Origin of the sequence: Nonomuraea helvata (genome assembly GCF_039535785.1) — a bacterium.
Lineage (GTDB): Bacteria > Actinomycetota > Actinomycetes > Streptosporangiales > Streptosporangiaceae > Nonomuraea > Nonomuraea helvata.
In genome coordinates, this window is sequence record NZ_BAAAXV010000001.1 from 400,469 (window position 1) to 457,379 (window position 56,911).

50 protein-coding genes (2 of these 50 cut by a window edge) are annotated in these 56,911 nt (G+C 71.7%); 21 read left to right on the top strand and 29 right to left on the bottom strand.

Translation table 11 applies throughout. The annotated features are described in order from the left end of the window. Positions 1–133, top strand: partial view of an SRPBCC family protein gene (locus ABD830_RS01745; protein ID WP_344984455.1) — the 3' portion only. The gene continues 281 nt to the left of window position 1, outside the view; only the last 133 of its 414 coding nucleotides appear in the window; its start codon lies off the left edge, out of view; the stop codon is at positions 131–133. Between the two features lie 45 nt (positions 134–178). On the opposite strand, the gene recD2 is transcribed toward ABD830_RS01745, so the two are convergent. The 3 genes from recD2 to ABD830_RS01760 form a co-directional block, all read right to left on the bottom strand. Next, on the bottom strand, positions 179–2,311 hold the full coding sequence (gene recD2 / locus ABD830_RS01750) for an SF1B family DNA helicase RecD2 (protein WP_344984456.1): 2,133 nt from the start codon (positions 2,309–2,311) through the stop codon (positions 179–181). Positions 2,312–2,376: 65 nt separating this feature from the next. After that, the gene (locus tag ABD830_RS01755) at positions 2,377–3,675 is read right to left on the bottom strand and encodes an erythromycin esterase family protein (protein ID WP_344984457.1); all 1,299 of its coding nucleotides are present in this window, start codon (positions 3,673–3,675) and stop codon (positions 2,377–2,379) included. Continuing rightward, on the bottom strand, positions 3,672–4,817 hold the full coding sequence (locus ABD830_RS01760; RefSeq protein ID WP_344984458.1) for an acetate/propionate family kinase: 1,146 nt from the start codon (positions 4,815–4,817) through the stop codon (positions 3,672–3,674). The genes ABD830_RS01755 and ABD830_RS01760 overlap by 4 nt, the downstream gene beginning before the upstream one ends. 108 nt (positions 4,818–4,925) lie before the next feature. On the opposite strand from ABD830_RS01760, the gene ABD830_RS01765 reads away from it, so the two are divergent. From ABD830_RS01765 to ABD830_RS01780, 4 genes are read left to right on the top strand one after another with little or no spacing between them, the layout of a single operon-like run. Next, a complete protein-coding gene (locus ABD830_RS01765; RefSeq protein ID WP_344984459.1) occupies positions 4,926–5,414 on the top strand; it encodes a (2Fe-2S)-binding protein in 489 nt (162 codons plus the stop codon). Further along, the gene (locus ABD830_RS01770) at positions 5,411–6,379 is read left to right on the top strand and encodes an FAD binding domain-containing protein (RefSeq protein WP_344984460.1); all 969 of its coding nucleotides are present in this window, start codon (positions 5,411–5,413) and stop codon (positions 6,377–6,379) included. Before ABD830_RS01765 ends, ABD830_RS01770 begins: the two co-directional genes overlap by 4 nt. Continuing rightward, entirely contained in the window at positions 6,376–8,406 is a 2,031-nt protein-coding gene (locus ABD830_RS01775; protein WP_344984461.1) for a xanthine dehydrogenase family protein molybdopterin-binding subunit, read from the top strand. Before ABD830_RS01770 ends, ABD830_RS01775 begins: the two co-directional genes overlap by 4 nt. A 50-nt stretch (positions 8,407–8,456) precedes the next feature. After that, positions 8,457–8,963: a DUF6328 family protein gene (locus ABD830_RS01780; RefSeq protein WP_344984462.1), complete on the top strand. Its 507-nt coding sequence runs from the start codon at positions 8,457–8,459 to the stop codon at positions 8,961–8,963. On the opposite strand, the gene mnhG is transcribed toward ABD830_RS01780, so the two are convergent. From mnhG to ABD830_RS01825, 9 genes are all read right to left on the bottom strand, one after another. After that, complete coding sequence (gene mnhG, locus ABD830_RS01785; RefSeq protein ID WP_344984463.1) at positions 8,912–9,229, bottom strand: monovalent cation/H(+) antiporter subunit G; 318 nt, start codon at positions 9,227–9,229, stop codon at positions 8,912–8,914. The two genes, ABD830_RS01780 and mnhG, sit on opposite strands and share 52 nt — an antisense overlap. After that, positions 9,226–9,486 (bottom strand): MrpF/PhaF family protein, encoded by a 261-nt coding sequence (locus ABD830_RS01790; RefSeq protein WP_344984464.1) that lies wholly within the window; start codon positions 9,484–9,486, stop codon positions 9,226–9,228. The genes mnhG and ABD830_RS01790 overlap by 4 nt, the downstream gene beginning before the upstream one ends. Next, positions 9,483–9,983 carry a Na+/H+ antiporter subunit E gene (locus ABD830_RS01795; RefSeq protein WP_344987601.1) on the bottom strand — a complete coding sequence of 167 codons (501 nt, stop codon included), beginning with the start codon at positions 9,981–9,983 and terminating at the stop codon, positions 9,483–9,485. Before ABD830_RS01795 ends, ABD830_RS01790 begins: the two co-directional genes overlap by 4 nt. Next, a complete protein-coding gene (locus tag ABD830_RS01800; RefSeq protein ID WP_344987602.1) occupies positions 9,983–11,533 on the bottom strand; it encodes a Na+/H+ antiporter subunit D in 1,551 nt (516 codons plus the stop codon). Before ABD830_RS01800 ends, ABD830_RS01795 begins: the two co-directional genes overlap by 1 nt. A gap of 101 nt (positions 11,534–11,634) precedes the next feature. Continuing rightward, positions 11,635–12,444, bottom strand: coding sequence for a Na(+)/H(+) antiporter subunit C (locus tag ABD830_RS01805; RefSeq protein WP_344984465.1), 810 nt, complete (start codon positions 12,442–12,444; stop codon positions 11,635–11,637). Next, entirely contained in the window at positions 12,441–15,194 is a 2,754-nt protein-coding gene (locus ABD830_RS01810; protein WP_344984467.1) for a Na+/H+ antiporter subunit A, read from the bottom strand. The genes ABD830_RS01805 and ABD830_RS01810 overlap by 4 nt, the downstream gene beginning before the upstream one ends. 138 nt (positions 15,195–15,332) lie before the next feature. Beyond that, positions 15,333–16,739, bottom strand: coding sequence for an alpha/beta hydrolase (locus tag ABD830_RS01815; RefSeq protein WP_344984468.1), 1,407 nt, complete (start codon positions 16,737–16,739; stop codon positions 15,333–15,335). A 54-nt stretch (positions 16,740–16,793) separates the two neighbouring features. After that, positions 16,794–19,718, bottom strand: coding sequence for an FAD-binding and (Fe-S)-binding domain-containing protein (locus tag ABD830_RS01820; protein WP_344984469.1), 2,925 nt, complete (start codon positions 19,716–19,718; stop codon positions 16,794–16,796). A 101-nt stretch (positions 19,719–19,819) separates the two neighbouring features. After that, on the bottom strand, positions 19,820–21,094 hold the full coding sequence (locus ABD830_RS01825; RefSeq protein ID WP_344984470.1) for an MFS transporter: 1,275 nt from the start codon (positions 21,092–21,094) through the stop codon (positions 19,820–19,822). A 63-nt stretch (positions 21,095–21,157) separates the two neighbouring features. Here ABD830_RS01825 and ABD830_RS01830 point away from each other — a divergent pair, with 63 nt between their 5' ends. After that, complete coding sequence (locus ABD830_RS01830) at positions 21,158–22,132, top strand: ArsR/SmtB family transcription factor (protein WP_344984471.1); 975 nt, start codon at positions 21,158–21,160, stop codon at positions 22,130–22,132. 22 nt (positions 22,133–22,154) lie between these two features. After that, positions 22,155–22,697, top strand: coding sequence for an RNA 2'-phosphotransferase (locus ABD830_RS01835; RefSeq protein WP_344984472.1), 543 nt, complete (start codon positions 22,155–22,157; stop codon positions 22,695–22,697). On the opposite strand, the gene ybiA is transcribed toward ABD830_RS01835, so the two are convergent. Both ybiA and ABD830_RS01845 read right to left on the bottom strand, forming a co-directional pair. Further along, on the bottom strand, positions 22,676–23,242 hold the full coding sequence (gene ybiA / locus ABD830_RS01840; protein WP_344984473.1) for a riboflavin biosynthesis intermediates N-glycosidase: 567 nt from the start codon (positions 23,240–23,242) through the stop codon (positions 22,676–22,678). The two genes, ABD830_RS01835 and ybiA, sit on opposite strands and share 22 nt — an antisense overlap. Positions 23,243–23,260: 18 nt before the next feature. Beyond that, a complete protein-coding gene (locus ABD830_RS01845; RefSeq protein ID WP_344984474.1) occupies positions 23,261–24,217 on the bottom strand; it encodes a helix-turn-helix transcriptional regulator in 957 nt (318 codons plus the stop codon). Between the two features lie 63 nt (positions 24,218–24,280). Here ABD830_RS01845 and ABD830_RS01850 point away from each other — a divergent pair, with 63 nt between their 5' ends. From ABD830_RS01850 to ABD830_RS01870, 5 genes are all read left to right on the top strand, one after another. Further along, positions 24,281–25,429, top strand: coding sequence for an epoxide hydrolase family protein (locus tag ABD830_RS01850; protein WP_344984475.1), 1,149 nt, complete (start codon positions 24,281–24,283; stop codon positions 25,427–25,429). Between the two features lie 124 nt (positions 25,430–25,553). Then, entirely contained in the window at positions 25,554–25,997 is a 444-nt protein-coding gene (locus tag ABD830_RS01855) for a CBS domain-containing protein (RefSeq protein ID WP_344984476.1), read from the top strand. 105 nt (positions 25,998–26,102) lie between these two features. After that, complete coding sequence (locus ABD830_RS01860; RefSeq protein ID WP_344984477.1) at positions 26,103–26,870, top strand: 2OG-Fe(II) oxygenase; 768 nt, start codon at positions 26,103–26,105, stop codon at positions 26,868–26,870. Between the two features lie 33 nt (positions 26,871–26,903). After that, the gene (locus ABD830_RS01865; protein WP_344984478.1) at positions 26,904–27,152 is read left to right on the top strand and encodes an Ada metal-binding domain-containing protein; all 249 of its coding nucleotides are present in this window, start codon (positions 26,904–26,906) and stop codon (positions 27,150–27,152) included. Between the two features lie 7 nt (positions 27,153–27,159). Beyond that, positions 27,160–27,696 (top strand): type 1 periplasmic-binding domain-containing protein, encoded by a 537-nt coding sequence (locus tag ABD830_RS01870; RefSeq protein WP_344984479.1) that lies wholly within the window; start codon positions 27,160–27,162, stop codon positions 27,694–27,696. On the opposite strand, the gene ABD830_RS01875 is transcribed toward ABD830_RS01870, so the two are convergent. Further along, a complete protein-coding gene (locus tag ABD830_RS01875) occupies positions 27,687–28,427 on the bottom strand; it encodes a phytanoyl-CoA dioxygenase family protein (protein WP_344984480.1) in 741 nt (246 codons plus the stop codon). The genes ABD830_RS01870 and ABD830_RS01875 overlap by 10 nt on opposite strands. A gap of 394 nt (positions 28,428–28,821) precedes the next feature. Between ABD830_RS01875 and ABD830_RS01880 the strand changes: the two genes are divergently transcribed. Beyond that, positions 28,822–29,613, top strand: a complete 792-nt coding sequence (locus tag ABD830_RS01880) for a hypothetical protein (protein ID WP_344984481.1) — start codon at positions 28,822–28,824, stop codon at positions 29,611–29,613. Between the two features lie 21 nt (positions 29,614–29,634). Here the strand turns inward: ABD830_RS01880 and ABD830_RS01885 are convergent, their stop codons facing one another. The 6 genes from ABD830_RS01885 to ABD830_RS01910 all read right to left on the bottom strand — a co-directional run bounded on the left by ABD830_RS01885 (position 29,635) and on the right by ABD830_RS01910 (position 34,668). Continuing rightward, positions 29,635–30,945, bottom strand: coding sequence for an adenylate/guanylate cyclase domain-containing protein (locus ABD830_RS01885; protein ID WP_344984482.1), 1,311 nt, complete (start codon positions 30,943–30,945; stop codon positions 29,635–29,637). A gap of 87 nt (positions 30,946–31,032) precedes the next feature. Further along, positions 31,033–32,244 carry an MFS transporter gene (locus ABD830_RS01890; RefSeq protein WP_344984483.1) on the bottom strand — a complete coding sequence of 404 codons (1,212 nt, stop codon included), beginning with the start codon at positions 32,242–32,244 and terminating at the stop codon, positions 31,033–31,035. An 87-nt stretch (positions 32,245–32,331) separates the two neighbouring features. After that, positions 32,332–32,910, bottom strand: coding sequence for a TetR/AcrR family transcriptional regulator (locus ABD830_RS01895; protein ID WP_344984484.1), 579 nt, complete (start codon positions 32,908–32,910; stop codon positions 32,332–32,334). 42 nt (positions 32,911–32,952) lie between these two features. Then, entirely contained in the window at positions 32,953–33,336 is a 384-nt protein-coding gene (locus ABD830_RS01900; RefSeq protein ID WP_344984485.1) for a hypothetical protein, read from the bottom strand. Between the two features lie 77 nt (positions 33,337–33,413). Continuing rightward, entirely contained in the window at positions 33,414–33,944 is a 531-nt protein-coding gene (locus ABD830_RS01905) for a hypothetical protein (protein WP_344984486.1), read from the bottom strand. Positions 33,945–33,981: 37 nt separating this feature from the next. Then, positions 33,982–34,668: a glycoside hydrolase family 36 N-terminal domain-containing protein gene (locus ABD830_RS01910; RefSeq protein WP_344984487.1), complete on the bottom strand. Its 687-nt coding sequence runs from the start codon at positions 34,666–34,668 to the stop codon at positions 33,982–33,984. 71 nt (positions 34,669–34,739) lie between these two features. Here ABD830_RS01910 and ABD830_RS01915 point away from each other — a divergent pair, with 71 nt between their 5' ends. Together ABD830_RS01915 and ABD830_RS01920 are read left to right on the top strand one after the other, a co-directional pair. After that, entirely contained in the window at positions 34,740–35,900 is a 1,161-nt protein-coding gene (locus tag ABD830_RS01915; RefSeq protein WP_344984488.1) for an ROK family protein, read from the top strand. A gap of 348 nt (positions 35,901–36,248) precedes the next feature. Then, positions 36,249–37,997, top strand: a complete 1,749-nt coding sequence (locus ABD830_RS01920) for a glycoside hydrolase family 36 protein (protein WP_344984490.1) — start codon at positions 36,249–36,251, stop codon at positions 37,995–37,997. 154 nt (positions 37,998–38,151) lie between these two features. On the opposite strand, the gene ABD830_RS01925 is transcribed toward ABD830_RS01920, so the two are convergent. The 4 genes from ABD830_RS01925 to ABD830_RS01940 form a co-directional block, all read right to left on the bottom strand. After that, positions 38,152–39,615: a hypothetical protein gene (locus ABD830_RS01925; RefSeq protein WP_344984491.1), complete on the bottom strand. Its 1,464-nt coding sequence runs from the start codon at positions 39,613–39,615 to the stop codon at positions 38,152–38,154. 101 nt (positions 39,616–39,716) lie between these two features. Continuing rightward, positions 39,717–40,961 carry a carbohydrate-binding protein gene (locus tag ABD830_RS01930; protein WP_344984492.1) on the bottom strand — a complete coding sequence of 415 codons (1,245 nt, stop codon included), beginning with the start codon at positions 40,959–40,961 and terminating at the stop codon, positions 39,717–39,719. A gap of 8 nt (positions 40,962–40,969) precedes the next feature. Beyond that, entirely contained in the window at positions 40,970–41,767 is a 798-nt protein-coding gene (locus ABD830_RS01935; RefSeq protein ID WP_344984493.1) for a hypothetical protein, read from the bottom strand. Next, on the bottom strand, positions 41,767–43,509 hold the full coding sequence (locus ABD830_RS01940) for a glycoside hydrolase family 97 protein (protein WP_344984495.1): 1,743 nt from the start codon (positions 43,507–43,509) through the stop codon (positions 41,767–41,769). The genes ABD830_RS01935 and ABD830_RS01940 overlap by 1 nt, the downstream gene beginning before the upstream one ends. 178 nt (positions 43,510–43,687) lie before the next feature. On the opposite strand from ABD830_RS01940, the gene ABD830_RS01945 reads away from it, so the two are divergent. Genes ABD830_RS01945 through ABD830_RS01960 form a run of 4 tightly spaced genes read left to right on the top strand, consistent with a single transcriptional unit; the run spans position 43,688 to position 47,400 of the window. Next, positions 43,688–44,152 carry a hypothetical protein gene (locus tag ABD830_RS01945; protein WP_344984497.1) on the top strand — a complete coding sequence of 155 codons (465 nt, stop codon included), beginning with the start codon at positions 43,688–43,690 and terminating at the stop codon, positions 44,150–44,152. A 16-nt stretch (positions 44,153–44,168) separates the two neighbouring features. Further along, positions 44,169–45,590 (top strand): ABC transporter substrate-binding protein, encoded by a 1,422-nt coding sequence (locus ABD830_RS01950; protein ID WP_344984499.1) that lies wholly within the window; start codon positions 44,169–44,171, stop codon positions 45,588–45,590. Then, entirely contained in the window at positions 45,587–46,486 is a 900-nt protein-coding gene (locus tag ABD830_RS01955; protein ID WP_344984500.1) for a carbohydrate ABC transporter permease, read from the top strand. Before ABD830_RS01950 ends, ABD830_RS01955 begins: the two co-directional genes overlap by 4 nt. A gap of 8 nt (positions 46,487–46,494) precedes the next feature. After that, positions 46,495–47,400 carry a carbohydrate ABC transporter permease gene (locus ABD830_RS01960; RefSeq protein ID WP_344984501.1) on the top strand — a complete coding sequence of 302 codons (906 nt, stop codon included), beginning with the start codon at positions 46,495–46,497 and terminating at the stop codon, positions 47,398–47,400. 105 nt (positions 47,401–47,505) lie between these two features. On the opposite strand, the gene ABD830_RS01965 is transcribed toward ABD830_RS01960, so the two are convergent. Beyond that, on the bottom strand, positions 47,506–48,654 hold the full coding sequence (locus tag ABD830_RS01965) for a MalY/PatB family protein (protein WP_344984502.1): 1,149 nt from the start codon (positions 48,652–48,654) through the stop codon (positions 47,506–47,508). A gap of 258 nt (positions 48,655–48,912) precedes the next feature. On the opposite strand from ABD830_RS01965, the gene ABD830_RS01970 reads away from it, so the two are divergent. After that, positions 48,913–49,887: an aldo/keto reductase gene (locus ABD830_RS01970; RefSeq protein ID WP_344984506.1), complete on the top strand. Its 975-nt coding sequence runs from the start codon at positions 48,913–48,915 to the stop codon at positions 49,885–49,887. A 474-nt stretch (positions 49,888–50,361) separates the two neighbouring features. Further along, positions 50,362–51,411, top strand: a complete 1,050-nt coding sequence (locus ABD830_RS01975; protein ID WP_344984507.1) for an aldo/keto reductase — start codon at positions 50,362–50,364, stop codon at positions 51,409–51,411. 5 nt (positions 51,412–51,416) lie between these two features. On the opposite strand, the gene ABD830_RS01980 is transcribed toward ABD830_RS01975, so the two are convergent. The 3 genes in view from ABD830_RS01980 to ABD830_RS01990 are tightly spaced (at most 47 nt apart) and all read right to left on the bottom strand, a layout consistent with a single transcriptional unit that may run on beyond the window. After that, positions 51,417–52,754 carry a hypothetical protein gene (locus ABD830_RS01980; protein ID WP_344984508.1) on the bottom strand — a complete coding sequence of 446 codons (1,338 nt, stop codon included), beginning with the start codon at positions 52,752–52,754 and terminating at the stop codon, positions 51,417–51,419. A 47-nt stretch (positions 52,755–52,801) separates the two neighbouring features. Continuing rightward, positions 52,802–56,155 carry a hypothetical protein gene (locus tag ABD830_RS01985; RefSeq protein WP_344984509.1) on the bottom strand — a complete coding sequence of 1,118 codons (3,354 nt, stop codon included), beginning with the start codon at positions 56,153–56,155 and terminating at the stop codon, positions 52,802–52,804. After that, positions 56,152–56,911, bottom strand: partial view of a carbohydrate ABC transporter permease gene (locus ABD830_RS01990; RefSeq protein ID WP_344984512.1) — the 3' portion only. The gene runs 53 nt beyond the window's last position; the window shows 760 of its 813 coding nt (coding positions 54–813); its start codon lies off the right edge, out of view — the gene reads right to left on this strand; its stop codon occupies positions 56,152–56,154. The genes ABD830_RS01985 and ABD830_RS01990 overlap by 4 nt, the downstream gene beginning before the upstream one ends.

Genomic DNA, 56,911 nt, shown 5'->3' on the forward strand with positions numbered 1-56,911 from the left:
CAGCGAGGTGACCGTGCACATCTCGCTGCTCGACGAGCCCGACTCGGGGTCCCACGCCGACGAGGTGCGCGAGCTGCTCGACCGCTCACTCGACCGGCTGGCCGACGAGGTGAGCAGGCGTCTTACCGGCTGACCCGGACTTGGCGGAGTCCCGGCCGGCTCTTGGGCGTCCGATGGGCTAGTCGTCGAGCGCCAGGGTGAGGCGGCGGGACAGGCCGGTGTTCCTTCGGTGGCCCAGCCGGTGGACCGCCATCTCCAGCGCCTCCCGCTGGCCCACCAGCACCACCCACGCCTTGGCCCGGGTCACCAGCGTGTAGAGGAGCTTGCGGCGCAGCATGATCCCGCCCGATTCGGCGACGATCGGCGCCACCACGAACGGGTATTCGCTGCCCTGCGACCGGTGCACGCTGATCGCGTAGGCGTGGGTCAGGTCGTCGAGCTCGTCGAAGCCGTAGCGCACATGCTCGCCGTCGTCCGTCAGGATCTCGATCATGCGCTCTTCCTGGATGACCGCCGTGACCGTCGCGGTCTCTCCGTTGAAGACCCCTTTGTCGTAGTTGTTGCGGATCGGCATGACGCGGTCGCCCACCCGGAAGACCGTCGAGCCCGACCAGTGCTCCGGTTTGTCGTCGGCCGCCGGGTTGAGCTGGTCCTGGATCAGGCGACCGAGGGCCGTGGCCCCCGTCTCGCCCTTGCGCATCGGGCAGAGCACCTGCACCTGTCCGGGCTCGACGTTCTGCTTGCGCGGGATCGCCACCATCGCCAGGTGGGCCACGCGCCGCGCGACCTGCGCGGGATCGTCGAGCTCCTCGAACCAGAAGCCGCCGCCGGCCGTGCGGACCGGCAGCCGTCCGGCGCGGATGCGGTGGGCGGCGTCGACGATGCCGCTGCCGTCCGCCTGCCGGAAGACGTGGGTGAGCCGCACCCGCGGGATCGCCTCGGCCCGCAGCAGGTCGGCGAGCACGTCGCCGGGCCCGATGCTCGGCAGCTGGTCGCTGTCGCCGATGAGCAGCAGGTGGCTCCCGGACGGCACGGCCGCAGCCAGCCGGGTGGCCAGGTGCAGGTCGAGCATGGACGCCTCGTCGACCACGATCAGGTCGGCCTGCGACGGCCGCTCGTCGAACAGCGTCTCCGGGTCGGGATCGGGCTGCTGGGCGAGCATCCGGTGGATGGTCATCGCGGGCAGCCCGGTCAGCTCGGACAGGCGCTTGGCCGCCTTGCCCGTGGGCGCCGTGAGCGTGACCGTGCCGCCCGCGGCCCTGACCGTGGTCGCGATGGCCTTGACGGTGTGGCTCTTGCCGCATCCGGGGCCGCCGGTGATGACCGAGACGGTGCTGGTCAGAGCCATGTTGACGGCGGCGCGCTGGTCGTCGTGGAGCCCGGGGTCGTCGCGGAAGGAGCGCAGGGGCAGGGTGGAGCGGGCCCGCATGAGCCGGGTGATCTGCTCGGTCAGCGCCACCTCGCGGCTGTGCACGTGCTTGGCGTACACCACCGGCGTGCCCCGCTCGTCGGGCCCGGCCTCCACGACCACCCTGCGGTCGGCGATCAGCGCGTCGACCACCGGGCTCACCAGCGTCTGGTCCTGCTCGATCAGCTCCGCCGTCTCTCTCACGAGCGCGGCCACCGGCAGGTAGCAGTGGCCGTCGCGGCTGCCGGCCGCCTCCAGCCGGTCGAGCAGCGCCGCCTTGATCCGCTGCGGGCTGCGCTCGGGCACCCCCGACTGCAGCGCGATCTTGTCGGCGATGCGGAACGCGATGCCGCGCACCCGCCCGATCAGCCGGTAGGGGTCGGTGGCCAGGACCTCGTCGGCGTCCTGGCCGAACACCTGGTAGATCTTGGCCGCCAGCAACGGGCTGACGCCGAGCCCCTGGAGCGTCACCATCAGCGCGGCGATCGCCTTCTGCTCCTGCCACGCCTGGACGATCTGGCCCTGCCGCTGCGGCCCGATGTTGACGACCTCGGTGAGCCGCTCGGGCTCGCTGTCGATCACCTTGAGCGTGGCCTCGCCGAAGTGGTCGACGATCGCGTACGCCAGCCGCGGCCCGATCCCCCTGATCAGCCCCGACCCCAGGTAGATCCGGATGGCCCGCACCGACGACGGTGAGACCCGCTCGCACCCGCTCACCGAGAACCGGCGGCCGTGCCGCGGATGCCTGCCCCACTCGCCGAACAGCCGCAGCGTCTCGCCCGGCTGCACACCCGCCAGCGCCCGCCCGGTGGCCACGAAGTCGGGCTCGCCGTCGGCGCTCATGCGCGCGACGGTGTATTCGTCCTCCCGAACGTAGACGAGCTGCTCGACCGACGCCTCCACACGAGAGATCCAACCACCCGCCACCGACAAACGGTCACATGGCTGTCGGGTATGTGCGGGACCCGCTACATGCGGTGGGCCGCTGGACGCGTCCCACCGTAAGTCTCCGGTTCGGCGTCGTGCCACGGCTCGCCGTGCAGAGGGTGCAGGGCCTTGGTCGCGTCCAGCCAGATGAACGCGTCGTAGCGGCGCCCCATGACCGTGGGCACGTAGTTGCCCCAGCGCTCCCGCTCCGGGTGGTACACGACGCCGATCGCCCGGTGCCCCATCGGCTCGTCGTAGAAGGCCGCCCTGGAGCCCTCGGGCGGGACCACGAACAGCGCCTCCGGGCCGCCGACGGCCTCGTGCAGCAGCGCCTCCAGGGACGCGGGCCGCGCGGGCGGCACCCGCATGACGTGGTGCTGGGCGCCCCACCGGTCGGCGGCCACCACGGACCCGTGATGGCTGCCGAACCCCACCAGCACGGCGTCCGCGCCGTGCCGCTCCCGGGCGAGCTGCCCGAGGTTGGTCATGCCGGCGGCGGCCATGTCGGTGGCGCGGGCGTCGCCGATGTGCGTGTTGTGCGCCCAGACCACGCCCTTGGCCCCGGAAGAACCGGTGCTGTGGAAGTCCGCCAGCCGGTCCATGGTGTCGGCCATGTGGACGTCCCTGATGTTCCAGGACTCGGGGCCGCCTCCCACCATGGCCCGGTAGTAGCGCTCGGCCCCGGCCACGGTCTCGGCGTTCTGCCGGGCGCTGAATCCCCGCTCGTCCTCGGGAGCCGCGCGGATCACGGACTTGAGCAGGTTGACCACCTCGTCCTCGCAGGTCTCCGGGACCAGGCGGGTGGCCAGGCCGTACTGCTGCGGGTCGTGGCCGTAGGCCTCGAAGCAGTAGAGCGCTCCCATGACCGAGTCCATCTCGTCCGGCAGGTGGGCGGCGGCGTAGCGGCGCACGGAGCGCAGCGACTCCCACAGGCTGTAGACGTCCAGGCCGTGGAAGCCGCAGCGCCGGCCCGGCGGGAAGCCGGCGTTCCAGCGCCGCAGCCACCGGCAGAACTCCACGACCTCGTGGTTGGCCCACATGAACGTGGGCCAGCGCTGGAAGGTGTAGAGCGCCTCGAAGGGATCGGTGTCGCCGGTCACGGCCCGGTGCACCCGTTCGCAGTCGGGCCAGTCGCCCTCGACCCCGACGAAACCGAATCCCTTCTCGGCGATCAAGCGGCGGGTCAGTTCCGCCCGCCAGGCGTAGAAGTCGTGCGTGCCGTGGCTGGCCTCGCCGATCAGCACGAATCTGGCCTCGCCCACGCGCTCCAGCAGCGGGTCGAGGTCCCCCGGGCCGGTCAGCGGCAGGGCTGACCGGCGTACCTCGTCGAGAACCGTCATTCGTCCTCCTCCGCGAGCATCCGCAGGCATTCGCGGGCCAGCTGCAGCTCCTCCCGGACCTGGACCACCATGACGGGGACGGCCGCGCCGTACGCGCTGACCGGGCCGTCGTCGTGGCGGTTGCCCATGGCGGGAGCCTCGATGCCGAGCAGGCCCAGCCGGCCGCAGACGGCCTCGCGTACTTCTGGCTGGTCCCAGCCGATCTCCCCCGTGAAGACCAGCGCGTCGATCCGCCCCAGCGAGGTGGCCGCGGCGGCGATCTCCCTGCTCACCCGGTGGCTGAACACGCCCAGAGCCAGCTCCGCCGCCGCGTTGCCCTCGCGCGCGGCCGCCACCAGCTCGCGGGTGTCCCCGGACAGGTTCCCGGACAGGCCGAGCAGGCCGGAGTGCCGCTCCAGCCCCTCGCTCAGCTCCTCCAGCGTCAGATGGCCGCAGGACAGCAGCCACAGCAGTATCCCGGGGTCCACGCTGCCCGAGCGCTTGCTCATGGGCAGCCCGTCCAGCGGCGTGAAGCCCATGGACGTGTCCAGGCTGCGCCCGCCCGACACCGCGCTCACCGAGCACCCGCCGCCCAGGTGCGTCAGCACCAGGTCCAGCTCGGTCAGCGGCTTGCCGAGCAGCTCGGCCGTCCGGTCGGCCGCCCACGCGTACGACAGGCCGTGGAAGCCGTAGCGGCGCAGGCCGAAGCGCTCCCGCCACGACAGCGGCAGGGCGTAGAGCGCGGCCTCCTCCGGCAGCCCCGCGTGGAAAGCGGTGTCCGGGCAGAGCACGTGCGGCACGGCGGGCAGCTCGTCGCGGGCCGCCTCCAGCAGCGCCAGCGCCGGCGGCAGGTGCAGCGGCGCCAGGCTCGTCAGGCCGCGCAGCGCCGCGGCCGTCTCGTCGTCGGCCACCACCGGAGCGCGTACGACGTCGCCGCCGTGCACCAGACGGTGCGCCACGGCACGGATGTCACGGCCGAAGTGCCCGCCGAGGAACGCCGCCAGCTCCTCCCTGGCCGAGCCCGGGTCGATGGCGCGCTCGGCATGCGCGCTGTCCAGCACGCAACCGCCCTCCACAAGATCTAGGCGGAGGCTCGACGAGCCGGCGTTGACGGTGAGCACCGCCGCCGACTCCGTCACTTGCTCGTCGATCGCCCGGCTCATCCCGCTCGGCTACCCGCCGACACAGCCACAAAACAGGACGGAACTCTGGGGCTCCCGCTTTACCGCGCTCAGGGGTTGCCTCGTCTGGACCTCGGGTAGGCGTGCGCCATGGACATCACCCTGATGGTGAACGGCGTGTCCCGCGCTGTGACAGTGGACCCCCGGATGTCGCTGCTCGACCTGCTGCGCGAGCGGCTGGGGCTGATCGGCGCGAAGAAGGGCTGCGACCACGGCCAGTGCGGGGCCTGCACGGTACTGATCGACGGGCGGCGGGCCAACTCCTGCCTGGCCCTGGCCGTCGCGATGGACGGCTCCGAGATCACCACCGTCGAGGGGCTGGCCCATGAGGACGAGCTGCATCCCCTGCAGACGGCGTTCATGGAGCACGACGCGTTCCAGTGCGGCTACTGCACGCCCGGCCAGCTCTGCTCGGCGGCCGGGATGCTGGGCGAGCCGGGCCCGAGCGCGATCACCGACGACCTTCTCACCGACCCCGGCCTGACCCCGGAGGAGATCCGCGAACGGATGAGCGGCAACCTGTGCCGGTGCGGCGCCTACGTCAACATCGTCAGCGCGATCGCCGAGGTCGCGCCGTGAAGACCTTCGAGTACGCCCGCGCGCAGAGCCCTGCGGACGCGGTGAGCAGGTGCGGGCCCGGCGCCATGTACCTGGGCGGCGGCACCAACCTGGTGGACCTCATGCGGCTGGGAGTGGCACGGCCCGACCACCTGGTGGACGTCAGCCGGCTGCCGCTCGACGCGATCGAGGAGGCCGGCGACCGGGTCCGCGTCGGCGCCGCCGTACGCAACAGCGATCTGGCCGCCGATCCCCTGGTGCGCTCCCGCTACCCCATGCTGGCGCGGGCGGTGCTGAGCGGCGCGTCCGGCCAGGTGCGCAACATGGCGACGGTCGCCGGCAACCTGCTGCAGCGCACCCGCTGCCCGTACTTCCAGGACGTGACCAGGCCCTGCAACAAGCGCGAGCCCGGCTCCGGCTGCCCGGCCATCGAGGGCGACCACACGAACCTGGCCATCCTCGGCACCTCGCACGCCTGCGTGGCCACCCACCCGTCCGACATGGCGGTCGCGCTGGCCGCGCTGGAGGCCGAGGTGCATGTCACCGGCCCGGGCGGTGACCGGATCATCCCGATCCCCGGGCTGCACCGGCTGCCGGGCGACGCGCCCGAGCGGGACACCGTGCTGGAGCCGGGCGACCTGATCACCGCCGTGGAGCTGCCCGCGCCGCCGCCGGGCGCCTCGCTCTACCGCAAGGTACGCGAGCGGGCCTCGTTCGCGTTCGCGCTCGTGTCCATCGCGGCCGTGCTCGACATCCGCGACGGGGTGGTCGCCGGCTGCCGCATCGCGCTCGGCGGCGTGGCCCACGCGCCCTGGCGGGCCGAGCGGGCCGAACAGGTGCTGGTCGGCGGCCCCGCGACGGGGGAGGCGTTCCTCACGGCCGCCGAAGCGGAGCTGGAGCAGGCCAGGCCGCTGCCGCGCAACGCCTTCAAGCTGCCGCTGGCCCGCAATGTGATCGTCCGCACGCTCGAGGAGCTGGCATCGTGAACCGCGTCGAGGGCCGCGTCAAGGTCACCGGGCTGGCCACGTACGCGGCCGAATACCCGGCCGAGGGCGTCACCTACGCCTATCCCGTGCAGTCGCGGATCGCCAAGGGCCGCATCAAGCGGATCGACGGCGGCGAGGCGCTCGCCATGCCCGGCGTGCTGGCCGTGCTGTCCAGCGAGGACCCGCCCCGGCTCGGCGAGGAGGCCCAGGGCGAGCTGGCGCTGTTCCAGAGCCGCGACGTCGCCTACCGGGGGCAGATCGTGGCCGCCGCGGTGGCCGACACGTACGAGCACGCCCGCGCCGCCGCGGACGCGATCGTCGTCGAGTACGAGCAGGACCTCCACGACGTGACCCTGCGCGCCGACCACCCCAACCTCTACCAGCCGGAGACCGTCAACCCCGGCTACCCGTGCGACACCGTGAAGGGCGACGTCGAGGCCGGGCTCGACGCGGCCGAGACCGGCGTCGACGTGACCTACACGACGCCCGTCCTGCACAACAACCCGATGGAGCCGCACGCCGCCCTGGCGCTGTGGGACACCGAGGACCGGCTGCTGGTGTACGACACCGCGCAGGGCACCTCCGCGAGCCGCGATCTCATCGCGAAGACGCTGGGCCTGCCCAGGGAGCAGGTCCGCGTGGTGTCCAGGCACGTCGGCGGCGGGTTCGGCTCGAAGGGCACGGCCAGGCCGCAGGCCGTGCTGGCCGCCCTGGCCGCCAAAGCCGTCGGCCGCCCGGTCAAGGCCGTGCTGACCAGGCAGCAGATGTTCGACGTGACCGGCTACCGTACGCCGACGATCCAGCGGCTGCGGCTCGGCGCCGACGCGGAGGGCCGGCTGACGGCGCTGGAGCACGTGGCCTACGAGCAGAGCTCGACGCTGGTGGAGTTCGCCGAGCAGACCGCGACCCCGAGCCGCGTCATGTACGCCACGCCCGCGCTGCGCACCGCGCACCGGCTCGTCCGGCTGGACGTCGCCACCCCGTCGTGGATGCGCGCCCCGGGCGAGTGCCCCGGCATGTACGCGCTGGAGTCCGCCATGGACGAGCTGGCCTACGCCGCCGGCATCGACCCGATCGAGCTGCGCGTGCTCAACGATCCGGAGGTCGAGCCGGAGAGCGGCCTGCCGTTCAGCTCCCGCAATCTGGTGGCCTGCCTGCGCGAGGGGGCGCACCGCTTCCACTGGGACCGGCGCGATCCCGAGCCCGCGCGCCTGCGGGACGGCGAGTGGCTGATCGGCAGCGGTGTGGCCGCCTCCACCTACCCGTCCAGGCGCAGCCCGTCCAAGGCCGTCGTCACCATGCGGGAGGGCGACTTCCTGGTCCAGATCGCCGCCGCCGACATCGGGACCGGCGCGCGTACCGCGCTGACCAGGATCGCGGCGGAGGCGCTGGGCGTCGCGCCCGACCGGGTCCACGTCGAGCTGGGCGACAGCGACCTGCCGGACGCGCCGGTCGCCGGCGGCTCCATGGGCACGGCCTCGTGGGGGTCGGCGATCGTACGCGCCTGCGAGGGGCTCAAGGTGAACGGCGCGGTGGGCCGCGCCGACACCACCGAGGAGGTCAAGCGGGACGCGGAGCTGGCCAGGCACGCCTTCGGCGCCCAGTTCGCCGAGGTGCGGGTGAACTCCGTGACCGGCGAGCTACGCGTCTCGCGTCTGCTCGGCGTGTTCGCCGCGGGGCACATCGTGGACGCCACGCTGGCCAGGTCGCAGTTCGTCGGGGGCATGACGATGGGCATGGGGATGGCGCTGATGGAGGAGACGTTCACCGACGAGGAGTTCGGCGGCTTCCTCCGGCGCGACCTGGCCCAGTATCACGTGCCGGCCTGCGCGGACGTGCCGGACATCGAGGCGGTCTGGCTGGAGGAGGAGGACGGCGAGCTCAACCCCATGGGCAGCAAGGGCATCGGCGAGATCGGCATCGTCGGCACGGCGGCCGCCATCGGCAACGCCGTGCACCACGCCACCGGCCACCGCGTGCGCGACCTCCCGATCACCCCGGCCAAGATTATCGACCTGATGTTTTAGCCCGCTTTGCCAAGGAAGGAGGATTCCTCGTTCCAAAGGCGGGAGGCGGCGTGAAGAACGAGTCGGACCAGGAGCGCGCGGACCGGAATTTCGTGGAGCTCCTGCAGGGCGCGCGCGTGGCGGTGACCGGGGTGCAGGTGCTGTTCGCGTTCCTGCTGACCGTGCCGTTCTCGCCCGGCTTCGTCAAGCTGGATCTGGCCGACCGGTGGCTGTTCTACGTGGCGCTGGTCAGCGCCGCCGTCGCGTCGATCTGCTACATCGCGCCGACCGCGCAGCACCGGGTGCTGTTCCGGCAGGGACGCAAGGAGACGCTGGTACGGCGCTCCAACCACTACGGCATCGTGGGCGCGCTCGCGCTGACGGTCTCCATGACGACGGCCACCCTGCTCGTGATCGACTACCTGTTCGGTCCCGCGTTGGGCTGGACCACCGGGGGAATCCTGGCCGCGCTGGCTCTGTGGACCTGGTTCGGCCAGGCGGCGCTCAGCCGGTCGGACGGGAAGGATCAGTCCTCGGGCGGGAGCTCGGTATCGTCGTCCGCGCGGTCGCGTGAGTAGGCCGCCCGCGCCACCATGTACGCCGCCACCGACACGGTGATCACCTGCGAGACGCCCGCCAGCAGCAGCGGCCCCGCGTTCGCCCAGGTGGGCCGGCGCAGCCACATGGCCAGCAGCACCAGGAGCACGCCGAGCACCTGCGGTTTGGTGCCGGCGTGCATCCGGTCCAAGGTGGTCCGGAAGCGGACGAGCCCCACCCCGGCCGACAGCGCCAGCGCCGCGCCCAGCAGCAGGCAGGCCGCCGCCGCCACGTCGAGAGCGCTCATCGCGACCTCCCCGAGAAGAACCTGGCCAGCACCACGGACCCGACGAACCCCAGCAGCGACAGCACCAGCAGGACCGGCAGGTCCGAATAGTCGTCCATGACCACGGCGAACGCGCCGACGACGCACATCGACAGCGAGGTCAGCACGTCGAGCGCCACCGACCGGTCCAGCATCGTCGGCCCGCGCCCCAACCGGTAGAGCGTGGCGAGCGCCGCGCATCCGAGCAGCCCGAGCGTCACCAGATAGACCGTCGTCATGGGAGCTCCTGCCTGTCCCGTGAGGTGCCGAAGGCCGCCACGACACGCGACTCCAGCACGGCCACGTCCGCCCGGACGGCCTCGGTGACGTCCCCCGGGCGTCCCAGCACGTGCAGGACCAGCTCGCGCTCCTCGGGGTAGGCCTCCACCACGAGGCTGCCCGGCACGGTCGAGATCGCGACCATGATCAGCACGGTCATGGACTCCGACGACGTGCGCAGCCGTACCCGGACGATCTGGGTGGGTGGCGCGCCCGGCCGCACCACCCAGAGCACCACGCGCGCGGTCGAGACCACCAGGTCCCGGCCGAACCAGAGCAGGAAGCCCGCCAGCGCCACCGGGTGGATCCTGATGCCCGGGTCGAGGACGGGCAGCGGCAGCAGCGACGTCACCGCCAGCCCGGCCACCAGCCCGCCGAGCACGTTGCCGGCCGTCAGGTCGCCCCACAGCGTCACCCACACCACCGCCAGCCAGGCGACCAGCGCCAGCCGGGGCATCACCGCCTGCTCCCGAGCACGGCCGCGATGTACGGCTCGCGGGCCGACAGCTCGACGGCCGCCCGGTGCGCCAGCGCCGACAGCGGCCCGGCCAGCACCGTGAACGCCAGCCCCATCGCGACCAGTGCCGCCACCGCCCCCGACAGCGCCACCGGGAGCACGGCCGTCGTGACGGTCGGCTCCTCGCCCGTGTACTCCTCGCTCTCCAGGACCGCGCCCGCCCGCACGGCGCGCGGGGCGCCCCAGAACGCCTTGCCCCACGTCTTGGCGACGGCGTACAGGGTGAGCAGGCTCGTCATCAGGCCCGCCACCACGAACGCGACCGGCAGCGGTCCGCCGTGGGACAGGCTCGCCTGCACCAGCAGCAGCTTGCCCAGGAAGCCCGACATGGGCGGGATGCCCGACAGGTTCATGGCGGGCACGAAGAACAGCACGGCGAGCAGCGGCGCGGCCCTCATCAGGCCGCCCATCCTGGACACCGACGTGGTGCCGGTGCGCAGCTCGACCAGCCCGGTCACCAGGAACAGGCTCGTCTGCACGGTGATGTGGTGGAGCATGTAGAAGATCGCCCCCGTCAGCCCGGCCACGGTGGACAGGCCCACGCCGAACACCATGTACCCGAGGTGGCTGACCAGGGTGAACGAGAGCATGCGCTTGAGGTCGGTCTGCGCCACCGCGCCCAGCACGCCCGCCAGCATCGTGGCCAGCGCCACCCACATGAGCAGGGTGGACACCGGCCCGCCGGGGAAGAGCAGCGCCTCGAGCCGGATGATCGAGTAGACGCCCACCTTGGTGAGCAGCCCGGCGAACACGGCTGTGGCCGGGGCGGGCGCGGTGGGATAGGAGTCCGGCAGCCAGGCCGACACGGGGAAGATCGCCGCCTTGATCGCGAAGGCCAGCAGCAGTGTCAGCTCCACCAGCATCTCCACCTGGTCGGGCAGCCTGGCGAACCGCTCGGCGAGCTGCGCCAACGACAGGGTGCCGGTGGCGGCGTAGGTGATGGCCAGCGCGATCAGGAACAGCATCGACGAGGCCAGGGCCATCAGCGTGTACGTGGCGCCCGCCCGGATCCTCGGCTCCGTGCCGCCGAACGTGAGGAGCACGTACGAGCCGCTCAGCAGCAGCTCGAACGCCACGAACAGGTTGAACAGGTCGCCCGACAGGAACGCGTCCGCCACCCCCGCCACCATGACCAGGAAGGCCGGGTGGAAGATCGCCATGGGGGCGTCGTGCTCCTGCGCGGCGTAGGCGTTGGCGACCGAGTAGACCATGACGCAGAACGTCACCGCCGACGACACCAGCAGCACCAGCGCGGACAGCCGGTCGGCCACCAGGGAGATGCCGATCGGCGCCGGCCACCCGCCCAGGTCGGTGACCAGCGGGCCACGCGCGTCGGCCGCCCGCAGCAGCACCACCGACACGGCGACCGAGACGGCCAGGGTGGCCAGGCTGATGAGCGACTGCACCCGGCGCAGGCGGCCGCCGATCGCCAGCTTCACCCCTGCGGCGAGGAGCGGCAGGAGGACGGGCAGGCACACCAGGCGCTCGATCACCCGCACCCCCACGCCACCGGGCGCCCCACCGTCGGGGACCTCAACCCCATACGGCGGGAGGGCGGGCAGGGGGCGGCCGGGCCTGGAGGGCGCATGGGTCAGTCCTCGCCTTCCAGTTCGGGATCCTGGGCGAGGGCCTGGCGCTCCCGCTCCTCCCTGATGGCCGCGCGCATCTGCCGGCGCGCCTCCCGCTGCCGCGCCTTGAGCCGGCGACGCAGCGCCCGTTCCCTGGCCGCCTGCTCCTCCCGCCCCCGCGCGTACTGCTCCCGGAGCTCGTCGATGCGCTCGAGGTTGTCCATGGCCAGCGTGTCGTCCCGGAGCCCGGCCTCCTCGAAGCGTCGGTGCATGTCCTCCTCCGACAGCCCTTCCTCCCGGCTGGCCCGCATCCACTGCTCGAGCTCGGTGTGCACCCTGGAGATGCGCCGCTCCAGGTCGGCCTCCTGCAGCCGCTCCCGTTCCGCCTGCTCGGCCTCCATCCGGGCCAGCTCGGCCCGCTGCTCGGCGACCAGCCGCCGGTAGGCGTTCTGCCGGGCGCGTACGGCCTCGCTCAGCTCCCCCCGGCGGGCGCGCAGGCGCACGCGCCGGTCCTCGGTGTCGTCCTGGACCTCGTCGCTCCCGCACAGCTGCCACGACCGGTGCACCAGGGCCAGCAGGTACGCGGTCACGCCCAGGGTGATCACGATGGCGGTCAGCACCATGGCCTGCGGCAGCGGGTCGGCGATCCCTTGGGCACCCACGAAGGGCGGGGCGCCCGGGTCGCCGCCGGCGGTGACGATCAGCAGGTTCACGCCGTTGCCCAGGACGATGACGCCGGCCAGCACCCGTACGAGGCTCCGCTCCAGCAGCAGCGTGACCCCGGTGACGATCATCGCGCCGCAGGCCAGGAACGGCAGCAGGGTGACGGTCACGCGCGCTCCTCGGCGTCGATCTGCCGGTCGAGTTCGGCGCCGAGGGCGCGCAGGATGTCCTGCACCATGCCGACGACGGACACGTACACGCCGAGGTCGAACAGCAGCCCCGTGCCCATGTGCAGGTGGCCTGCCAGGGGGACGGTCACGTCGGTGGAGAGCAGGTCCAGCGCCGCCCGCCCGAACAGCAGCCCGGCCAGCGCCGTGCCCGTCGACAGCGTGAGCCCGGCGCCCATGAGGACGCCCGCGTGCATCGGGACGGCGGCGGCCAGTTCGTTCCGCCCGCCCGCCAGGTAGCGCACGGTGATCGCCATCCCGGCCACGATGCCGCCGGCGAACCCGCCGCCGACCGCGCTGTGCCCGATGAACAGCAGGAACACCGAGAGCACCAGCACGGTGTGGAACGTCAGCCTGGCCACCACCTCGAACGCCAGCGCCCGCTGCCCGCGCGGGAGGGTGGCCGCCAGCCAGCGGGTGCGGTCGGCGGGCGCGTGCGGGCCCGGCTCGATGTGGTACGACGTGCGCCGCAGGAACACCAGGCTCGTCACGCCCAGCGTCAGCACGACGAGCACCGTGCTCTCACCCATGGTGTCCCAGGCCCGGATGTCGACGATGAGGGCGCTGACGATGTTCCTGGCCCCGGCCTGCTCGGCCGCCGCCCCCATGAGCGCGCCGACCGGCCGGGCGGTCCGCGCGCCCATCGCCAGCATGCCCGCGCCCGTGACCACCACGGCCACGGCCAGCCCGAGCCCTGTCCTGAACCAGAACGGCAGCCGCCCCCTGACCGGTCCGATCGGCAGCCGCCGCAGCACCAGCGCGAACACGACCAGGCTCACCGTCTCGGCCAGGAACTGGGTGAGCGCCAGGTCGGGCGAGCCGTGGACGAGGAAGAGCAGCGCCGTGCCGTACCCGGTGATCCCGACGACGACGCCCAGGAGTATGTACGCGCGGGCGAACAGCGCCAGCGCGGCCGACGCCACGATGAGGGCGGCCACGAGGAGCTGCTCGGGACGCTGCCAGGCGACGACGGGCACGTCGAGGCGGGGCGGGCCGCCGGACGCGAGGGAGAACACGCCGACGCCGATCGCGGCGAACAGGGTGAGCGTGAGGTAGTCGGGCACGGATCCGCGCTGGACGAGGCCGGTGAGCTGAATGGCGAAGCGGTCGAGCCGCCGTACCGCCGACCAGAAGATCTGGCCGGAGTCGAGCACGTGCAGCGCCGCTCCCGCCCTGGCCACGGGCTCCCTGGCCAGGAAGAGCGCCACCCCGCCCGCCAGTGACACGGCCGACAGCAGGAGCGGCAGGGAGAAGCCGCCCCACAGCACCACATGGGTCTCATGCCCCTTATCACGAAAAGTCGCGATATATCCGGACAGTGCGTGGCCGTACCAGGACGCGAACGGCGCCAGCGCCAGCCCGAGCACCGACAGCAGCGCGGCGGGCCCGAACATGGCCGCGGGCACACGACGGGTCTCCCGCGCCGCCACCCCCGGCTTGTCGCAGAACGCCCCCCACAGGAACCGCAACGTGTACGCCGCCGTCAACGCCGACCCCACCACCACCCCCGTCACCATGCCCGCCGGCACGAGTGGCGTGCCCAGGAGCGTCTCCAGCGCGGCCTCCTTGCCGGCGAACCCCACCAGCGGCGGCAGCCCCGTCATCGACGCCCCGGCCAGCACCGCGACCCCGCACACCCACGGCATCGACCGGCCGACCCCGCTGAGCTCGCGCAGGTCGCGACTGCCCGCCTGGTGATCGACGATGCCCACCACCAGGAACAGGGCGGCCTTGAACAGCGCGTGCGCCAGGAGCATGGCGGCCCCGGCCAGCGCCGCGCCGCCGTTCCCCGAGCCGAACAGCACCGTGAGGAGGCCGAGCTGGCCGACCGTGCCGTAGGCGAGCAGCCGCTTGAGGTCCGTCTCGCGCAGCGCCCGCCACCCGCCCAGCAGCATCGTGACCACGCCGAGCGGCACGGCCACCTCGCGCCACGGGGCCACGTCACCGAGCGCTGGGCCGAGCCTGGCCAGCAGGTACACGCCCGCCTTCACCATGGCGGCCGCGTGCAGGTACGCGGAGACGGGGGTGGGGGCGGCCATGGCGGCCGGCAGCCACGTGCTGAACGGGAAGATCGCCGACTTCGACAGCGCCCCGGCCAGGATGAGCACGACGGCGGCGGGGCCCACGTGCGGCGGATGGGCGAGGATGTCCGAGATGCGGTACGTGCCCGCCGCCTGGCCGAGCAGGACGAACCCGGCCAGCATGGCGAGACCGCCGATCGTGGTGATCCACAGCGCCTTCATCGCGGCCCGCCTGCTCGGCCTGCTCTCGGGGTCGTACCCGATGAGCAGGTAGGAGCAGACGGTGGTCAGCTCCCAGAAGACGTACAGCAGGAGCAGGTTGTCGGCGGCCACCAGCCCCAGCATCGAGCCGGCGAAGCCCGACATGAAGACGCCGTAGCGCCCGGCCCACTCGTCGCCCCGCGGGAAGTAGCGGGCGCTGTAGATCATGATCAGCGCGCCCACGCCGGTGACCAGCGACATCATGAGCACGGCGAGCGCGTCGACCCGGAAGGCCAGCTCCAGCCCGAGCGGGGGCGCCCAGGTCCGGCTCTCCCGCGCGGGCAGCCGCCCCAGCGCCGTGGCGAGGAAGGCGGCGGCGGGAGGGAGCGCGAGCACGGCCAGGGACGCGCGCCTGACCAGCCAGGGAGCGCACACCGCCGCCACCGCGTGCAGGATCAGCAGCGACTCCATGGGCTCCTCGGGAGGGCATTTCCGGCTACGTCCGCCAATCTCTCCCGTCAGGGCCCCGCCGGGCGGCAGGCACGGCCAGGGTTGACCCGAACGACACCAGTCCCACACCGTGGTGTGGGACTGGTGTCGTCGTTTCCGTCACGCCTTGGCCGAGCAGGCGCCGGGGCGCGGCGCGGCGGCCGTGATCAGGTACCGGTCGATCTGCCGCTCCACGCAGGTCGAGCCGCCGCGGTACGCGGTGTGGCCGTCGGCGTCGTTGGTGAGCAGCACGCCGTTCGACAGCTGGGCGGCCAGCTGCTGGGCCAGCTTGTACGGCGTGGCGGGGTCACGCGTGGTGCCCACCACCAGGATCGGCGGCGACCCCGCGGCCCGCACCTTCTTGGTGAACCGGGTGCCCTTGACCGGCCAGTACGGGCAGCGCGACTCGGGATGGTCGACGCAGCTGATGGCCATCTGCGCCTCGTACCGGTTGTCGTACCTGCCGTCGGACCGGCGGCCGTTGTAGTCGTCGGCGAGCAGCAGCAGGTAGGTGCCGTCGCCCTTGAACGCCGCCGTCAGCGCCTTGCGCAGCACGGGCCAGCTGGCCGTGGAGTACAGCGAGGCCGTCACACCGGTCCGCGCGACGGCCTCGCTGACCTGCCGGCCGTCGTAGACGTTGCGCAGCGGCGCCCGGTCGGCCCGCTTGTACAGCGCCTCGAGCTTCTTCAACGCCGCGCCGATCGAGTGCTGCCTGAACGGGCAGTCCTTGGTCCTGAAGCAGTCGCGCAGGAACGACTCCGTCGCCACCCGGAAGCCCAGGGCCTGCGACTGGGCGAACTCGGGGCCCGTCTGGTTCGGGTCCTCCGCGCCGTCGAGCACCATGGCGCGGATCCTCGTGGGGAACAGGTCGGCGTACCTGGCGCCCAGGTAGGTGCCGTACGACCAGCCGAGATACGTCAGCCGGGTCTCGCCGAGCGCGGCCCGCATCACGTCCATGTCCCTGGCCGCCTCGCCGGTGCCGACGTGCGCGAGGAGCTGCCTGCCCGAGCTGGTCCCGCAGGCGCCGGCGAACGCCTTGGCCCACTGCTTGGCCTGCTTGACCTCGGCGCGGTCGTCGGGCGTCGGGTCGGTGGCGAAGTACGCGTCCAGCCCGAGGGTGTTCAGGCAGCGTACGGGGGCCGACCCGCCTACGCCGCGGGGGTCGAAGCTGACCACGTCGAACCGCTGCCTGATGGCGGCGGAGACGGTCGCCTTGCTCGCTTTCAAGGAGTCGACGCCGGATATTCCAGGGCCGCCGAAATTGAGCACGATCGAGCCGATCTTTTTACCGGTGGCCGGCAGCCGGACCAGGCTGATCTTAATCTGCTTGCCGCCGGGCTGCGAATAGTCGAGCGGCACTCGTAATTTGCCGCATTGGTATCCGTTGCCACAGGAGGACCAGGCCACCCGCTGCGCGTAATACGCCTCGAGCCTGCCCGGACCCGCGGCCTGCGCCGTGCCGGAGAAACCGGCGGCGGCAACCAGGCCCGCGATGACGGGCGAAATGATTTTGATTAGACGTCGCATGGTTGAAATGTGAACGGAAATCCTTGCGACGCCCTTTAAAAGCGCTGGAATAGATCACTTGCAAGCATCGTGGAGTGCGGCGGCGAGCAGCTCGGCCAGATGGCGGGCCTGGCGGCCGGTCCGGGCGGCGGCGATCTGGGTGCGGCAGGAGAAGCCGTCGGCCAGGATCGCCTGGTCCGGGCCCGCGGACCGGACGGCGGGCCAGACGGACTCCTCGGCGCAGGCCACCGAGACGTCGTAGTGTGAGCGCTCGAAGCCGAAGTTTCCGGCCAGTCCGCAGCAGCCCGCGTTCAGCACCTCCGTGCGGATCCCGAAGCGGTCGAGGACCGCGCGGTCGGCGTCGTACCCCATGATGGCGCTCTGATGGCAGTGCACCTGCGCCACCGCCTCCCCGCCGGAGGAGTCCGGGCGCCAGTCGGGTGCCTTCGACTCGAGCAGCTCGGCCAGTGTGAGCGTCCGCTCCGAGACGAGCCGCGTGTCCGGCGTGTTCAGCAGCTCCGGCCCGTCGGCGCGGAACACGGCGGTGCAGCTGGGCTCCAGCCCCACCACCGGCACTCCCGACTCGGCCCACGGCCGCAGCGCGCGCACGCTGCGGGCGAGCACCCGGCGCGCGGTCGCGAGCTGTCCCGTGGAGATCCACGTCAGCCCGCAGCACAGCGGCACCGGCGGCACGTGCACCTCGAACCCGGCCGCCTCCAGCACGCCCACCGCCGCCTGTCCGATGTGCGGGTCGAAGTTGTTCGTGAACGTGTCGGCCCACAGCACGACCTTCCCCCGCGTCCCGGCCCGCGGCGTGCCGCGCCGCTTGAACCAGTCGGTGAACCGCTCCCGGGCGAACCGGGGCAACTCCCGCTCCTCGGCGATCCCCCCGAGTGCCTTCACCAGCAGCGACAGCCCCGGCGCGTGTGTCAGGGCGTTGACCGTGCGGGGCGCGACGGAGGCGAGCGCGGCCCACCTCGGCAGCCAGCCCAGGGCGTAGTGCTCGCGCGGCCGCAGCCGGTGCCGGTAGTGCTGGGCGAGGAACTCGGCCTTGTACGTGGCCATGTCCACGTTCACCGGGCACTCGGACCTGCAGCCCTTGCAGGCCAGGCAGAGGTCGAGCGCGTCGCGCACCTCCTTCGACCGCCAGCCGTCCGTGATCAGCTCGCCGCGTACCATCTCCCCCAGCAGGCGGGCCCGCCCGCGCGTGGAGTGCTCCTCCTCGCGCGTCACCCGGTAGCTGGGGCACATCACCCCGCCCTCGAAGGTGTGCCGGCGGCACTTGCCGATGCCGACGCACCGGGTGGCGGCGTGCCCGAAGCGGCCGTGGTCCTGCGGGTAGTCGAAGAACTTGTCCTTGGGTTCGAGCGGGTAGAAGTGCCGCTGGGCGAGGTCCTGGTCGAGGCGGTGCGGGTGGACGACCTTGCCGGGGTTCATCCGGTTGCGGGGGTCGAAGATGGCCTTGAGCCGGCCGAACGCCGCCACCACCTCGTCGCCGAACATGCGTGGCAGCAGCTCGGCCAGCGCCTGCCCGTCGCCGTGCTCCCCGGACAACGAGCCACCGTAGGAGGCCACCAGGTCGGCCGCCTCCTGCGCGAACGCCCGGTATCGGGCGATCCCGTCGTCGGTGTGCAGGTCGAGCGGGAGCCTGCCGTGCACGCACCCTTGCCCGAAGTGCCCGTAGAGCGCCGAGTCCTGGTAGCCGTGGCGGCGCAGCAGCCGGTCGTAGTCGCGCAGGTACTCACCCAGCCGCTCGGGCGGCACGGCCGCGTCCGACCAGCCCTCGTACGTCTGCCGCCCCGTCGGCGGGTACGCCTCCACGCCCAGCCCGGACTCGCGCCACCGCCACAGCCGGTCCTCCCTGGCCGGGTCGCCGAGGAAGGTGTGCGTCGCGTGCTCGCCGACGTCGCGCATCAGCTCCTCGGCCCGCTCGCGCGCCTGGTCCGGCGTGTCACCGCCGAACTGCACCAGCAGCCACCCCGCCCCCTCCGGCAGGTCCTTGAGCGCGGGATCCCCGGGGTGCTCCTGCCGGGCGAGCCGGTACATGTTCTCGTCCATGGCCTCCAGCGCGATCGGCCGGTGCCGGGCGACGGCCGGGACGGCGTCCGCGGCGGCGAAGATGTCCTCGAACCCGAGCACCGCCACCGCCCGCGCGGCCGGCTTGGGCACCACGGACAGCTCGGCGCGGAGCACGGTCGCCAGCGTGCCCTCGCTGCCGACGAGGGCGCGGGCCACGTTGAAGCCGTTCTCGGGCAGGAGCTCGTCCAGGTTGTAGCCGGAGACGCGCCGCTCCAGCTTGGGGAAGCGGATGCGCACCAGCTCCATGGTGTCGTCGCGCAGCTCGCGGAGCTGCCGGTAGATCTCGGCCGGCCGGCCGCCCCCGGCCTGGATCCTGGCGTACTCGGCGTCGTCCGTCGGCCCGGTCCAGGTGCGGACGCCGTCGTAGGTGAGGATCTCCAGGCGCAGCACCGACTCCGCCATCTTCCCGTACGCCTGCGCGGACGCCCCGCACGAGTCGTTGCCGATCATGCCGCCGATCGTGCAGTTCGGGTGGCTGGACGGCCTCGGGCCGACCATGAGCCCGTACCGCGCCAGCTCGTGGTCGACCGCGTCCAGCACCGCCCCGGCCTGCACCGTGACCTTCCTGGCCGCGGCGTCCACGCACTCCACGGCGCCGCAGTACTTGGACCAGTCGATCACCACGGCCGCGTTGCAGCACTGCCCGGCCAGGCTGGTGCCGCCGCCCCGGGACAGCACCGGCACGTCGCGGGACCGGCACGCGGCCACCGCCGCCACCCCGGCGTCGAGCGTGTAGGGCACCACCACGCCGATGGGGACCTGCCGGTAGTTGGAGGCGTCCCTGGCATAGGCGGCGCGGCTGCCGGTGTCGAACCGCACCTCGCCGTCCACGGTCTCCTCCAGCCGCCGGCGCAGCGGCTCGACCTCGAGCTCGCGCGGCCGGGACGGGTGCGCGACAGGTGCTCTGACCAGGCTGTCCATGGCTGGCCCTTACCCTCCGCAGTGGCCTCTAGACGCCGAGCAGATGGAGCACCTGGACGACCTTCTGCGGGTCGTGCTCGAAGGTGCCGGTGACCGGGCCCTCATCCACCTTCTGCCGCACCTGCTCGGTGTGCGTCATGCGTGTCCTGCCCTTCCCCCGGCGAGGACTTTCCCCTGGTCAAAGGTAGCTTTGAGCGGTGTTGCGTGCCGGTTGCGACACCCGGGGACGGCTCGGGGCGTACCGGGAAGAACACGGTGACAGCGACGGAGGCCGCGGCGAGGACGGCCATCGCCGCCGCGGGCGAGGTCCACTGCGCGAGCGTGCCCGCGAGGACCGCGGCGACGCCCTGCATGGCGAGCATGCCGGAGGAGTGCAGGCCGAGCGCGTGCCCGCTCAGCTCGTCCGGGGTCAGCTCCATGAGGCGGTGCTGGAGCAGCAGGCTCGCCGCGTACCCGACCGAGGCGAGCGTGACGGCCGCCGCCGCCACCGGGGTCGCGGGGCCCAGGAGGAAGATCACGTAAGGGGCCGCGAGCAGCAGGTGCAGCGGGGTGACGAGCCGGGTCCGCCCCTCCGGAGGGATGAACCGTCCGGCCAGTACGTCGCCGGCCAGCATGCCGGCCGCCGCGCAGGCGAACAGGAGGCCGGCGTGCTGGGGAGCGTACGGGACGAACAGCGACTCGCAGCCGACGACCAGCCCGTTCGGCACCCAGAGGGCGAGGTAGACGCGGCGGCGCGGTGCGGACGACCACAGCAGGACGTTGCTCCGCCAGGTCTCGGCGGGCGAGGGCCGTCCTTCCGCGCGGGGCTGGTGTCTCTTCAGCCCGGCCACGGCGACGGCCGCCACCAGGTACAGGGCGGCGCCGGTCAGCAGTGTGCCGCGCGGCGACAGGGTGAAGACCAGCACGCCACCGAGGGCGAAGCCGCCGATCTGCACGGCCCCGGAGGCCATGTTGAGCGCGGAGCGGCCCAGCAGGTACCCGCCGGAGGCGAGGATCTCGTTGAGCAGGCCGTAACGGACGCCGCCGCCCAGCGACGCGAGCAGGCCCTCCGCCACCAGGATCGCGATCATCACCCACACCGGCAGGCCGGGGATCGCCAGCGCGGCGGTGCCGAGCGCGAGGAACAGCGCCAGCCCGGCCAGCGCGGCGCGCGGGGGTAACCGGTCGGCGGCCGACAGGAGCGTCGCCGCCCCGGCCACCTGGGCCAGCGCGGGGCCGAACATCGCCAGCCCCGACAGCAGCGGGTTTCCCGTGGCGGCGTAGACGAGCGTGCCGAGGGCGAGCCCACTGACCGTCTGGGCCGCCCCCTGGGCCGAGGAGCAGACGAAGAGGGGGGTGAACTCCGGAGCGGCGAACAACTCCCGGTAAGTGCGCATGGGCCTGGAGTCTCGATGGCGGCGGGGCGAGGCGCTAATGTTTCGCGGGGAGGCGAAACATCGTTGGGGTTCTGGCGGATCAGCGCGGACACGCTGGCGAACGGACGCTTCGTCGTCTCGCCGCTGGCGGAGGCCATCGCGGCCCTGAAGACTCTGGAGCAGGACACGGCCGCGCATCCGGGCGAGCGGGCCTGGCTCGACGCCCATCTGCCCGCCTACCGGGCGCGGCTGGCGGACGACCCGATCACGGCGCTGCTCGTACGGGCCGCGCTGGGGCGTACGTGGAACGCCGACTTCCTCACCCCCACGCCCACCGGCGACGAGTCCTCCTTCGAGGAAGAGCTGACGAGCATCCGCGAGACACCGCCCGGCCAGGCCCGCGAGGACCTGACCCTGTCGCTCGGCGGCCCGCTCCCGCCCGCCCTGCACCGCTCCGACCTGCCGGAACGCCTCGCCACCCACGTGGAGTGGGTGTGGCGGGAGTCCGTGCTGCCCTACTGGCCGCGGCGCCGCCGCGTCCTCGAGGCCGACGTCGTCGCCCGCACGGCGCGGCTGAGCCGGGGCGGCTGGGCCGCCGCCCTGGACGGCCTGCGCCCGGGGATGCGCTGGCTCGGGGACGGGCGGCTGCGGATCAACGCCTTCGACTACCCGCCGCGGGATCTGTCAGGTGCGCGGCTGATGTTCGTCCCGGTCACGCCTCGCCAGGCCTGGGCGGCATGGGACGACTCAGACGACCGCTCCGCGGTGGTGTACCCGTGCTCGGGCGCGCTCGCCGACACCCAGGCGGGGCCGCCGGAGGCGCTGGGCCGCCTGATGGGCCACGCCCGGGCCGGCGTCCTGGTGCTGCTGGACTCCCCGAAGAGCACGACCCAGCTCGTGGCCCTCACCGGCCAGGGCCTGGGGTCGGTGGGACGCCACCTGAAGGTCCTGCTGGACGCGCGCCTCGTGGGCCGCAGGCGCTCGGGCCGCTCGGTGCTCTACTACCGCACGGAGACCGGCGAGGCCCTGGTCCGCGCCCACCCGGCGGAAACCGGTTGACGGGGCCGCGATGATGGCGGTGATGAACGAACGGCGCATGGTGCGCATTTCCAAATACCTCTCCCGGCACCTGCGGCACGATCCGCAGCGGATCGGGCTGACACTGGACGCCCACGGATGGGTGCCGGTGGACACGCTGCTGCGGGCCGCCGCCGAGCACGGGTTCCCGATCACGGCCGCGGAGCTGTGGGAGGTCGTCCAGTCCAACGACAAGCGGCGCTACACCCTCGACAACGGCCGGATCCGGGCGAACCAGGGGCACACGGTGCCGGTGGACCTCGATCTGCCCGCCGTGCAGCCGCCCGAGGTGCTGTACCACGGCACGGTGGGCCGGGTCGTCGGGGCGATCAGAGCCGAGGGCCTGCGGCCGATGAACCGGCACCACGTGCACCTGTCGGCCGACCGTCAGACCGCGACACGCGTGGGTGCCCGGCGCGGCGTCCCCGTGGTGCTGACGGTGGCAGCCGGTGCCATGCACGCCGACGGGCACGTCTTCCACGTCAGCGCGAACGGGGTGTGGCTGGCCGGCCACGTGCCGCCCGGCTACCTGGGGTTCCCCTCCTGACGCCGGGCGAGGAGGGTGTCGCGGGCGGCCATCAGGGCGAAGCCGAGCAGGTTGGCGCCCCGCCACGTGGCCGGCGAGGCGGCGCGCGGGTCGGACGCCGCCAGGCCGATGCCCCACACCGGGTCCACCGGGCTCGCCTCCACCAGGACCCGGTCCGACGTCGCGAGCAGGAACTCCGCCAGCTCCTCGTGCGCCCCGAACTTGGCGACGCTCCCGCGCACCACGATGTCGAAGCGGCGCGCCTCCCACCTCGCCTCGTCGAAGCCCCGCACCGCCCGCCCGAGTGACTTCGCCTCGTTCGGGTGGCCGGCCGCGAGGATCTTGCCCGCGCTCTCCCCGTCCCCGAACAGCCACGCCTTGTGCGCCATCATGTAGTGCTCGGCCGAGGCGTACGTGTGGCCGTCCTCGGTGAAGGTGACCGGCCACCACTGGCTGAGGCACCCGGCGCCGACGCCGCCGTCGCGGGCGGGCTGATGGCCCCAGAAGTACAGGTACTTGAGGCGCCGGCCGGCCTCCTCGGCGGCGACGGCCTCGTCAACGGTCATGGGGAGCATGGCCCCACCCTACGAGGCGGCTCTCCCGAGGCGCACGGAGATTTCGCGCAGCACCGGCACCAGCTCCGGCGGGTCGAGCACCTCGAAGTCGAAGCCCTTGGCCGCGACCCAGACCGCCAACTCCTCCAGCGAATGGGACCCCGCGAGGAACAGGCACGTCCCCGCGTCCACCGCCTCCAGCCGCCCCGCCCCCGGCGACGTGCGGGGGGCGACCGCCTCCAGGGGCGCGTGGAACAGGATGCGGGCCTGGTAGCGGTAGGGCGCGGAGGTGATGGCGCGCGACACGTACGACGCCGCGTCCTGCTCCGGCACCGGACGCGGCGTGAACCGCGCGCCCTGCTCCCCCAGCGGGCCCTCGACGCGGTCCACGCGGAACGTCCGCCAGTCCTCCTTCGCCACGTCCCAGGCCAGCAGGTACCAGCGGCGGGGCGTGTGCACGAGCCGGTGCGGCTCCACCTCGCGCGTCGCGATCCCTTCCCGGCCCCGGTAGCGCAGCCGCAGGCGGCGGTGGTCCCGGCAGGCGGCGGCGAGACCAGTGAGGACGTCGGCGCTCACCGGCGGGGCCGCGGCGCCCGCCAGCGGCACCGTGGCCGCCTGGAACGCGGTCACCCGGTGCCGCAGCCGTGACGGCAGCACCTGCTGCAGCTTGGCCAGCGCCCGCACCGCCCCCTCCTCCAGCCCGGCCACGCTCCCGGTCGCGGCCGTCCGCAGGCTGATCGCCACGGCCACCGCCTCCTCGTCGTCGAGCAGCAGCGGAGGCAGCGCGGCGCCCACGCCGAGCCGGTAGCCGCCGGCCACGCCGGGCGTCGCGTGGACGGGATAGCCGAGCTCGCGCAGCCGGTCGATGTCACGCCGCACGGTACGCAGGCCGACCTCGAGCCGTTCGGCCAGCTCGGCGCCGGTCCAGTCCATGCGCGACTGGAGCAGGGACAGCAGGCGCAGCAGCCGCGCCGAGGTCTCCAACATGAAGGCCATTCTGCTCGCCATCGGTGCCAGAACCTGTCACCAATCCGCCCTACCGTCGGAGCCATGACGAACACCGCCATCACGCCGTACCGCATCGACATCCCGCAGGCCGACCTCGACGACCTGCGCGACCGGCTCCGGCGTACGCGCTGGGCCCCCGAGCTGCCCGGCACCGGCTGGGAGCGCGGCGTGCCCACCGGCTACCTGCGTGCCCTCGCCGAGCACTGGGCCGACGACTTCGACTGGCGCGCCCAGGAGGCGGCGGTCAACGCGTACCCGCAGTTCACCACCGCGATCGACGGCGCGGACGTGCACTTCCTGCACGTCCGCTCAGCCGAGCCGGACGCCACCCCGCTACTGCTCCTGCACGGCTGGCCCGGCTCGGTCGTCGAGTTCCTCGACCTGATCGGCCCGCTCACCGACCCGGCGGCGCACGGCGGCTCCGCCTCCGACGCCTTCCACCTGGTGATCCCGTCGCTGCCCGGCTACGGCTTCTCCGGGCCGCTGCCCGGCACCGGCTGGACGGACGGCCGCACGGCCGCCGCGCTCGTCGAGCTGATGTCCAGGCTCGGGTACGACCGCTACGGCGTCCAGGGCGGGGACGTCTCCGCCTTCATCGCGCCCCTCATGGGGCGGGCCGCGCCGGACCACGTCATCGGCGTGCACGTCAACGGGCTGCTCACCTTCCCCGACCCTGCCGTGATGGGGTCGCTGACGGAGGCCGAGCAGGCGCGGCTGGCCGGGATGAAGCAGTGGCAGGACAAGCTCGGGGCGTACATGCAGGTCCACGGCACCCGGCCGCAGACCATCGCCGCCTCGCTGCACGACTCACCGGCCGGGCAGCTCGCCTGGATCGTGGAGAAGTTCAAGGACTGGACGGATCCGGCGGCGAAGCTGCCCGAGGACGCCGTGGACCGGGACCGGATCCTCACGGACGTCAGCATCTACTGGTTCACGGAGACGGCGGGCTCGACGGCGCACACGTACTTCGAGCGGTTCAACGACTTCAGCATGTGGGGGCCGCGGGAGCGGGGCACGGTGCCCACCGCGGTGGCCGTCTTCCCCACGGATTTCTCGGTGCGGCCGCTGGCCGAGCGGGCGCACAACGTGGTGCGCTGGTCGGAGTTCGACCACGGTGGGCACTTCGCGGCACTGGAGACGCCGGAGGTGCTGGTGGCCGACCTGCGGGAGTTCTTCCGGTCCCTCGCCTGAGGCCAGGGCAGCTCGGCGAATTCCGGCCTCGATGTCGCCGCCGACGGCCGGCCCTTCGCACAAGAGACCTCAGTCCGAGTGGGGCGAGAGGGTGGCGAAGTAGGCTGGATCACGGAGGCCACTGATGCGCGCACGCGATCTCGCCGTCGAGTTCCCGACGGTCACCCTGGACACCTCCGCGCTGGAGGCGGCCAAGCTGCTGGCCGAGCAGGACCTGCCGGGGCTCATCGTCGTCGACCGGAACGGCTGCCCGTTCAGCATCCTGCCCGGCACACAGGTACTGCGGCTGGCGGTGCCGGCGTACTGCCAGGACGACCCCGCGCTGGCCCGGGTGGTGGACGAGGCCCACGCCGACCTGTTCCTGCGGCGGCTCGGCGGCAGGACGGTGCGGGAGTGCCTGCCCGAGCAGCCGCGGGAGCTGCCGGTGGCCGACATGAAGGCCACGGTGCTGGAGCTGGCCGCGTTGATGGCGCGCACGCGGAGCCCGCTGGTGGCCGTGGTGGACGGCGAGCGGCTGATGGGGGCGGTCACGCTCCAGTCGCTGCTGGACCACGTGCTGGCGCTCTGACAGCCCGTCTTCCGGGGGCTGCCGGGCTGTGATGTCCGAATACGGCCGGTGTCGGCGGCCGTCGCGGTGTTGTATCAACCGACACCGAGCGAAAGGACCGAGGCGATGACGGTGGCGACGACGCTGTTCGACCTGCCCGGCGACGGCGCCGCCCCGGCCGTCGCACCCCACACGGAGCTTTCCGCGCTATCCGATCTGGACTGGGAGAGCCTGTATGCCCGGCTCAACGACAACGGCGTGGCACTGACACCGCCGCTGCTGACCCGGGATCAGCGCGCGGCCCTCATCAACGGCTTCGACGCCGAGGGCCTCTATCGCGGCACGGTCGTGATGCAGCGTCACGACTTCGGCCGCGGCACGTACAAGTACTACGCCGACCCACTGCCCCCGCTGGTGCGCGCGCTGCGCGAAACCCTCTACCCGCCGATGGCGTGGATGGCCAACCGGTGGGCGCGCATGCTCGGCGAGCGGACCTTCCCCACCGCCCATGCCGACCTGGTCGCCGAGTGCGCGGCCGCCGGACAGCGGCGGCCCACCCCGCTCATCCTGCGGTACGGCGTCGGCGACTACAGCTGCCTGCACCAGGACATCTACGGCGATGTCGTCTTCCCGCTGCAGATCGCGATCATGCTCAACCAACCGGGCGTCGACTTCACCGGCGGCGAGAACGTGTTCGTCGAGCAGCGGCCCCGCTCCCAGTCCAGGGCCATCGTCGTCAAGCCGGAGCTCGGCCAAGGAATGATCTTCCCGGTACGGCACCGGCCCTGCCCGAGCGCCGGCGGCTACCGCCGGCATGCCATGCGGCACGGCACCAACGCCGTCGAGTCCGGGACCCGCACCGTTCTGGGCGTCATCTTCCACAACGCCCGCTGAGACCCTCCGCCCCCTGCCGGGAGAACCTCCCCGATGTACACGCTGACCGGACCGGACGGCAAGCCGTACCCGAGCCCGGTCCCGGGCGCGCTGGGCGGCCACCGGCGCGGCCGCCTGTACGGCCGCCTGGACTGCCCCTCCGCCCTGCGCACCATCGCCCGCGGCGGGTACGTCACCGACCGTGTCTTCTTCGCCGACGAGGACACCGCGATCGCCGCCGGATACCGGCCGTGCGCAGTATGCCTCCCCGAGCCGTACGCGCAATGGAGAACCACCCAGTGAGGACAACATGGGCCTGAACACCTCCCGCTCACCGCTGGTCCACGCGCCGGCGCGCACCCCGCACCCGCCCGCCGCCCACACCCCCGCCGAGCTGGACGCGCTGGTGGCCATGCTGACCACGCAACGGCCCCGCGTCGAGACGATCACCATCGGCCACGCCCGCGACGCCGCCTCGGTCGCCGCCGCCGAGGACCTCGTGCGCACGTGGCAGGCCCGGGGCGGGCACGTGCTGACCGTCGTTCATTGGCCGGAGAGCGCGGCCTCCTGGCTCAGGCACGCGCGGCGGTTCGCGGCGGGCGAGCCTGACGCGTGGGTGGTGGCGGGTGCGCCTCTGGGGTGGGCGCAGATGGCCCGCCGGCTGCGCCAGAGCACCGACTGGGATCCGGCGCGCACCTTCGCCTTCGCCTCCGTCGGCACGCCCGAGACGGTGACCCTGGCCGCTCCAGGCACTCTGGACGGACTGCGCGGCGCCACGGCCGCCGGCGGCACGTGGCGCATCACCCGGCATGCGATTCTCTGGGAGGAGCCTTCAGCTCAGGCGTAGCGGGCCGGATCGACCCCGCGCAGCATCATCCCCTGCCCCCGGGAGCGGTGCACGTCGCCGGCGGGCCGGTCCTCGGGGTCGCGGTACTGGATGAGCAGGGTCGTACGGGCCTGCTCCGCCCGGTTGACGCCCGACCCGTGCACGGTGAGATAGCTGAGGAACAGCACGTCCCCTGCCTCGGCTTCGACCGCGAGTGCCGACTCCAGCGGCCACTGCGACAGCGGCAGGTGCCACCCGCCCTCCTCGATGTGCGGCAGCGGCCCGTTCCTGTGGCTGCCCGGCACCACCCGTACGCACCCCTTCTCCTCGGGCGCGTCGTCGAAGTGGAAGATGGCCGCGCCCATGGTGTGGCGGGTGTGCGGGAAGTGGGCGGCGTCCTGGTGCATGGGGAACGGCGAGCCCTTCTCGGCGGGCTTCACGAAGATCTTGGTGTGGTGGAGCTGGACGTTCTCCGAGCCCATGAGCGCCGCCGCCACGTCGGTGAAGCGCGGATCCACCATGAGCCGGGCGAACGCCGCCGAGTAGAACTGCGCGTCGTGGCAGTGCCGCAGCTCGGTCGCGCCCCCGCCGAGCTGCCGCGCGCTCCCCCAGGTCGGGTCCGTCGGCCGCAACCGCGCGAGCACCCCGTGGCACTCCTCCCGGTACGCCCCCGCCTCCCGCCTGCTGAGCAGCCCTTTGACCAGCAGGTATCCGTTGTCCCGGTAGAACCGCACCCTCGCTGAATCGGTCATGCGCACCCTCCCCGCGTACGTGCTCCATCTCTGTGATGCCCACCGCCGCGCGACGCTTGAAACATTTTCGAAGCGATTCCCGGTGTTGCTAGCGTGACCAGCCGGAGACGCAGAGCTGATGGGGAGGCCCGCATGGCGCAGTGGTCAGGGGGACCCAACGATCAGTATCGCCACGGCGGCCCGCCGCCGCAGCGCGGGAGGAGCGCGTGGGTGAGCGTCATCGCGACGGTGGTGGCGTTCGTCGTGGTGCTGGGGCTCGGCGCCGGGGGGTGGCTGCTGTGGCAGAGCGTACGCGGCGGTGACGGCGACAGTGGCGGCGACGAGGTGCGGGCCGGCGACGGATCCACGCTGGAGGGACGACCTGACGGCGCAGGATTTACGAGGGGTCGATCCGGTGGCGCTCTTCTACGCCTCCTTCAAGCGGATGGCCACGCAGCCGGTCGTGCACCTCACCGAGGAGTCGTACCGCGAGCGGTCCGCGTACGAGAAGGGCACGGGCGGCTACATGTGGGAGAGCGGGTTCGACTACCGGACCAAGCAGTGGCGGGTCGCGTGGGGATCGACCCGCGCGGACGACCCGATCACGGTCTGCATCGACGGCAGGTCGTACTTCTACTCCTACAACCTGAAGAAGTGGCAGGGTCCGGCGGCGGACGACATCTTCTGCCGGCAGAGGAACGCCTACCGGTTCATCACCGACGGCCTGTCCACCGGGGGCATGACGGACGCCCAGGCCGAGGCATGGATCCGGGACCTGCAGAAGGACTACAAGGGGTTCGTCAACCCGGGCGAGCCGCAGCTCGCCGAGGTCAAGGGCAGGCAGTACCTCCGGCTCGTGGTGGACTACAGGCCGGTCAAGCGGGCCGACGGCCGCTACTACGGGGGGCAGGCGCTCATGTGGTCGTTCAAGGCGTCGGGGCTGGACCCGCAGTCGCATCCGTACTACTACAACGGCGCGATGGGCACCGGCTACCACGTGGTCCACTACATCGAGCCTCGGTCGCTGATGACCGCGTACTCAGAGGTGGAGCAGACGCCGGTCCTCGACGAGAGCGGGCGGCCGCGCGAGGGTGGCGACTGGTACAAGGTGCGGGTCGAATACCACCTGCCGGGGAAGATGCCCGGGATGAGGGCCACGGGCAAGCCCGCCCGCCCCAAGCTCACCTGGCCGCGCGACCAGGCGTGACACCCGCTTGCACGGTAGACCTCAACCCACGTAGTACGTCATCTTCACCCCCGACACCGTGCGCCGCACCGCCTCGAAGCCCGTCAGGTCGACGTGGCCGCCCAAGGCATCGCGCACCGCATCGCTGAGGTGGACGCGGCCGGGCGTGCCGAGGTCCTGGGCCATCTTGGAGGCGAGGTTGACCGGGGCCCCGGCGACGTCCCAGCCGCCGCCGGGGGTGCGGCCGGCGAGCACCGGCCCGGCGGCCACCCCGATCCGGCCCACGATCTCCCGCTCGGCGAGCCCCGTGCGCATCCCCAGCGCGAAGCGCACGGCCGGGGTGGGCTCCTCGAACAGGTAGATGCCCAGCGGCCCGGCGACCTTGATCTCGACGGCTCCCTCGGGCGGCAGGAGGCTCAGGCCGACGTCGCGCATCGCCGCCGACAGCGACAGCCCTCTCAGCAGCTCCACCTCGGGCGTGTCGGTCGGGGTGGCGCTCCGCTCGACCAGGACGACGGTGCGCTCGCGCAGGTGCTCGGCGGCGAGCCGCCCGGCCAGTCCGGCGTCGCCGGGGCGGGCGTCGAGCAGCAGCAGGTCGGCGTAGAAGGCGCCGGAGTAGGGGATGGGGTAGTGCTCCTGGCCGGTGACCCCCGGCTCGCCCGGCCACCCCTCGGCCGCCCACGCCTCGCCCAGCCCGGGAATGTCGAGGCGGGGACCGTCGAGCACCTGGTGGACGGGCCCGACCAGGCCGCCGACGCCGTCCTTGGGCCGCAGCTCGAAGGGATGCCCGTGCGGCAGCCGGTCCACCACGGCCTGCGTCACCGCGATCTCCCCACCCTCGGTGTCGTTCTCGGCGAACTCCTCGACCGCGTCGGCCTCCGCCCCGTACAGCCCGCCCGACAGCGCGTAGTAGGAGCCGAGGTGCGCGCCGATCCCGATGCGGACCTCGCAGTGGCGCCGGATCTCGTCCTGCGCCGTCAGCAGGGCGGACAGCAGCGTGGCCGCCTCCACCGTCTCCGGATGGAACAGTTGCGCGTTGTCGGCCGCCCACACCCCCACCGCGCGCCCGCCGGCGGCCCTGGCGCACGCGTGCAGGATCCGCTTCGGCCGGTCGATGAGCGCCAGCACCTCCAGCAGCCCGAGCCGCTGGCTGAGCCGGGTGAGCCCCGCCGAGTCGGACACCACCGAGTATCCGCGCGTCTCGTGGCGGCTCAGCAGGTGGCGCGCCGCACGGTCGGTGCGGTCGGAGGCGCGCCACTGCTCGACGAGGAACAGCGGCAGGCCGGCGGCGACGTCGCGCCGGGTGTCGAAGCCGCCAGGAGTGAGCGGACCGGCGGGGGGTTCGTGAGCCACCCCGCCACTTTATCTTACTTAAAGTGATCATGCGAATGCGTTGGGTGATGTCGCGACGATCGCCGGCCTGACGGCTCGGGGCCGTCGTCAGGCCGGGACGCGGGCGCGGCGCCAGGCGTACGAGCTCACCGCGATGCCCGCGAGCGTGACGGCGGCCGCCACGACGTAGAGGGAGCGCAGCCCGAACCCGCCGTCGATGACGCGCCCGCCGAGCCAGGCGGCGAAGGCCGCGGCGAGCTGGTACGCGGAGGCGTTCACCGCCATGGCCAGGGTCGGCGCCGCCGAGGCGGTGGACAGGACGCGGGCCTGCATGCCGGGAATGACCGAGAAGCCCACGGCGCCGAGCACGAACACCATCACCGCGGTCAGCACCAGGCTGCCGCTGACCGCCCACATGAGCACGAGCGCCGCCGCGAGCACGCCCAGCAGCCCGAGCTGCGACCGCATCGGCGCCCGGTCCGACAGCCGGCCGCCGGCGAAGTTGCCGACGGCCGCGCCGACCCCGTACACCAGCAGGAGGACGGCCACCGACGCGGCGGGGAAGCCGGTGACGTTCGTGACCAGGGGCGCGAAGAAGGTGAACACCATGAGCAGCCCCGCGTTGCCCACGGCCGTGACGGCGATCGCGAGCTGCACGTCGCGGGCGCGGAACACGCGCAGCTCGGCCACGGCCGACGTGCCGCCCCCTGTGCCGGCCCCTGTGCCGGCCCCTGTGCCGGCCCCTGTGCCGGCCCCTGTGCCGGCCCCTGCGTCGCGCACGTCCGGCACCAGCCGCCACACCAGCAGGAGCCCGGCCGCGCAGCACGCCGCGACGGCCAGGAACGTGGCCCGCCAGCCGTGGTCCTCGCCGATGAACGTGCCGATGGGCGCGCCGAGGATCATCGACAGGTTCATCCCGAAGACGAGCTTGGAGACGGTGGACGCCTGCTTGCCCGGCGCGGCGGTGGAGACGGCGATGACGATCGCGTTCGCGAAGAACGTGGACGTCACCAGCGCCGTGACGATCCTGGCCGCGAAGAGCACGCCGTACGCGGGCGCGAGCGCGGAGGCGAGGTTGCCGGCGACGGTGATCCCGAGCAGGACCAGGATGAGCGGTTTGCGCGGAAAGCGGGCGGTGAGCGCCGTCAGCACGGGACCGCCGACGATCATCCCGATGGCGTACGCCGTCACCAGCAGCCCGGCGGCCGGGATCGAGACGGCCAGGTCGGTGGCGATGTCCGGGAGGATCCCGGCGATGACGAACTCGCCCGTCGTGATCCCGAAGACGCACAGCATCAGTGACGGCACAGTGAGCCTCATCAGGCTTTCACTCTCTCCTTCTTTACAGATCAGTACAAAATGAGGGCGCAAAAAGGGCCGCGGCTCGACGAACCGCGGCCGGGATCTCTACAGGGCGGCGACGGCCCCCTCGACGACGTCAAGGAGGGCGTTCCTGTCGTCGGTGACCTTGGCGAGCACGCGCAGCCCGTAGTACGCGCTCTGGAACGCGCGCGCCACCTGGAGCGGCGGCCGGCCCCGCGACAGCTCGCCCGTGCTCTGGCCGATCTCCACCAGCCGGCACAGCGCCTGCTCCAGGTCGGCGAACTGGCGCCGCACCAGCCCCGCGACGGCCTCGGTGCGCCCGCCGGCCTCGGTGGCGGCGTTGAGCGCCAGGCAGCCGCGCCGGCCGGGGTCGGCCATGTCGGCGTCGATCACGCCGAGCATGAGGTCCCTGAGCCGCTCGCGCACCGACCCCGGCTCGGCCAGCATCGCCAGCTGCGCGTCGGCCCTGGTCGCGGCGTAGCGGCGGATCGCCTCCTCGTACAGGCGGTGCTTGCTGCCGAAGGCGTTGTAGAGGCTGCCACGGCCGAGGCCGGTGCGGGCGCACAGGTCCTGGGTGCTGGTCGCTTCATACCCTTTCTCCCAGAACACCTCCATCGCAGCGTCGACGACTGCCTCATCGCTGAACTCACGCGGCCTGCCCATGGGAGGAGGCTAGCGGATTTTGTACAGAACAGTAAAGAACGTCTAGGGAGTGGTGGCGCAGTACTCCCGGGTGGCACCGGTGTGGTGCATGCACACCTGGTCCCCGCTGACCAGCACCACAGCCGGGTAGAAGTCCCCTTCGAGCGCCGTGCCGGTGACGCTCGTGTCCAGGGAGCCGGGGGTGGGGACGCCGTTGACGGTGAAGGAGAAGACGGCCGTCGTCGGCACGGGCCGGATCATGAACCAGTAGCGGTAGTCGCCGGGCACTCCGCGGATCTCCTGGCAGAGCGCCGTCTCGGGCGCGCAGACGCCGTCGTCCTGGGCGGAGGCGGCCGGGATCGATCCCCCGAACGCGAGGACTCCCGAGATCATGGCCGCCACGACGGCGCGGCGGCGCGGACGACGGGACTCTGGGTTCGAGGGCATGCATGACACCTTTCCTGACCGGGACGACATCATCATCATGCGATCGATCTTCCGGCTCCGCCAGCCGCCGACGGCGCCTACGGGCCGTCGATGCGCTGACAGAGGCCGTAGACGAAGCGGGCGCGGTACGTCGCGCCCTCGTGGGTGAGATCGACCGCCCAGTGGTGCGGTGCCTGGCCCTCGAGGTGGACGGCCCCGGGGAAGCTCGCGCCGACGTCCCCGACGACGCATCCCCAGGGGACCAGCTCGTCGAAGGAGAACGTCCTGGGGCCCGCGGGGCGGACGAACCACTGGTTCCACACCTCGCCGCCGGGACCGGTCAGGACCTCGAACTCCAGCCCCGGCCATGAGGGCAGGGCCCAGCGGGTCACGTCGCAGGTCAGGCTCCCCATGGAGGTCGTGCCGGCGTACGAGGGAGGGCCGAGCAGCCTGCGCGGCCCTTTCGGGGGCCGCGGCGAGTGGAGCATCCTGGTCCACCGGGCGTGGGCGGCACGCAGCTCGGCCCTGGACGCGCCCATGTCGCCCAGCGCCTCCTCCACCCTCTCGGGGTTGAGGTCGCGCATCCGGTGCATCAAGGACAGCTCGAACTCCCGCACGCCGAATCCCACCCACCTGTTCTACCTGCTCCCCGGAGCGGGCGGGGGCTCAGCAGGCGCGCAGGCGGACCAGGGCGCTGGCGTAGTCGCCGCGCAGGTCGAGCGGCAGGCCGCGCGACATGAGCCAGGGGTTCACGTGGTGGCTGCTCACCCCGCGCCTGCTGGTGAGCGTCGCCTCCCCCACCACCAGTTCGGTACGGCTCAGCGCGTGCTCCGAGCTCCAGCCGCCCGTGACGTGGCTGAGCCGGTAGCCGTCCAGCATCGGAACGCTCCAGGCCGCCGAGTCGCACCGCAGCACGGTCACCGGCACCTGCGGGCGCAGCACCGTCCAGCGCTTGATCACGTCGCTGTCCTCGTACACCCGGTAGTGCAGCTCCACCAGGAACGGGTGGCGGCGGTCAGAGAAGCGCAGCGTGAGGTGGCCGCCGTCGATGTCGTGACCCTCGTGGCGCCACTCGATCCCGCGGTCACCACCGGAGAAGACGACCTGCAGCGACGGCGTCTCGAACCGCGCGCCGGCCTCGGTGACCAGCTCCTCCTCCCCCGCCGTGCTGTCGAAGCTGCTGGCCCCGAACGCGGCGGGCGCGGGCAGGCCGGCGGCCTGCTCGGCGGTCAGCACCGGCCCCCAGTGCAGGCAGCGCGGGGCGTCGTCGTCCGCCAGGGCGACGACGTAGCTCGTGGCCGGGGTACGCAGCAACCACCTGCGGCCGGAGGCGTCGAAGGTCACTGATCGCATGCCGCGAGCCTAAGCACGCCCCTGCCCGAATTCAATTCTTGACGAAGTTAATTACTGCTACTATTGCCCTCATGCACCCTCGGCTCACCACGACCCCGGCGGCGGCCACCGTGTTCACCATGGTGCTGACGCAGGGGCCGGTCTCCCGGGTGGAGATCGCCAGGCGGAGCGGGCTGTCGTCCGCCGCCGTCACCAAGGCCGCCCGACCGTTCATCGAGGCCGGCTACCTGGAGGAGCTGGAGGCCACCGAGCGTACGGCACCGGGGGCGGGCCGACCGGCCAGTCCGCTGTCCATCCGGCCGGACCGGGAGTTCTTCTGCGGCGTGAAGATCACCCATGAGGAGCTCATCGGCGTGGTCACCGACCTGCGCGCCCAGCCGCTCTTCTCGGCGCACCGCCCGCTGGACACCACCTCGGCCGAGGGCGTGGTGGCGGCGCTGGCCGGGCTGGTGTCCGAGCTGCTGGCCGCCGACCCCGCGTACGGCGAGCGCTGCCACGCGCTGGGCCTGGCGGTGTCGGGCGACGTCGACAAGGCCCACGGGGTGGTGCGTTACTCGCCTTTCCTGCACTGGCGTCAGGTGCCGCTGGCGCGGCTGGCCGCCGAGGCGACGGGCCTGGCCGTCACGATCGAGAACGACGTCAAGTCGCTCACCGTGGCCGAGCAGTGGTTCGGCGACGGGGTGGGCGCGGCGTCGTTCGCGCTGGTCACCGTGGGGGTGGGGATCGGCTGCGGGCTGATGGTGAACGACCGGGTGGTGGCCGGCTCGCACGGCGTGGCCGGGGAGATCGGCCACATTCCCGTCGGGGGTGACAAGCCCGAATGCCACTGCGGCGGGCGCGGCTGCGTCGAGGCCATCGCCGGGACCGCGCCCCTGCTGGCGGCCGCCCGCGCGGCGTCCGGCGACGGGTCGCTGACCGTCGAGGCCGCCATCGGCGCGGCTCACGCGGGGGACGCGGCGGTGCGGGAGGTGTTCGCCCGCGCGGGGCACGCGATCGGGCTGGCCATGGCGGCGATGGCGAACCTGTTCGGGCCCGAGCGGATCGTCGTGACCGGGGACGTGCCGGGGCTGCTGTCGTACGAGCTGTTCGAGGAGCAGCTCAACCGGTCGTTCACGGCCCAGGCGTTCGGCGCGGCGGCCGGCTGCCGCCTGCTGCTGCGCCCGAGGTCGTTCGAGCAGTGGGCCCGCGGCGCCGCCGCGGTAGCGATCCAGCAGCATTTCACCCTCGAGTGAGCGCCGCTGCCTGGACTGAGGAGCGCAGGGAGCGAAGCGACCGGAGCGACGAGGGAAGGCAGCGGATCCCAGCGAACGAGACGCCTCACGAAGTGAGGCCATGAACACGAGTGAGCGCCGCTGCCTGGACTGAGGAGCGCAGGGAGCGAAGCGACCGGAGCGACGAGGGAAGGCAGCGGATCCCAGCGAACGAGACGCCTCACGAAGTGAGGCCATGAACACGAGTGAGCGCCGCTGCCTGGACTGAGGAGCGCAGGGAGCGAAGCGACCGGAGCGACGAGGGAAGGCAGCGGATCCCAGCGAACGAGACGCCTCACGAAGTGAGGCCATGAACACGAGGGAGCTTGAGTGACCGCGGCACCTGGCATCTGGCAGCCTCACGATCGAACGTTCGAGCAGCCGGAGGAGGTGCGGGTCGAGGCGGCCGGGCTGGAGTTCGCGTGCACGGCGGCGGCCGCGCTCACCTGGACCGCCACCGAGCCGTCCCCCGGCGTTCTCGAGCTCCGCGTCACCCCTGACAGGACGGCCGACGTACGCGTCGCCTGGCAGGTGCCGTGCGTGGACGCGACCGCGTTCTGGGCCGCCGACGGCGGCGAGCACCGGGGGCTGCCGCCGTTCTGGCGCCGTCCCCGTACGGCGGCGCTGGAGAAGAACGCGCCCGTCGGCTGCCTGGTGGGAGCCGGTGACGTGGCCATCTGCACATTCGCCGCGGGCGAGGTCGTGAGGCCCGTGCGGACGCGCACCGGCGTGGTGGAGGAGACCGGCGAGTTCGGGTTCTGGGTGGAGCATGAGGCCACCCCGGACGCGGGGCTGCTGCTGCGCCTCGACCTCACCCGGCGGCACTTCGCGGCCACGCTGTCCGGCGTGGCGGACTGGTGGCGCGCGCTGCACGGCCCCGTCGCCGACGTGCCGGATGTGGCTCGGATGCCCGCCTACTCGACCTGGTACGCCATGCAGCAGCACGTCAGCGCCGAGAGCGTGGAGCGGCAGGCGGGACCGGCGGCCGAGCTGGGCTGCGAGGCGATCATCGTGGACGACGGCTGGCACAGCGACGACCGGGGCCGCGGCTACGGCTACGTCGGCGAGTGGGAGCCGTCCCCCACCTCTTTTCCCGATATTTCGGGACACGTGGCCAAGGTCCGGGGTGACGGGCTGGCCTACCTGCTCTGGTACGCCCTGCCGTTCGTGGGCCGCCACACGGCGCTCTGGGACCGCGTGGAGCCGTACACGCTGGCCTACAAGGACCACATGAACGCGGCCATCGTCGACCCCCGCTACCCGTACGTCCGCGACCTCGTCGCGGGCCACCTCACCCGCGCGGTCACGGAGTGGGGCATGGACGGGCTCAAGATCGACTTCATCGACCAGTTCGCCGTGGAGAACCCGCCGCCGCCCGGTCCCGAGGCGGACTGCGAGACGGTGAACGAGGGCGTGCGCAGACTCCTGGCCCAGCTTCCCCGCGACTGCCTGGTCGAGCTGCGCCAGCCGTACGTGAGCCCCGGCCTGTGGCCGTTCGCCACGATGGTCCGGGCCTCGGACTGCCCGCTCAGCCCGGCGCACAACCGGCAGCGCACGGTGGACCTGCGGCTGATCGCGGGACCGCTGGCCGTGCACGCGGACATGCTGATGTGGCATCCCGGCGAGCGGCCCGCGCGCGTGGCCACCCAGCTCATCAGCGTCCTCTTCGCGGTGCCGCAGATCTCGGTGGACCTGACCTCTCAGACGCCCGAGCAGGCCGAGGTGCTCCGGTTCTGGCTGGGGTTCTTCCGCGAGCACGCGGAGGTGCTGCAGCGCGGCTCCTTCCGGCCGGCCCGGCCCGACCTGGGCTACCCGCAGGTGACGGCCCGCTCGGAGGACACCGTCGTCACCGCCCGCTACGCGCCGGTGCCCGTGGCGGTCCCGGCCACCGGCACGCTGTGGCTGGCCAACGGCGACGCCTCCTCCGACGTGCTCCTGGAGGTCTCGGGGTCGGGTACGGCCCGCGCCACCATCCATGACTGCCAGGGCCGGATCGTCAGCGAGAACACCTTCGCCCTGCGCCCCGGCATCGCCCAGGTCACCGTGCCGGAGGGCGGCCTGCTGCGCCTGGAGCGCTGACACCGCCGGATCGACGCCGAACCCACGGCCGCTGTGCACGGGACCGCGCCGCAGACGCGCCAGGGCCATGGGGCGCACAAAAGCCGGGCCCACGGGGTGGCAGAGGCGCAGCCGCTCCAGCGCCCGTGAGTCAGCGGCTGCGCCCCGGTCCTCCTCAGGGGCGGAGGCGATCCAGGAACTGGGCCTGGTAGAGCGAGGGCGGGACGAGCCCGGGCTGGTTCGCGCCCTCGATGTACCCGGCCGGCTGCTGGAACGGCCCGTCGCCCGTGATCGTGCCGCGGCAGCCGATCGCGTAGTTCTGGGCGGTCGGCGGCTTCTGCACGATCAGCCTGCTGGTCGACACGTCGCAGTTCCAGGCCACCGAGTGGGCCGCCGACCACCCGTGCGAGGTGCCGTAGCGGCCCCGGTTGTAGAGGCCGAGCGTGTAGTCGTAGTGCGGGTCGATGTCCTTGTGGCCGTCGAACAGCAGGCCCTGCGACCAGCGCCGGTGGCCCTCGCTGGAGTTGAGCGCGTACTCCGACGTGCCCCGCAGGAAGACGACTCCGGAGACCGTGCTGTGGCCGTTGGAGACGAACGCGTGCCGGGCCTTGTACGCGTAGCAGTCGCGGAAGAGAACCTGCTGGGAGTAGACGTAGGCGTTGAAGTTGTAACGCCTGCCGCCGGTGACGATGCTGACCGGATCGACGGCCCGGCAGTTCTCGACCGTGGCGCGGGTGGTCTCCTGGGTGGCGACCCCGGCCTGGGTGAAGTGGAGCATGGTGCAGTCCCGCACCCAGGAGTCCTCGGTGCGCAGCAGGACGATCGCGTTGTAGGCGTGGTCCTCGTCCTGCTCGGGGTCTCCGTGATACTCGACGTCCACGCGCAGCCGCTCCACCCCCACCTGGGTGACGAGCCCGGCCCTGTCCCACTTGTAGAGGAAGGACGGGGACAAGGCGCGGTTGAGGTGGTTGAAGACCGGTACGTCGATCTTCACGATGTTTCCGGAGACTTCGCGAACGTACCGGTTGTAGATGATGGGGTGCTCCCCGACCTGCCAGGCGGGCCCGACGTCGTGGCCGCCGTAGTCGATGGCCTTCAGCCACTCCTCGGTGCAGGGATGGGTGATCACGATGTTGTCGCCGGGCCGCAGCGAGCCGGGGCTCGCCACCTCGAACTCCCGCGATCCCACCTGCACGAGGTCGGTGGTGATCTCGGTGCGGGTGCCGGGGACCTCGCCGGTCCAGCCGCCGCCCGCGCTTCCGCCGGCCACGATCACGTCGCGGTCCTTGGGCGTGTTGCCGGTGGCCTTGATGATCGTGTTGCTCGCCGGGTCCTCGCCGTCGCCCGTGCCGCGCAGCACCGTGCCGCCGGCCCGTACGTACAGGGTGCCCGCCACCGGGTAGACGCCGGGCAGCAGGAGCAGGGCGCCGCGCCGCTCGCGGGGCAGCGCGGCCACCTCGTCCAGGGCCGCCTGGATGTGGGCCGTGTTGTCGCCCTCCACCGGGCGGATCGTCTTGACGACCGGCACGTGGGGGATCGGGCGCTCGCCGTTGCGGTAGCCGGCGTGGCTGAAGTCCGGGATGCGGTTGCCCTCCGCGTCCTGCTCGTACGCGAGCCGTCCCCACCGGTCGTAGCGCACCAGGCGGGACTGCCAGAGCGCCGAGGCACTCGCCGGTAGCGCGCCCGTTGCGGACAGCGCGAGCGCACCGCCCGCCTGCTGAGGTCATGTGCCATGTCCACCTACCTGATGACGATCTTGTCGAGTTCGGGCCCGCGCGCCGTGAAACCGAAGAACCGGATCGTGTTGACCCCGGCCACCAGGTCCACCGGCACCGTCGCGGTCGTCACCGTGTCCTTGGTCCCGGTCATCGGCACCCGGATCGCGTCGCCGCCGTTGACGCTGACCGAGAACGACTGCGAGCCGTCCACCAGCGCGTGCACGGTCATCTGCCTGGTCCCGGTGGTCTCCGACAGCACGCCCCTGACGACGGCGTAGTCGTAGACGTTGCCGCCGATGAGGATCACCTTGCGCCCGCCGGAGCAGACGGCGCAGTACGCGGGCTCGGCCGCGCCCTCGAAGACGTTCCCGGCCCGCTCGGCCTCGTACGTCCCCGGGCTCCGGTCCGGCGGCGGCAGCTGCACCGGCGGCGTCGCGGGCCCGAGCTGCTCCGCCTTCAGATCCTTGACCAGCAGGTACGTCTCCTGCAGCCCGGCGCTCTTGATGCTGCGGTAGATGCCCCACTTGGGCCGGTTGTGCTGCTCCTGCGTCCACCACAGGTCGATGTTCTCGGCCTTCTGGTCCGCGATCGTCCGACGGCCGTCCCGCAGCACCCACCGCAGGTAGCCGGCGTCGCCGGACTTGAACTCGATGGTGGTCGTGACCCACTTGTTCTGGATCGGCTCGAGGTCGGCCGTCGCGAAGTCGTGCGACTTGTTGTCCTCCAGCGTCCAGTAGCGGGCCGCGATCTTCTGCACGCCGTTCACCACCGGCAGTGAGATCTGCGCGATCGGGGTGCCGACGTCGGAGTTCTTCAGCTGCCAGATGTGGGTGAAGTTCGTGGTCGCGTCGAGCGTGTCCGGGATGTACATCTGGTACGTGATCCGCCAGGTCTCGTCCTTGCGGATCTCCAGCGGCGTGCCGTCGGCGGCGCGCATGCCGCGTACCTCGTTGCGCATGCGGTCGGAGCCGTCGCGGTCCTCCAGATGGGCGTCGAACCGCCAGTAGTTCTTCTCGGCGTGGACGTGCGGCAGCCCCTCCGGGTGCGAGCCGCGCCGGTCGTCCTCGAGCGCCTCGAACGCGTTGACGCCGTCGCGCCACGGTCTGGGACTCCACCGCGTCTCCCAGCGGCCGGCGGGAGACGCGGTGGGAGGCGCGGTGGGAGCGGTGGCCGCACCCGCCGTGCCCATCGGCTGCGCCGCGGACGCCGCCACCAGCGCGAGCGCCGACAGGACGCCCGCCCAGCGCAGGTTGTGCGTTCTCCTCATCCGGCCGCTCACTCGCTCGCGCCGGTGAGCTGGTAGGCCTTGAGGTTCCTGATCAACAGGTAGGTGTTCTGCAGGCCCGAGCTGTTGATGCTGCGGTAGATGCCCCATTTGGGCCGCAGGTACTCGTCGTCGCCGCGCCACAGGTCCGTGTTGTCCAATCGCTTGTCGACGAGCGTCGTCGAGCCGTCCTTGAGCGTCCAGCGCAGGTAGCCGCTGTCGGACGCCTTGAACTCGAACGTGGTGTCCACCCACTTGCCCTGGATCGGCTCCAGGTTCGTGCTGCCGACCTCGTGGGTCTGCTCGGACTCGTCCCAGTACCGTACGTTGATCTTCTGGGTGCCGCCGGAGACCGGCAGCGACATCGTGTAGAGGGGCGCGCCGGAGCCGGGCACCTTCATCTGCGCGATGTGCGAGAAGCCGCTGGTGGCGTCCAGCGAGGTCGGGATGTACAGCTGGTAGCTGATGCGCCAGGTCTCGTTCTCGAGGATCTTGAGGTACGAGCTGCCGCCGGTCCGCATGCCCTTGACCTCGTTGCGCTGGCGGTCGTCGCCGTCGCGGTCGCGGGTGTGCATGTCGAAGCGGTACGCGTCGCCGGAGACGTAGATGTGCGTCACCCCGGGGTGGGAGTCGGAGCGGTCGTCCTCGATGCCCTCGAACGCCTCGGCGACCGTGTCGTTCGCGGGGTTCGGGCTCCAGCGCAGCGTCCACGCGGCCGCGGCGGCCGGGGTGGCGGGCAGGGTGGCGGCGGGCAGGGCGGCTGCGGTGAGCACCAGGGCGGCTAAGACGCCTGTGGTTCGCTTGGTCATCAGAGCTCTCTCCTCAGGTGGAGGGTGAACCCGCCGTTGGGGGGGACGGCGAGGTCGAGCTTGCCCCCGGCGGAGACGGTGACCGTCTCGGCGAGGATCCGGTCGCCCGGGGCGTCCCGGTAGATCTCGGCCGCCCACTCCCCTTGGTCGAGGAAGTCGAGCGGCACGGTGAGCGTGCGGGCCTCGCCCGACACGCCCGCGCCGACGTACCACTCGCCGCCGCTCCTCCTGGCCAGCAGGATGTGGTCGGCGGGGTCGCCGGACAGCAGCCGCGTCTCGTCCCAGGCGGTGGGGACTGCCGACAGCAGCCGCAGTGCCTCCGGCCGGGCCTCGTAGGCCTCGATGCCGTCGGCGAAGTGCTGGACGCCGGACTCGAAGATCACCGACAGCGCGAGCTCGAACCCGGCCGAGATCGTGCGCAGGCCGGTGAACGTGCACGGCGTGAAGTCCATCGGGCCCTGCACGTTGCGGGTGAAGGCCAGCGACAGGTAGTGAGCGGGCTGGTAGAGCGGCTGCTTGCCGGGCTTGGGCTTGATCCACTCGGCGCCCTTGACCGCTTCGGCGGTCATGAACTGCGGCCAGGTGCGCTCGGTGCCGCGCGGGATGGTGCCGCCGTGGAAGACCACCATGAGCTTCAGCCGGGCGGTGGCGGCCAGGATGGCGTCGAACCAGCGCATCCGGTCCTGGCCGTCGGACTCGGTGAAGTCGATCTTCACGCCGACCGCGCCCCACTCCTTCCAGAGCGCGAGCTTCTCGCGGTGCTCCAGCTCGGTGTCCACGTGCTGCCAGTGCGACCAGAGCCAGATGCCGACGCCCTTCTCGGTGGCGTAGGAGATCAGCTCGGGCATCCACTCCTTGTTCCAGCCCGCGTCGGCCAGCACGTACGGCCAGCCGTTGCGGGCGGCGAAGTCGACCCAGCGCTTCTGGGCGTCCAGGTCACGGGTGGAAGGGCCGTCGGACCACCACGACCAGGCGGCGGCGCCGGGCTTGATCCAGGAGGGGTCCTCGACCTCGGACGGCGCCGCGAGGCTGGTGACCAGGTCGCTCTCCACGATCGTGGCCAGGTCGCCGACGATCAGCGTGCGCCAGGGGGTGGTCAGCGGGCTGGCCGCGGTCACGTACGGGTCGGGCAGGTCGAGCCGGAACGCGTGGCCGTCGAAGCGCAGGCGGGAGCCGGCGTAGCCGCTGTCCAGGTTCGACTCGGTGACCAGCAGCCAGGAGCCGCCGACCTCGAAGAGCGAGGGGTAGCCGTACAGGATGGGCTCGGCGTCGGCGACACTGCCGTGGCGGTGGATCTCCTCGTAGTCGCACCGGCCGTTCTCGTACGGGAGCAGCACCGCGCGGGCCGCGCCCGGCACCACGTACTCCGAGACCTCCTCCACGACGGTGACCGGCCCCGTCCACGGCACCACGTACCGGTACGCCACGCCGTGCCCGCCGACCCGGATCTGCAGGTCGAGCCGGTGCGTGCCCTTGGTGAACGACAGCGTCCACTCGCCGGCCTCGTAGCGGTGCTCGCGCCGCTTGCCGATGACCGTCCGATAGGACTCCTCGATCCGCTGCTCGGACATCCCGGACAGGACGAGCCCTCGGCTCAGGTCCTCGTGCGCGGTCCTGATCCCGAGCCGGGACGGCTCGATCACCACGCGGCCGGCGTGGCGCACCTCGAGCGTGAGTTCTCCCGCAGGGGATAGGGCGAGCGCTGCTTCCAGGTCCTCGTCGCTGAGCGTCCAGTTCGGCACGATGCCCTCCAGGAGACAAGAGATAGGAGGAGTCGATCGCGCCTCACCATCCGCCCATGCGCGCGGCGCGGCGGTCGCCCAAGACGCCCGATACTCCTCACAGTGCGCTAGAGACTAGGGTGAAAGCGCTTTCAATTCAATTCTTGACGAAGTTAATTACCGGGTCTACGGTACGGCCATGTCTCACGGACGGCCGTCAGAACAGCCCAGCAGCTCGTCGATACATCCGACCTCTGTCGCCCGGCCGGCCGAGTTCCGTGAGCAACGATTCTGGCGGTTCATCCACTGGGGGCTCTACGCGCTCGCCGCCCGGCACGAGTGGGTCAAGCAGCGCGAGCGCCTCACCGACGAGCAGTACCAGCCGGTGGCGCCGCCCGCGCAGGTGTGGGAGGCCTGCCAGACGCTCAACGGCAGCTGGGGGTTCGCCTGGCCGTACAAGCATCTACACCTGCCGGGGCTGGCGGGAAAGGTGCGTTACGCGCAAATGCTCAACGACGCCTCGGAGATCCGCATCCTGGTCCCCGACCCGGCCGTGGACAGCGGCCACACCCGCCTGGGCGCGTTGCCGCCCGGGACCCTGACCCTGCAGCTCCCGGTGCAGCGCCCGGACGTGGCGGTGCCGGTGATCGAGCTCTTCCTTTGAGAGGCCCTCCATGGAGATGAACCGTCGCCAGATGCTGGCCCTGGCGGTGGCGGCCGCGACCGCGCCCGTGCTGTCCGCCTGCGCGGACACCAGGCAGCAGAAGCAGGCCGCGGCGCCGGTCCAGTCCGGCGCCCAGCTGATCGACCCCGACCGGCCAGGCAGCGACGCCTGGCCGTTCGAGGCGGCCGAGCAGCTCAACAGCTCGCTGACCTGGCCGAAGACGAACGTGGCCGACCCGGCGTCCAAGGTGACGATCACGGTGGCGATGACCACGGACGCCGTCACCGAGGTGCGCAACGCCCAGTTCGACTTCTTCTTCAAGAAGCGCCATCCGAACATCGAGATCAAGCGCGAGTCGTCGCCCTTCGACCAGTTCCTGACGAAGTACATGGCCCAGGCGGCCGGCGGCACGCTCCCCGACGTGCTCTACAACCACTACTCCTGGACGCAGAACCTCATCGCCAACCAGATGCTGCACCCCGTGGACGAGTACATCGCCAAGACGCCCGAGTTCGACATGGAGGACATCCCCCAGCGCGGGCTCGGCTACTTCAAGCGCGACGGCAAGCTGTACGGCCTGCCCACCGACATGGCGCCCAAGCTGCTCTTCTACAACAAGGACCTGTTCGACAAGGCCGGACTCGACTATCCGGACGAGAGCTGGACGTTCGACAAGCTCTTCGAGACGGCCAGGAAGATGACCAGCGGGTCGGGGGCGGGGAAGATCTACGGCTTCTCCCCCATGCCGGTGCCGGCCCCCGACCTCAGCGCCGTCTTCCTGATGCCGTTCGGCGGCCGGTTCCTGGACGCCTCCGAGTCCAAGGTGCTGATCAACGAGCCCAAAGCCAGGGAGGCCATGGGGCGCTGGCTGGACCTGCTGCTCAAGGACAAGGCGGTGCCGAGCCTGGCCGAGCTGCAGCTGCTGGAGAAGGTGGACCCGTTCAAGACCGGGCACGCGGCCATGCTGATCAACGGCGCCTGGCTGATGCTGGAGCTGTCCAAGCAGAAGGCGTTCAAGTGGGGCGCCACGCACGTGCCCAAGGGCCCCGACGGCCGCTTCACCCCGGCCGTGGGCAGCGCGCTGGTGATGACGGCCGCGTCGAAGAACAAGGACGCCGCCTGGCTCTACATGCACGAGTTCCTGTCGTCCTCGGGCTACAAGTTCCGCCAGATCACCTCGCCCGCCCGGCAGTCCGCCTGGGACGCCAACGCCAAGGCCGTCGGCATCCCCGCGGAGACGGCGAAGCTGGTCAAGGACGTCCTGGCCGACTACGCCTCCGACGACGGCGTGCTGCGGCTGCCGGCCAACAAGAAGGTCGTCGACACGGCCAAGCCCATCTGGGAACGCGCGATGCTCGGCAAGATCAGCGTGGACGACGCGCTGAAGGAGATCGCCGACAAGGTCACCCCCATACTGGCCGAGAACAAGATCGCATGACCGCCGTCAGCGTTCCCACCCCGCTGGCACGCCGCGAGGCGCGCCGCTTCCACCTGTTCGTCTCGCCGTGGGTGGTCGGGTTCGTGCTCTTCAGCGCGGGCCCGATCCTCGCCGCCATCGTGCTGAGCTTCATACAGTGGAACCTCCTGCAGGCGCCGAAGTGGGTGGGTTTCGCCAACTACGTACGCATGGTCAACGACCCCGAGTTCTGGGAGTCGATCGGCAACACCGTGGAGTACGGCCTCGGCTCGGTGGCGCTCGGGGTGACGTTCACGTTCCTGCTGGCGCTGCTGCTCAACCAGCCGCTGCGCTTCCAGGGCCTGTTCCGCACCGTGATGTACCTGCCCTCGGTGGTCTCGGGCCTGGCCACGGCGCTGCTCTGGCTGAACATCCTGCACCCCGACTACGGGCTGATCAACAAGGTGCTGGCGTCGTTCGGCATCCAGGGTCCCGGCTGGCTGGCCTCGCAGGAGTGGGCCATCCCCGGGCTCGTGCTGATGAGCGTGTGGGGGGCGGGCAACACGATCGTCATCTACCTGGCCGGGCTGCAGGGCATCCCGAGGACGCTGTACGAGGCCGCCGAGATCGACGGGGCGGGGTGGTGGCGCCGGTTCTGGAGCGTGACCGTGCCCATGATGTCGCCGGTCATCTTCTTCAACGTGGTGACCGGGTTCATCGCGGCGCTGCAGAGTTACGTGCTCATCCTCGTCATGACCGAGGGCGGTCCCGGAAACGCGACGATGGTGCTGGGGCTCTACATCTACCGGCACGCGTTCGTCTACTTCGACATGGGCTACGCGGCCACGCTGTCGTGGGCGATGTTCGTGCTGGTCATCGCCGTGACCGCGATCCAGTTCAGCCTGGCCGGGCGCTGGGTGCACTACGAGTTCAAGTGAGGTCGCCGATGCTCGTCGAGACCGCGGTCAAGCCCGCGCGCCCCACCAGGCCGGGCACGTCCCTGACCTCGGAGCAGGCCGAGCGCGTCAGGAGGGTCCGGCGCTCCGGCGCGTACATCCTGCTGGCCATCAGCTCGGCGGTGTTCCTGCTGCCGTTCCTGTGGATGGTGACGACCTCGCTCAAGTCGGACGCCGCGAACCTGGCCTTCCCGCCGCAGTGGCTGCCCGACTCCTTCAACTTCGACAACTACCTCAAGGGCTGGACCGGGTCGCTGCCGTTCAACCGCTTCCTGCTGAACACCATCGTGATCACCGCGCTGTCCATGGCGGGCAACCTGATCTCGTGCATCCTGCCCGCGTACGCGTTCGCCAGGCTGCGGGCGCGGGCGGCGGGCGTCATGTTCGCGGCGCTGCTGGCGACCATGATGATCCCGCGCGAGATCACGCTGGTGCCGAAGTTCGTGATGTTCTCCAAGCTCGGCTGGGTCGACACGTACCTGCCGCTGATCGTGCCGGAGTTCTTCGGCGTCGCGCTCTACATCTTCCTGCTGCGCCAGTTCTTCACCACGATCCCGCAGGAGCTCATCGACGCCGCCCGCATCGACGGGGCCTCGGAGCTGCGCATCCTGTGGAGCGTCATGCTCCCGCTGGCCAAGCCCGCGATCGCGGCGATCTGCCTGTTCTCCTTCGTCGCCAACTGGAACCAGTACCTGGAGAACTCGATCTATCTGCGGTCGATGGAGAAGATCACCCTCGCGCAGGGGCTCGGCATGTTCAACGGTCAGTACGTGACCCAGTACAACCAGATGATGGCCGTCGCGCTGGTGTCAATGCTGCCCATCCTTATCATCTTTTTCCTGGCACAGAAGACGTTCATCCGGGGAGTCACGCTCACCGGAATCGCAGGAAGGTAATCGTTGGACTACCAACGTCAGCCGCACCGAAGGTGCGGCCGCAGCCACATCGCGACGGCCCGCGTCCGGGGAAGCCTTGTTCCACTGTTCGAGTCTCGAGTTCGCTCAGGAGAGCGCGGCGATTCGCGTGATGGCTTCGGTGAGCGTCTCTGCCGAGCAGCCGAAGTTCAGCCTGGCGTGGCCGATCCCGGTAGGGCCGTAGCGGTGTCCCGCGTTCAGGGCGACCTTGGCGGCGGCGAGGATGTGGTCGGTGGGGTCGTCGCCCCAGCCCAGGGCTCGGAAGTCGATCCAGGCCAGAAAGCCTGCCTGCGGTTGTCTGTAGCGGACGTCGGGGAGCAGCTTCACCAGCAGTTCCTCCAGCAGTTTCCTGTTGTGGTCGAGGACGGACAGGACCTCGGCGAGCCATGGGTCACCGAGGTTGAACGCGGCTACCGTGGCGATCACTCCGAGGTGTCCGGTGCGGTAGAGCGAGTGCGGCGACAGACGGTCGACGTACCGTTTGGGCGCCGGGTCGGCGGTGATGACGGTGGCCGCTTTGAGTCCGGCCAGGTTCCAGCCCTTGCTGGCCGACAGGAACGAGAATCCCCAACGCCTCGCCTCGTCCGACACCGACAGGAACGGGACGAACTCGGCCCCAGGGAGGACGAGCGGGGCGTGGATCTCGTCGGAGAGCACGTACACGCCGTACTTGTCGGCCAATCCGGCGAGTGCGACCAGGTCCTCACGCCGGTGCACGAGGCCGACGGGGTTGTGCGGGTTGCACAGCACGTACGCCGTGACGTGGTCGGCGAACGCGCGTTCCAGGGCGTCCAGGTCGAGCTGCCATCCCTGCGGTCCTTCGGCCAGCGGCGCCTCGACGACATGGGCTCCTACCTCGCGGATCCACCAGGAGAACGGCTCGTACACCGGTGGGCTGATGGCCACGCGGTCTCCGGGGCTGACGACGCGGCGCAGGATTTCGACGATGCCGATGCCGACGTCGGTGACGGTCCGCACGTCATCGGGATCGATCTTCCAGTCCCATTCGCGCCGGGCATAGCGGCTGACCGCGTCGGCAAGGTCGCGGGTTGGTGCCGCGTAGCCGGTGTCGGACCGGTCGACCGCCTCGCGCAGAGCCTTGGCGACCGGTTCGGCCAGCGGGAAGTCCATCTCCGCGACCGGAAGGGGCAGGACGTCGTCCGGGAAGGTTCGCCATTTCGCGCTCTGGCGCTTCCTCAGTTCGGCGACAGGGGGAATGGGGAGGGCGCCCGTCATCGAGGCCGCCGGGGTGTTCCAAAAACCTGGTCTCGTGTCACCCCTCGATGATCGGTGCCGCAGCAGTCGTCCCGCTTCCGAGATAAAGCCAGACAATGTCGTAAATCCGCCAAGCGTCAGCGCCCTCGATGCTCCCAGTGGAACCAGATGATGACTGTCGCGCTAGTGTCAATTTTGCCCATCCTTATCATCTTTTTCCTGGCACAGAAGACGTTCATCCGGGGAGTCACGCTCACCGGAATCGCAGGAAGGTAATCGTTGGACTACGAACGTCAGCCGTACCGAAGGTGCGGCCGCAGTGGCCTTCTCCTCCCCGCCGTGTCGCTCGGCCTGTGGCACAACTTCGGCGGCGGCAAATCTCTCGACAGCCAGCGCGCCATCTTCAACAAGGCGCTCGACCTCGGCATCACGCACTTCGACATCGCCGACCGCTACGGCCCGCCGCTCGGCGCCGCGGAGGAGACGTTCAACCGGCTGCTGCCACGGTCGCTGCGCGACGAGGTGGTCGTCACCACCAAGGGCAGCAACCCGATGTGGGACGGCCCGTACGGCAAGGGCAACTCACGCAAGCACCTGCTCGCCACGCTCGAGCGGTCGCTGGGGCGGCTCGGCCTCGACTACGTGGACATCTTCTACCTGCACCGCGACGACGAGGACACGCCGCTGGAAGAGCAGGCGGCCACGCTCGACCACATGGTCCGCACGGGGCGCGCCCTGTACGTGGGCGTGTCCAACTTCTCGCCCGAGCGCACCGCGCAGATCGCCCGGCTGCTGCGCGACCTCGGCACCCCGCTGCTGATCCACCAGCCCTCCTACTCGCTGCTCAAGCGGCAGATCGAGCGCGGCCTGCTGGGCGTGCTCGAGCAGGAGGGCGTCGGCTGCGTGGTCTACTCGCCGCTGGCCCAGGGCCTGCTCACCGACCGCTACCTCGAGGGCATCCCCGCCGACTCGCGGGCAGCGGAAGGGCGCTTCCTCACGCCCGACCGGGTCACGCCTGAGGTGCTGACGTTCGTGCGGGCGCTCGCGGAGCTGGCCTCCTCCCGCGGGCAGACGGTGGCCCAGCTCTCCCTGGCCTGGGCGCTCAGGGACCCGCGCATCACCTCGGTACTGGTCGGCGCCTCCAGCCCCGAGCAGCTCGAGGCGAACGTGGCCGCCGTGGACCGGCTCGACTTCACCGAGGACGAGCTGGCGACCATCGACCGCGCCGCCAAGGAGGCGGGCATCGAGGCATAGGCCCTCTCCCCCGTAACAGGCAGGACCTCCGCTCCTCACGGGGAGCCGCCGCTGCCCAGGCGACCGGCACGATCGTGGCATGACCACGTGGACCAGCCGACGGATCGCCTGGGCAGTGGCCGCATGGACGCCCCTCCATGTCGCGTCCAGGATTCACTTCGCCCTCGCCGAGCGCATCGGCGTGTCCGACGGCCCGCCGCTCCGCCGCAACTCGCCGTCGCGGTCGCCGCCGCTTCGGGTCCCGTCGTCGCCGACTCGGCCTGCTCGACCCTCTTCTGACCGGGCGCCACCGGCGCGCTCCTCGGGGCCGCCATCTCCCCACTGGCCGCTGGGGCGAGAACGGCGCAGTGCGCGTGAACGTCTTCACCTGACTCGATCGCCCAAAGCACATGCGACTGTAATGGAACAGACTTCCCGTTAGCGTGCTAGTGTCCTCCTTAAGGGAATGATTGACCCGTTAAGGAGTGATTTTTCATGGAATATCGGCAGTTGGGGGCGTCCGGGCTCAAAGTTCCGGCGTTGAGCTTCGGCGCCGGCACGTTCGCCGGGAAGGGCGAGCTCTTCGGCGCCTGGGGCGACACCGACGTGGCGCAGGCCCGGCGGCTGGTGGACATCTCCCTGGACGCGGGGGTCACGATGTTCGACACGGCCGACGTCTACTCCGACGGCGCCTCGGAGGAGGTGCTGGGCCAGGCGCTCAAGGGCCGGCGGGACCGGGCCCTCATCTCCACCAAGGCGGGCCTGCCCACGGGCGACGGCCCCGGTGACGCGGGCACCTCCCGGCCCCGGCTGATCAAGGCGGTCGACGACGCGCTGCGCCGCCTCGAAACCGACCACATCGACCTCTTCCAGCTGCACGCCTTCGACGCCGCGACCCCGGTGGAGGAGGTGCTGTCCACGCTGGACGACCTGGTCAGGGCGGGCAAGCTGCGCTACGTGGGCGTCTCGAACTTCTCCGGCTGGCAGCTCATGAAGTCGCTGGCCGCCGCCGAGCGGTACGGCTACCCGCGTTACGTGGCGCACCAGGTGTACTACTCCCTGGTCGGGCGGGACTACGAGTGGGAGCTGATGCCGCTCGGCCTCGACCAGGGCGTCGGCGCGGTGGTGTGGAGCCCGCTCGGCTGGGGCCGCCTCACCGGACGCGTCCGCCGCGGCCGGCCCATCCCCGCTGGCAGCCGCCTGCACAAGACCGCCGCTTTCGGGCCGCCGGTGGCGGACGAGCTGCTGTACACGGTGGTGGACGCCCTGGACGAGATCGCCGCGGAGACCGGCCGCTCTGTGCCCCAGGTCGCCCTGAACTGGCTGCTCCAGCGGCCGACCGTCTCCTCGGTCATCATCGGGGCCCGCGACGAGTCGCAGCTGCGCGAGAACCTGGGGGCGATCGGCTGGAACCTGACGCCTGACCAGGTGGCGCGGCTGGACGCGGCCGGCTCCACCACGGTGCCGTACCCCTACTACCCGTACCGGCGGCAGGAGGGCTTCGCCCGGCTCAACCCGCCGCTCGTCGGCGGCGTGGAGTTCTGAACATTTCACCACTCAGCCGCACATGTGAACTGAGGCCGGGATGTGAGTGTCGCGCCGTTCCGGACCAGAGCCGGCAGCTCGGGGGCCGAGGGGGACGAGGGGGACGAGGGGCGCAGCCAGGCCACCTCCACCCCCGTGCCGACCAGCTCGAAGACGTAGGCGTCCGGCCGTCCCGGCACCTCCACGCGGCGCACGTCCGCCGCTCCGGCCAGCCGCGACGACAGCTCGGCGAACGCGTCGGCGCAGGGGTGGCGCACGGACAGGCTGTCGCCCTCGAACGCCATGAGCTGGAACTTCGAGAAGAGCAGCTGCAGGAAGTCGTACGGCTCCGGCGGCTCCGGCGTATCGGGACCGAGCTGCCAGCACACGGTCAGCCGGATGCCGCAGGACAGGGCCAGCATGTTCCTGATGAGCAGGTCGTCGGCGTTCAGCCGGTGCCGCCGGGCCTCCAGCTCCTCCGGGCAGCCGGTCATGAACATCTGGAGCGCGGGCGGCAGCTCGGCCATCCGGTCGTAGAGCCGCTTCATCGCCGCGTGCACCGGCTCGGGGGTGAAGGTCCCGTCGAAGAGGTCCTGGACGGTCAGGCGGTGCCACGGCTGGATGGCTCCGGCCTCGATCACCTCCGTCAGGTGCTCGAACACCTCGGGGAACTGCAGCGGCAGCGGCCCGTTGTACTCGCCCACCACGACGGGCTTGTCCCCCACGGCCGCCCGCGCGTCCTCGATCGTGCGAGGGATCAGGTAGGGGTCGCCGTAGAGGTGGATGTCGAAGACGTCGTAGGCGTCCCGGCCCTCGTCGATGACCTGCAGGAAGAATTCCCGCTCGCCGTCGGGCCGGTCCGGGGCGGGGAAGACGCCGGGCGGGCAGCCGCCCAGCACCACCGTGGCGTCCGGGTCGGCGCTCTTGACCGCCTGGTGGAAGCCCTGGAGGTGGGCGACGTAGTCGGCGGCCGTGCCCGCCCAGAACAGCGCGTTGGACGGCTCGTTCTCGCACTGCCAGTGGCGCACGCGGCCCCGGCAGTGCCCGACGAGGGCGCGCAGCATGGCCGCGTAGGCCGCCGGGTCGAGGGGCGGCGAGGCGGGCAGCAGGTCGGTGGCGCGGGTGGAGCCCCACGGCGAGGACGCGCCGAGTGTGAACCAGAGTTCGGTGCCGTCGTCGACCTGGCCGAGCACGGCGTCCACCGCGGACCAGTCGTAGCGGCCGGGCTCGGGCTCGAGCTGCGACCAGTAGAAGAACACGCGCACCAGCCCGGCGCCCAGCTCCCTGGCCTGCGGCGCGAACGTGTCGGGCTTGTCGATGAGGCCGTACTGGATGCCTCGTACCACTCCAAGTCGGATGTCCATGGCCCCACGGTCGCCGGACGCCCTGGCAGAACGCTGGCAGCGCCCTGTCAGGACGTGCGCAGGCGGACCGGGCCGAACAGGCCGGTGCTGCGCTGGCCGGGGAAGACGAAGTGCGTGGGGCTGACCTCATCCAGGTACGGGGCGAGCGTGCCGAGGACGAGGACCTCGACGGTGTTCTCACCCTCGTCCAGCAGCACGTCGAAGGTGTAGGGCGAGCAGACCCTGATCCCGCAGGGCCGCCCGTTCACCGTCACCTCGGCCGTCCCCCGGACCCTGCCGAGGTCGACCACGCCCGGCCCGGCGGCGGCGATCGTGGTGCGGTAGCGGACGCCGCCGCTGTAGCCGGACAGGCCGCGCTCCTCCCAGTCGCCGAGCCGCATACGGCCGGGGCCGCAGGTGAAGCGGACGGGGCCGGTCAGCTCCCCGGTGACCTCCAGCTCCCTTCCGCGGATCCGTACCGGACCCGTCGCGTCCGCCTCGATCCCGGTCACGCCGGGCGGCGGGTCGAACAGGAAGTGCTGGACGGCCGGACGGCCGCCGGGCACGGTGAACGTGGCGGGCAGGGCGGTGGGGAGACCGTCCAGCCAGCCGGCCTCGGGCAGCGGATGCGGCCGGGTACGCAGGTGGAGCGCGGCCGGGTCGCCGTGCTGGCGCCGCCGTACGCGCGGGCGCGACGTCCAGCCGGGGCCGGAGACCGCGAGCCCGTCCACGAGCACCCAGCCGTCGGACTCCACGGTGATCGTGTTGTCACCGGGCCGGAGCAGCCGGGTCACGTCGTAGCGGCGCACCCTGGGGATGTCCGCCTCCTCGTACGGATCGAACCCGCCCTGCCTGCCCGCCTCCTGCCCGTTGACCAGCACCCGGCAGAACGCGGTCGAGGCCACCTGCACCGGCTCGTACGGCGGCTCGCCGACGCGCACCGTGGCCTCCATGGGAGAGCCGCCGATCCACTCGGGCCAGGCCGCGTCCGCCGGCGATGCGACCAGGCAGGCATAGGCCCGCAGGTCGAGCCGCTCGTCAGGGATCAGCCGCAGCTCCAGCAGGTGTTCGCCGGGCGCGACAGGCGAGCGCGAGACCGCGGCGTACCCGGAGTCGTCCAGCGGCAGCTCCTCGCCGTCCAGCCACACGGTCTTGGCCGCCCCGGCTCCGACCGCCAGCCAGCCGGTGCCCGGGACGGTGAGCACGCTGCGGAAGCGTGCCTCCTCGCCCGCCTCCACCTGCCCGAACGCCAGGAACTCGCCCGGCACATGGCCCTTCGGCCCGAGGGTCTCCCGGTGGATCGGGTCCTTGCGCAGCCCGCGCGAGGGCGACCACACCGAGGGCGTCCACGGCCCGGCACCCACCCGCTGCTCCCCACGGGGCGCGAAGGTGGCGTGCGCCGGCTCGCCGTCCGGCGTGCGCAGCGTCCAGCGCTCGACGGTGGCCTGCGTGCCGAAGTCCGCCCACGTGTCGTCGAGCGTCGGCACCAGCTCGACGTCCCACTCGTCACCGAGGTCCACCTCGCGGGGGTACGACGGAGGCGAGGACACCTCGGAGACGGTCCCGTCGAAGATCAGCAGCGCGGCGGGCCCGTCGTCGAAGGGCACGACCACCTCCACCGCATCGCCGTCGCGGGTGTGCGGCAGCGCCCTGAGCTCTCCGCTGAACGGACTCGTCAGCAGCGGCGTCCCGGACACGCCCCGGACCTTGACCCGCATCTCCTGGGCGTAGCGCCCCGGGTCGAAGGAGACGGTGGCGTCCAGCCAGCCCAGATCGGCGCCGCGCTCCTCGGGCCGGCCCACGCCGATCCTGCTGGCCATGGGATGCGTGGCGGTCAGGAACACCAGCGTGGTCTCGCCGATCTCGCGCACCAGCGGCGGCACGGGCGCCTCGACCCGCCGTTCGAGCCCGGCCAGCGCCTCCCCCAGCTGCTCGCTCGTCTCCACGAAAGCGGCCGGCAGCCCCTCCGGCAGCGTGCCGACCGCGACCAGCAGTCCGCCGTCGGCGGCGAACTCCTTCAGCCGGGCGGCCACGTCCTCGTCGAGCACGGTGACGGCAGGCAGCACGATCGCCCGGTACGCCTCGGTGGAGACGGACAGCCGGCCGCCCTTGACGCTCGCCCGACGTACCGAGTCCTCGTCGATCACGTCGGCGTCCAGGCAGAGCCGGTCGAGCACCCCCGGCACGGTCGCGAACCAGGCCATGTCGCCCACGAGCTCGCGGTAGACCTCCTGGGACCGCGCGGCCTCGGGAGAGACCCCCTCCAGCGAGGTGCCAGCCTGCGACGTCGCGGAGGGCAGGACAACCGCGACGTCGCAGGCGTGGCGGCCCAGGGAGAGCGCCGCGCACAGGCGGGTGACCGCGTCGGCGAAGACGCGGTGGTGCCGCCAGTACGGCTGGCGCCAGTCGGTCGAAGGGGGCGCCCACTCCCACCAGCCGCGCCTGGTCGTGTAGTAGACGGCGTGCGGGTTGTAGAGGTTGGCGCCGGCCCGCAGCCAGGGCAGCAGCCAGTCGAAGGTCTCCTCGAGCGTGCCGCCCCAGCCGCTGGAGTGGAACGCCTCGATCCAGGTGCGCGGCCTGCCGTACAGGTGGGCGAGCGAGGAGTGCAGGCGCGCGTCGCCGTGGTGGTCGGAGCCGGGCGCGCTGAACCAGCGATGGGTACGCGCGTAGTCGCCGTACAGCCGCACCCCGTCCACGGGATGCCCGGCACGGGCCGGGTCCTGCTGGTCGCAGCCGTTGAGCAGGCCGTGGCGCTCGTGCCAGGCGGCCAGCGGCCGGAAGAACGCCTCCTCGGCCAGTTCGGCGCGGGTGAGCTGGTAGGCGTGCCAGTCCGGCTCGTCGAGTGAGAACGACCGGCCGCGCCGGGCCGCGTACTCCTCGGCGAACGTGGATGACCACGTGGGCAGGGTGGGCAGTTCGTCCTGGAACGACCCGGCGATCACCTTGCCGAACCAGTGGCCCACCCGGCGCTCGAACTCCCCGTGCACCCGGTCGAGCAGCACCGCGCAGGCGTCGCGGGACAGGTAGTCGAAGCCGCGCGTCGAGACGGACCCGTCGGCGGCCAGCCACTGACCGGCGAACTCCGGATGTTCCTGGACGAGCCGGGCCTGCAGATCGGCGCCGGAGAAACCGAGCTGGTCGTAGAACCACAGGTACGCGCCCAGCTCGAAGGCGTCGGCGCAGACCCCGTCGAGCAGCTCCCACCACGCCTCGGACAGGAACGGCGGGTCGTCGGCGTCGGCGCCGAACAGCGGCCCCGACGGCGCCAGGTTGAGGATGACGAGGTTGCGCACTCCCCCGGCGACCAGGCGCTCCATCTGCCAGCGCAGCCGGTCGCGGCGGAGCGGCTCGCCGCTCCACCACCAGATGGCCGCCGGGGAGAACTCCCGCGGCGGGTGGCGCAGCACCTCGAAGGCGGTCATCCCTTCAGCCCGCTGGCGAAGCCCTTGATGACGTAGCGCTGCAGCGCCAGGAAGACCAGCACGATCGGCAGCGCGCCCAGCACGAGCCCGGCGAAGACCAGGCCGTGGTCGGAGACGTACTGGCCGACGAAGGCGAAGACGCTGACCGGGACCGTCTCGAACCCGGAGCCGCCCAGGTAGAGCAGCGGGGTGAAGAAGTCGTTCCAGATGAAGACGGCGTTGAGGATGAGCACGGTGCCGGTGATGGGCCGCAGCAGCGGGAAGATCACCCGGGTGAAGGCGGTCAGGTGCGAGGCGCCGTCGATCTGGGCGGCGCTGGCGTAGTCGCGGGGCAGCGCGCGGATGAAGCCGGTGTAGAGGAAGACCGTGAAGGGCAGCTGGATGCCGGTGTAGAAGAGGATCATCCCGGCGTGCGTGCCGATCAGCCCCAGGTCGGTCACCAGCTCGTAGAGCGGGATCATGCCGAGCTGGAACGGCAGCACGATGCCCAGCAGAAAGAGGATGTAGAGGCCGTACCCGAGCCGGGTCTGCACGCGGGCCAGGAAGTAGGCGGCGAACGAGCCGAGCGCGATGAGCGCGAGCAGGCTGACGACGGTGATCACCGTGCTGTTCACCAGTGAGGGGCCGAGCGCGGCGGCCGTCCACGCCTTGCCGAAGTTGGCCAGCGTGGGCGGGTTCGGCAGCGCCAGCGGCGTCTGGGAGATCTGCGCCGGGTCCTTCAGCGACAGGGAGACCAGCGTGTAGACGGGGAACAGG

Bases quoted from the DNA above. Each gene is read 5' to 3' on its own strand.
- ABD830_RS01900 (WP_344984485.1), bottom strand. From the start codon at position 33,336: ATGCCCTCGAACCCAGAGTCCCGTCGTCCGCGCCGCCGCGCCGTCGTG.
- ABD830_RS01890 (WP_344984483.1), bottom strand. From the start codon at position 32,244: ATGAGGCTCACTGTGCCGTCACTGATGCTGTGCGTCTTCGGGATCACG.
- ABD830_RS01850 (WP_344984475.1), top strand. From the start codon at position 24,281: ATGACGAACACCGCCATCACGCCGTACCGCATCGACATCCCGCAGGCC.
- ABD830_RS01835 (WP_344984472.1), top strand. From the start codon at position 22,155: ATGAACGAACGGCGCATGGTGCGCATTTCCAAATACCTCTCCCGGCAC.
- ABD830_RS01860 (WP_344984477.1), top strand. From the start codon at position 26,103: ATGACGGTGGCGACGACGCTGTTCGACCTGCCCGGCGACGGCGCCGCC.
- ABD830_RS01980 (WP_344984508.1), bottom strand. From the start codon at position 52,754: ATGGACATCCGACTTGGAGTGGTACGAGGCATCCAGTACGGCCTCATC.
- ABD830_RS01895 (WP_344984484.1), bottom strand. From the start codon at position 32,910: ATGGGCAGGCCGCGTGAGTTCAGCGATGAGGCAGTCGTCGACGCTGCG.
- ABD830_RS01755 (WP_344984457.1), bottom strand. From the start codon at position 3,675: ATGACGGTTCTCGACGAGGTACGCCGGTCAGCCCTGCCGCTGACCGGC.
- ABD830_RS01915 (WP_344984488.1), top strand. From the start codon at position 34,740: ATGCACCCTCGGCTCACCACGACCCCGGCGGCGGCCACCGTGTTCACC.
- ABD830_RS01845 (WP_344984474.1), bottom strand. From the start codon at position 24,217: ATGTTGGAGACCTCGGCGCGGCTGCTGCGCCTGCTGTCCCTGCTCCAG.
- ABD830_RS01950 (WP_344984499.1), top strand. From the start codon at position 44,169: ATGAACCGTCGCCAGATGCTGGCCCTGGCGGTGGCGGCCGCGACCGCG.
- ABD830_RS01965 (WP_344984502.1), bottom strand. From the start codon at position 48,654: ATGACGGGCGCCCTCCCCATTCCCCCTGTCGCCGAACTGAGGAAGCGC.
- ABD830_RS01945 (WP_344984497.1), top strand. From the start codon at position 43,688: ATGTCTCACGGACGGCCGTCAGAACAGCCCAGCAGCTCGTCGATACAT.
- ABD830_RS01825 (WP_344984470.1), bottom strand. From the start codon at position 21,094: ATGCGCACTTACCGGGAGTTGTTCGCCGCTCCGGAGTTCACCCCCCTC.
- ABD830_RS01935 (WP_344984493.1), bottom strand. From the start codon at position 41,767: ATGACCAAGCGAACCACAGGCGTCTTAGCCGCCCTGGTGCTCACCGCA.
- ABD830_RS01875 (WP_344984480.1), bottom strand. From the start codon at position 28,427: ATGACCGATTCAGCGAGGGTGCGGTTCTACCGGGACAACGGATACCTG.
- ybiA (WP_344984473.1), bottom strand. From the start codon at position 23,242: ATGACCGTTGACGAGGCCGTCGCCGCCGAGGAGGCCGGCCGGCGCCTC.
- ABD830_RS01960 (WP_344984501.1), top strand. From the start codon at position 46,495: ATGCTCGTCGAGACCGCGGTCAAGCCCGCGCGCCCCACCAGGCCGGGC.
- ABD830_RS01815 (WP_344984468.1), bottom strand. From the start codon at position 16,739: ATGCGACGTCTAATCAAAATCATTTCGCCCGTCATCGCGGGCCTGGTT.
- ABD830_RS01930 (WP_344984492.1), bottom strand. From the start codon at position 40,961: ATGAGGAGAACGCACAACCTGCGCTGGGCGGGCGTCCTGTCGGCGCTC.
- mnhG (WP_344984463.1), bottom strand. From the start codon at position 9,229: ATGAGCGCTCTCGACGTGGCGGCGGCGGCCTGCCTGCTGCTGGGCGCG.
- ABD830_RS01910 (WP_344984487.1), bottom strand. From the start codon at position 34,668: ATGCGATCAGTGACCTTCGACGCCTCCGGCCGCAGGTGGTTGCTGCGT.
- ABD830_RS01760 (WP_344984458.1), bottom strand. From the start codon at position 4,817: ATGAGCCGGGCGATCGACGAGCAAGTGACGGAGTCGGCGGCGGTGCTC.
- ABD830_RS01795 (WP_344987601.1), bottom strand. From the start codon at position 9,983: ATGCCCCGGCTGGCGCTGGTCGCCTGGCTGGCGGTGGTGTGGGTGACG.
- ABD830_RS01810 (WP_344984467.1), bottom strand. From the start codon at position 15,194: ATGGAGTCGCTGCTGATCCTGCACGCGGTGGCGGCGGTGTGCGCTCCC.
- ABD830_RS01790 (WP_344984464.1), bottom strand. From the start codon at position 9,486: ATGACGACGGTCTATCTGGTGACGCTCGGGCTGCTCGGATGCGCGGCG.
- ABD830_RS01765 (WP_344984459.1), top strand. From the start codon at position 4,926: ATGGACATCACCCTGATGGTGAACGGCGTGTCCCGCGCTGTGACAGTG.
- ABD830_RS01975 (WP_344984507.1), top strand. From the start codon at position 50,362: ATGGAATATCGGCAGTTGGGGGCGTCCGGGCTCAAAGTTCCGGCGTTG.
- ABD830_RS01870 (WP_344984479.1), top strand. From the start codon at position 27,160: ATGGGCCTGAACACCTCCCGCTCACCGCTGGTCCACGCGCCGGCGCGC.
- ABD830_RS01820 (WP_344984469.1), bottom strand. From the start codon at position 19,718: ATGGACAGCCTGGTCAGAGCACCTGTCGCGCACCCGTCCCGGCCGCGC.
- ABD830_RS01855 (WP_344984476.1), top strand. From the start codon at position 25,554: ATGCGCGCACGCGATCTCGCCGTCGAGTTCCCGACGGTCACCCTGGAC.
- ABD830_RS01865 (WP_344984478.1), top strand. From the start codon at position 26,904: ATGTACACGCTGACCGGACCGGACGGCAAGCCGTACCCGAGCCCGGTC.
- ABD830_RS01985 (WP_344984509.1), bottom strand. From the start codon at position 56,155: ATGACCGCCTTCGAGGTGCTGCGCCACCCGCCGCGGGAGTTCTCCCCG.
- ABD830_RS01955 (WP_344984500.1), top strand. From the start codon at position 45,587: ATGACCGCCGTCAGCGTTCCCACCCCGCTGGCACGCCGCGAGGCGCGC.